The 54418-nt window shown below is 54.8% G+C and carries 68 protein-coding genes and 1 pseudogene (1 of these 69 cut by a window edge); 59 read left to right on the plus strand and 10 right to left on the minus strand.

The annotated features are described in order from the left end of the window. The coding region (locus tag O9H85_RS10285; protein WP_269881259.1) for a transposase at positions 1 to 739 on the minus strand (739 nt) is incomplete at its 3' end. A gap of 226 nt (positions 740 to 965) precedes the next feature. Between O9H85_RS10285 and O9H85_RS10290 the strand changes: the two genes are divergently transcribed. The 9 genes from O9H85_RS10290 (at position 966) to O9H85_RS10330 (ending at position 5508) form a co-directional block, all read left to right on the plus strand. Continuing rightward, the gene (locus tag O9H85_RS10290) at positions 966 to 1538 is read left to right on the plus strand and encodes a histidine phosphatase family protein (protein WP_269881260.1); all 573 of its coding nucleotides are present in this window, start codon (positions 966 to 968) and stop codon (positions 1536 to 1538) included. Positions 1539 to 1545: 7 nt separating this feature from the next. Continuing rightward, entirely contained in the window at positions 1546 to 2040 is a 495-nt protein-coding gene (locus O9H85_RS10295; protein WP_269881261.1) for a DinB family protein, read from the plus strand. Further along, the gene (locus O9H85_RS10300; RefSeq protein WP_269881263.1) at positions 2040 to 2582 is read left to right on the plus strand and encodes a GNAT family N-acetyltransferase; all 543 of its coding nucleotides are present in this window, start codon (positions 2040 to 2042) and stop codon (positions 2580 to 2582) included. The genes O9H85_RS10295 and O9H85_RS10300 overlap by 1 nt, the downstream gene beginning before the upstream one ends. Positions 2583 to 2666: 84 nt before the next feature. Continuing rightward, positions 2667 to 3179, plus strand: coding sequence for a DinB family protein (locus tag O9H85_RS10305; protein WP_269881264.1), 513 nt, complete (start codon positions 2667 to 2669; stop codon positions 3177 to 3179). 120 nt (positions 3180 to 3299) lie between these two features. Further along, a complete protein-coding gene (locus tag O9H85_RS10310) occupies positions 3300 to 3482 on the plus strand; it encodes a hypothetical protein (protein ID WP_269881265.1) in 183 nt (60 codons plus the stop codon). Positions 3483 to 3621: 139 nt separating this feature from the next. Continuing rightward, the gene (locus O9H85_RS10315) at positions 3622 to 4083 is read left to right on the plus strand and encodes a GNAT family N-acetyltransferase (protein WP_333474188.1); all 462 of its coding nucleotides are present in this window, start codon (positions 3622 to 3624) and stop codon (positions 4081 to 4083) included. Between the two features lie 47 nt (positions 4084 to 4130). Next, a complete protein-coding gene (locus tag O9H85_RS10320; RefSeq protein ID WP_269881267.1) occupies positions 4131 to 4520 on the plus strand; it encodes an NUDIX hydrolase in 390 nt (129 codons plus the stop codon). 19 nt (positions 4521 to 4539) lie between these two features. Next, positions 4540 to 4947, plus strand: a complete 408-nt coding sequence (locus O9H85_RS10325) for a RidA family protein (RefSeq protein WP_269881268.1) — start codon at positions 4540 to 4542, stop codon at positions 4945 to 4947. A gap of 132 nt (positions 4948 to 5079) precedes the next feature. After that, entirely contained in the window at positions 5080 to 5508 is a 429-nt protein-coding gene (locus O9H85_RS10330; RefSeq protein ID WP_269881269.1) for an ester cyclase, read from the plus strand. A 174-nt stretch (positions 5509 to 5682) separates the two neighbouring features. Here the strand turns inward: O9H85_RS10330 and O9H85_RS37715 are convergent. Next, a pseudogene (locus O9H85_RS37715) lies at positions 5683 to 6013 on the minus strand (NAD-dependent epimerase/dehydratase family protein); the annotation flags it as partial. Between the two features lie 290 nt (positions 6014 to 6303). Here O9H85_RS37715 and O9H85_RS10340 point away from each other — a divergent pair. The 6 genes from O9H85_RS10340 to O9H85_RS10365 all read left to right on the plus strand — a co-directional run bounded on the left by O9H85_RS10340 (position 6304) and on the right by O9H85_RS10365 (position 10028). Beyond that, a complete protein-coding gene (locus O9H85_RS10340; RefSeq protein WP_269881270.1) occupies positions 6304 to 6699 on the plus strand; it encodes an MmcQ/YjbR family DNA-binding protein in 396 nt (131 codons plus the stop codon). A 49-nt stretch (positions 6700 to 6748) separates the two neighbouring features. Continuing rightward, a complete protein-coding gene (locus tag O9H85_RS10345) occupies positions 6749 to 7468 on the plus strand; it encodes a DUF1361 domain-containing protein (protein WP_269881588.1) in 720 nt (239 codons plus the stop codon). A 25-nt stretch (positions 7469 to 7493) separates the two neighbouring features. Further along, the gene (locus O9H85_RS10350; RefSeq protein WP_269881271.1) at positions 7494 to 7766 is read left to right on the plus strand and encodes a hypothetical protein; all 273 of its coding nucleotides are present in this window, start codon (positions 7494 to 7496) and stop codon (positions 7764 to 7766) included. After that, on the plus strand, positions 7763 to 7999 hold the full coding sequence (locus O9H85_RS10355; protein WP_269881272.1) for a GNAT family N-acetyltransferase: 237 nt from the start codon (positions 7763 to 7765) through the stop codon (positions 7997 to 7999). Before O9H85_RS10350 ends, O9H85_RS10355 begins: the two co-directional genes overlap by 4 nt. A 106-nt stretch (positions 8000 to 8105) precedes the next feature. Continuing rightward, a complete protein-coding gene (locus tag O9H85_RS10360) occupies positions 8106 to 8657 on the plus strand; it encodes a histidine phosphatase family protein (RefSeq protein WP_269881273.1) in 552 nt (183 codons plus the stop codon). A 114-nt stretch (positions 8658 to 8771) separates the two neighbouring features. Next, positions 8772 to 10028: an aspartate kinase gene (locus O9H85_RS10365; RefSeq protein ID WP_269881274.1), complete on the plus strand. Its 1257-nt coding sequence runs from the start codon at positions 8772 to 8774 to the stop codon at positions 10026 to 10028. A gap of 24 nt (positions 10029 to 10052) precedes the next feature. On the opposite strand, the gene O9H85_RS10370 is transcribed toward O9H85_RS10365, so the two are convergent. From O9H85_RS10370 to comA, 3 genes are all read right to left on the minus strand, one after another. Further along, on the minus strand, positions 10053 to 10517 hold the full coding sequence (locus O9H85_RS10370; RefSeq protein ID WP_269881275.1) for a DUF441 domain-containing protein: 465 nt from the start codon (positions 10515 to 10517) through the stop codon (positions 10053 to 10055). 71 nt (positions 10518 to 10588) lie between these two features. Next, positions 10589 to 11329, minus strand: coding sequence for a 2-phosphosulfolactate phosphatase (locus O9H85_RS10375; protein ID WP_269881276.1), 741 nt, complete (start codon positions 11327 to 11329; stop codon positions 10589 to 10591). A 19-nt stretch (positions 11330 to 11348) separates the two neighbouring features. Continuing rightward, the gene (gene comA, locus O9H85_RS10380; protein WP_269881277.1) at positions 11349 to 12188 is read right to left on the minus strand and encodes a phosphosulfolactate synthase; all 840 of its coding nucleotides are present in this window, start codon (positions 12186 to 12188) and stop codon (positions 11349 to 11351) included. Positions 12189 to 12336: 148 nt separating this feature from the next. Between comA and O9H85_RS10385 the strand changes: the two genes are divergently transcribed. The 27 genes from O9H85_RS10385 (at position 12337) to O9H85_RS10515 (ending at position 35623) form a co-directional block, all read left to right on the plus strand. Then, entirely contained in the window at positions 12337 to 12603 is a 267-nt protein-coding gene (locus tag O9H85_RS10385; protein WP_269881589.1) for a YqhV family protein, read from the plus strand. An 86-nt stretch (positions 12604 to 12689) separates the two neighbouring features. Beyond that, on the plus strand, positions 12690 to 13661 hold the full coding sequence (gene spoIIIAA, locus O9H85_RS10390) for a stage III sporulation protein AA (RefSeq protein WP_409348129.1): 972 nt from the start codon (positions 12690 to 12692) through the stop codon (positions 13659 to 13661). A 67-nt stretch (positions 13662 to 13728) separates the two neighbouring features. Further along, positions 13729 to 14247, plus strand: coding sequence for a stage III sporulation protein SpoIIIAB (spoIIIAB, locus tag O9H85_RS10395; protein ID WP_269881591.1), 519 nt, complete (start codon positions 13729 to 13731; stop codon positions 14245 to 14247). Positions 14248 to 14278: 31 nt separating this feature from the next. Next, positions 14279 to 14482, plus strand: coding sequence for a stage III sporulation protein AC (gene spoIIIAC / locus O9H85_RS10400; RefSeq protein WP_269881278.1), 204 nt, complete (start codon positions 14279 to 14281; stop codon positions 14480 to 14482). Between the two features lie 12 nt (positions 14483 to 14494). After that, positions 14495 to 14884, plus strand: coding sequence for a stage III sporulation protein AD (spoIIIAD, locus tag O9H85_RS10405; RefSeq protein WP_269881279.1), 390 nt, complete (start codon positions 14495 to 14497; stop codon positions 14882 to 14884). A gap of 86 nt (positions 14885 to 14970) precedes the next feature. After that, on the plus strand, positions 14971 to 16200 hold the full coding sequence (spoIIIAE, locus tag O9H85_RS10410; protein WP_409348124.1) for a stage III sporulation protein AE: 1230 nt from the start codon (positions 14971 to 14973) through the stop codon (positions 16198 to 16200). Between the two features lie 26 nt (positions 16201 to 16226). Continuing rightward, entirely contained in the window at positions 16227 to 16943 is a 717-nt protein-coding gene (spoIIIAF, locus tag O9H85_RS10415; RefSeq protein ID WP_269881280.1) for a stage III sporulation protein AF, read from the plus strand. 47 nt (positions 16944 to 16990) lie between these two features. Next, positions 16991 to 17626, plus strand: a complete 636-nt coding sequence (gene spoIIIAG / locus O9H85_RS10420; protein ID WP_269881281.1) for a stage III sporulation protein AG — start codon at positions 16991 to 16993, stop codon at positions 17624 to 17626. A 28-nt stretch (positions 17627 to 17654) separates the two neighbouring features. Further along, on the plus strand, positions 17655 to 18527 hold the full coding sequence (locus O9H85_RS10425) for a SpoIIIAH-like family protein (RefSeq protein ID WP_269881282.1): 873 nt from the start codon (positions 17655 to 17657) through the stop codon (positions 18525 to 18527). A 137-nt stretch (positions 18528 to 18664) separates the two neighbouring features. Then, positions 18665 to 19159, plus strand: a complete 495-nt coding sequence (gene accB, locus O9H85_RS10430) for an acetyl-CoA carboxylase biotin carboxyl carrier protein (RefSeq protein ID WP_269881283.1) — start codon at positions 18665 to 18667, stop codon at positions 19157 to 19159. Positions 19160 to 19274: 115 nt separating this feature from the next. Further along, positions 19275 to 20633: an acetyl-CoA carboxylase biotin carboxylase subunit gene (accC, locus tag O9H85_RS10435; RefSeq protein WP_269881284.1), complete on the plus strand. Its 1359-nt coding sequence runs from the start codon at positions 19275 to 19277 to the stop codon at positions 20631 to 20633. 162 nt (positions 20634 to 20795) lie between these two features. After that, complete coding sequence (locus O9H85_RS10440) at positions 20796 to 21212, plus strand: Asp23/Gls24 family envelope stress response protein (RefSeq protein ID WP_269881285.1); 417 nt, start codon at positions 20796 to 20798, stop codon at positions 21210 to 21212. A 72-nt stretch (positions 21213 to 21284) separates the two neighbouring features. Continuing rightward, positions 21285 to 21851: an alkaline shock response membrane anchor protein AmaP gene (gene amaP, locus O9H85_RS10445; protein WP_269881286.1), complete on the plus strand. Its 567-nt coding sequence runs from the start codon at positions 21285 to 21287 to the stop codon at positions 21849 to 21851. A gap of 15 nt (positions 21852 to 21866) precedes the next feature. Further along, a complete protein-coding gene (locus O9H85_RS10450; protein WP_269881287.1) occupies positions 21867 to 22106 on the plus strand; it encodes a DUF2273 domain-containing protein in 240 nt (79 codons plus the stop codon). Positions 22107 to 22190: 84 nt separating this feature from the next. Then, on the plus strand, positions 22191 to 22661 hold the full coding sequence (gene nusB / locus O9H85_RS10455) for a transcription antitermination factor NusB (RefSeq protein WP_269881288.1): 471 nt from the start codon (positions 22191 to 22193) through the stop codon (positions 22659 to 22661). Positions 22662 to 22687: 26 nt separating this feature from the next. Further along, positions 22688 to 23554 carry a bifunctional methylenetetrahydrofolate dehydrogenase/methenyltetrahydrofolate cyclohydrolase FolD gene (folD, locus tag O9H85_RS10460; RefSeq protein WP_269881289.1) on the plus strand — a complete coding sequence of 289 codons (867 nt, stop codon included), beginning with the start codon at positions 22688 to 22690 and terminating at the stop codon, positions 23552 to 23554. Between the two features lie 5 nt (positions 23555 to 23559). After that, positions 23560 to 24933, plus strand: a complete 1374-nt coding sequence (gene xseA, locus O9H85_RS10465) for an exodeoxyribonuclease VII large subunit (RefSeq protein ID WP_269881290.1) — start codon at positions 23560 to 23562, stop codon at positions 24931 to 24933. Beyond that, positions 24926 to 25186: an exodeoxyribonuclease VII small subunit gene (gene xseB, locus O9H85_RS10470; protein WP_269881291.1), complete on the plus strand. Its 261-nt coding sequence runs from the start codon at positions 24926 to 24928 to the stop codon at positions 25184 to 25186. The genes xseA and xseB overlap by 8 nt, the downstream gene beginning before the upstream one ends. Next, on the plus strand, positions 25183 to 26088 hold the full coding sequence (locus tag O9H85_RS10475) for a polyprenyl synthetase family protein (protein WP_269881292.1): 906 nt from the start codon (positions 25183 to 25185) through the stop codon (positions 26086 to 26088). The genes xseB and O9H85_RS10475 overlap by 4 nt, the downstream gene beginning before the upstream one ends. Positions 26089 to 26410: 322 nt before the next feature. Next, positions 26411 to 28297, plus strand: coding sequence for a 1-deoxy-D-xylulose-5-phosphate synthase (gene dxs, locus O9H85_RS10480; protein ID WP_269881293.1), 1887 nt, complete (start codon positions 26411 to 26413; stop codon positions 28295 to 28297). A gap of 24 nt (positions 28298 to 28321) precedes the next feature. Continuing rightward, positions 28322 to 29149 (plus strand): TlyA family RNA methyltransferase, encoded by an 828-nt coding sequence (locus O9H85_RS10485; RefSeq protein ID WP_269881294.1) that lies wholly within the window; start codon positions 28322 to 28324, stop codon positions 29147 to 29149. 71 nt (positions 29150 to 29220) lie between these two features. Then, entirely contained in the window at positions 29221 to 29706 is a 486-nt protein-coding gene (locus O9H85_RS10490; RefSeq protein ID WP_269881295.1) for a hypothetical protein, read from the plus strand. A 24-nt stretch (positions 29707 to 29730) separates the two neighbouring features. After that, positions 29731 to 30180, plus strand: a complete 450-nt coding sequence (gene ahrC / locus O9H85_RS10495) for a transcriptional regulator AhrC/ArgR (RefSeq protein WP_269881296.1) — start codon at positions 29731 to 29733, stop codon at positions 30178 to 30180. Between the two features lie 29 nt (positions 30181 to 30209). Continuing rightward, positions 30210 to 31910: a DNA repair protein RecN gene (gene recN / locus O9H85_RS10500; RefSeq protein ID WP_269881297.1), complete on the plus strand. Its 1701-nt coding sequence runs from the start codon at positions 30210 to 30212 to the stop codon at positions 31908 to 31910. Between the two features lie 137 nt (positions 31911 to 32047). Beyond that, positions 32048 to 33379, plus strand: coding sequence for a SpoIVB peptidase (gene spoIVB, locus O9H85_RS10505; protein ID WP_269881593.1), 1332 nt, complete (start codon positions 32048 to 32050; stop codon positions 33377 to 33379). A 198-nt stretch (positions 33380 to 33577) separates the two neighbouring features. Beyond that, entirely contained in the window at positions 33578 to 34384 is an 807-nt protein-coding gene (spo0A, locus tag O9H85_RS10510; protein WP_269881298.1) for a sporulation transcription factor Spo0A, read from the plus strand. A gap of 639 nt (positions 34385 to 35023) precedes the next feature. Next, positions 35024 to 35623, plus strand: a complete 600-nt coding sequence (locus O9H85_RS10515; RefSeq protein WP_269881299.1) for a group II intron maturase-specific domain-containing protein — start codon at positions 35024 to 35026, stop codon at positions 35621 to 35623. A gap of 768 nt (positions 35624 to 36391) precedes the next feature. Here O9H85_RS10515 and O9H85_RS10520 read toward each other — a convergent pair. Continuing rightward, complete coding sequence (locus O9H85_RS10520) at positions 36392 to 36571, minus strand: DUF2524 domain-containing protein (RefSeq protein WP_269881300.1); 180 nt, start codon at positions 36569 to 36571, stop codon at positions 36392 to 36394. An 81-nt stretch (positions 36572 to 36652) separates the two neighbouring features. After that, positions 36653 to 36970: a hypothetical protein gene (locus tag O9H85_RS10525; RefSeq protein WP_269881301.1), complete on the minus strand. Its 318-nt coding sequence runs from the start codon at positions 36968 to 36970 to the stop codon at positions 36653 to 36655. 238 nt (positions 36971 to 37208) lie between these two features. On the opposite strand from O9H85_RS10525, the gene O9H85_RS10530 reads away from it, so the two are divergent. From O9H85_RS10530 to O9H85_RS10545, 4 genes are all read left to right on the plus strand, one after another. After that, positions 37209 to 37508: a carboxymuconolactone decarboxylase family protein gene (locus O9H85_RS10530; protein ID WP_409348130.1), complete on the plus strand. Its 300-nt coding sequence runs from the start codon at positions 37209 to 37211 to the stop codon at positions 37506 to 37508. 63 nt (positions 37509 to 37571) lie between these two features. Beyond that, on the plus strand, positions 37572 to 38645 hold the full coding sequence (steA, locus tag O9H85_RS10535; protein ID WP_269881303.1) for a putative cytokinetic ring protein SteA: 1074 nt from the start codon (positions 37572 to 37574) through the stop codon (positions 38643 to 38645). 16 nt (positions 38646 to 38661) lie between these two features. Continuing rightward, entirely contained in the window at positions 38662 to 39369 is a 708-nt protein-coding gene (locus tag O9H85_RS10540) for a glycosyltransferase family 2 protein (RefSeq protein WP_269881305.1), read from the plus strand. Further along, complete coding sequence (locus tag O9H85_RS10545; RefSeq protein ID WP_269881306.1) at positions 39363 to 40226, plus strand: hypothetical protein; 864 nt, start codon at positions 39363 to 39365, stop codon at positions 40224 to 40226. The genes O9H85_RS10540 and O9H85_RS10545 overlap by 7 nt, the downstream gene beginning before the upstream one ends. A gap of 40 nt (positions 40227 to 40266) precedes the next feature. On the opposite strand, the gene O9H85_RS10550 is transcribed toward O9H85_RS10545, so the two are convergent. Then, a complete protein-coding gene (locus O9H85_RS10550) occupies positions 40267 to 40536 on the minus strand; it encodes a DUF2627 domain-containing protein (RefSeq protein ID WP_269881307.1) in 270 nt (89 codons plus the stop codon). A gap of 204 nt (positions 40537 to 40740) precedes the next feature. Here O9H85_RS10550 and lpdA point away from each other — a divergent pair, with 204 nt between their 5' ends. The 4 genes from lpdA (at position 40741) to O9H85_RS10570 (ending at position 45703) form a co-directional block, all read left to right on the plus strand. Further along, a complete protein-coding gene (lpdA, locus tag O9H85_RS10555) occupies positions 40741 to 42162 on the plus strand; it encodes a dihydrolipoyl dehydrogenase (RefSeq protein ID WP_269881308.1) in 1422 nt (473 codons plus the stop codon). 141 nt (positions 42163 to 42303) lie between these two features. Then, a complete protein-coding gene (locus O9H85_RS10560) occupies positions 42304 to 43314 on the plus strand; it encodes a thiamine pyrophosphate-dependent dehydrogenase E1 component subunit alpha (RefSeq protein WP_269881309.1) in 1011 nt (336 codons plus the stop codon). A gap of 3 nt (positions 43315 to 43317) precedes the next feature. After that, positions 43318 to 44298: an alpha-ketoacid dehydrogenase subunit beta gene (locus O9H85_RS10565; RefSeq protein WP_269881310.1), complete on the plus strand. Its 981-nt coding sequence runs from the start codon at positions 43318 to 43320 to the stop codon at positions 44296 to 44298. Positions 44299 to 44320: 22 nt separating this feature from the next. Continuing rightward, a complete protein-coding gene (locus O9H85_RS10570) occupies positions 44321 to 45703 on the plus strand; it encodes a dihydrolipoamide acetyltransferase family protein (protein WP_269881311.1) in 1383 nt (460 codons plus the stop codon). Between the two features lie 67 nt (positions 45704 to 45770). Here O9H85_RS10570 and prli42 read toward each other — a convergent pair whose 3' ends face one another. Beyond that, positions 45771 to 45869 (minus strand): stressosome-associated protein Prli42, encoded by a 99-nt coding sequence (prli42, locus tag O9H85_RS10575; protein ID WP_269881312.1) that lies wholly within the window; start codon positions 45867 to 45869, stop codon positions 45771 to 45773. A gap of 109 nt (positions 45870 to 45978) precedes the next feature. Between prli42 and O9H85_RS10580 the strand changes: the two genes are divergently transcribed. Both O9H85_RS10580 and O9H85_RS10585 read left to right on the plus strand, forming a co-directional pair. After that, on the plus strand, positions 45979 to 47112 hold the full coding sequence (locus tag O9H85_RS10580; RefSeq protein WP_269881313.1) for a M20/M25/M40 family metallo-hydrolase: 1134 nt from the start codon (positions 45979 to 45981) through the stop codon (positions 47110 to 47112). A gap of 113 nt (positions 47113 to 47225) precedes the next feature. Further along, positions 47226 to 48362: a DUF3866 family protein gene (locus tag O9H85_RS10585; RefSeq protein WP_269881314.1), complete on the plus strand. Its 1137-nt coding sequence runs from the start codon at positions 47226 to 47228 to the stop codon at positions 48360 to 48362. Here O9H85_RS10585 and mciZ read toward each other — a convergent pair. Next, the gene (gene mciZ, locus O9H85_RS10590; RefSeq protein WP_269881315.1) at positions 48348 to 48521 is read right to left on the minus strand and encodes a Z-ring formation inhibitor MciZ; all 174 of its coding nucleotides are present in this window, start codon (positions 48519 to 48521) and stop codon (positions 48348 to 48350) included. The two genes, O9H85_RS10585 and mciZ, sit on opposite strands and share 15 nt — an antisense overlap. A gap of 182 nt (positions 48522 to 48703) precedes the next feature. On the opposite strand from mciZ, the gene O9H85_RS10595 reads away from it, so the two are divergent. From O9H85_RS10595 to xerD, 7 genes are all read left to right on the plus strand, one after another. Further along, positions 48704 to 49264, plus strand: coding sequence for an NUDIX domain-containing protein (locus tag O9H85_RS10595; protein WP_269881316.1), 561 nt, complete (start codon positions 48704 to 48706; stop codon positions 49262 to 49264). Between the two features lies 1 nt (position 49265). Beyond that, positions 49266 to 50441: an endonuclease Q family protein gene (locus tag O9H85_RS10600; protein WP_269881317.1), complete on the plus strand. Its 1176-nt coding sequence runs from the start codon at positions 49266 to 49268 to the stop codon at positions 50439 to 50441. 61 nt (positions 50442 to 50502) lie between these two features. Further along, complete coding sequence (gene spoIIM, locus O9H85_RS10605; RefSeq protein WP_269881318.1) at positions 50503 to 51150, plus strand: stage II sporulation protein M; 648 nt, start codon at positions 50503 to 50505, stop codon at positions 51148 to 51150. Between the two features lie 265 nt (positions 51151 to 51415). After that, positions 51416 to 51865 (plus strand): ferric iron uptake transcriptional regulator, encoded by a 450-nt coding sequence (gene fur, locus O9H85_RS10610; RefSeq protein ID WP_269881319.1) that lies wholly within the window; start codon positions 51416 to 51418, stop codon positions 51863 to 51865. 126 nt (positions 51866 to 51991) lie between these two features. Then, the gene (ald, locus tag O9H85_RS10615; protein ID WP_269881320.1) at positions 51992 to 53116 is read left to right on the plus strand and encodes an alanine dehydrogenase; all 1125 of its coding nucleotides are present in this window, start codon (positions 51992 to 51994) and stop codon (positions 53114 to 53116) included. 109 nt (positions 53117 to 53225) lie between these two features. Further along, positions 53226 to 53465: a YqzK family protein gene (locus O9H85_RS10620; RefSeq protein ID WP_269881321.1), complete on the plus strand. Its 240-nt coding sequence runs from the start codon at positions 53226 to 53228 to the stop codon at positions 53463 to 53465. A 114-nt stretch (positions 53466 to 53579) separates the two neighbouring features. Continuing rightward, positions 53580 to 54418: the 5' portion of a site-specific tyrosine recombinase XerD gene (gene xerD, locus O9H85_RS10625; RefSeq protein ID WP_269881322.1), read on the plus strand. 58 nt of this gene lie beyond the right edge of the window; the window shows 839 of its 897 coding nt (coding positions 1–839); it begins with the start codon at positions 53580 to 53582; the stop codon falls past the right edge of the window.

Below are 54418 nucleotides of genomic sequence, written 5' to 3' on the forward strand. Positions count from 1 at the left end.
AGTCAACTTGCTCATTCAGGCAGACGTTCAGATTCTCAATTGCATCATTCCCAGCATCCATCCGGACTAGTAATCGTTTGTCTGTCAGCCGACGACTATACTCAATGCTATGCAGAAGAAATGCCGCAGCCTCTTTTTGAACATGCGTGCTGCCCTCGCGCAGATTCACGTTGACACCGTAGCCTTCCTGTCCGAGATAGGCAAAGAAAGGAGAAAAGCCATCCGTTCCCTTGTAAGTTCGGGAGACGCCTTCCTTCTTTGTGAAACCATTGTCGAACGGGGAAACGTCCAGATCAAGCGGAAGCCAAGACGAAACTTGTCCCCCGTCTGTTGTAACGGTTACTGGCGTTAAGGGTACTTCTAACGAACGGAGTAAGTCGGCCGACTCTTCCAACAAAATCGTCTGCCAGTCATAGCTGGCGGCTGCAGCCAGATCGAGCCGTTGACGGAGGGTTGGCGATGAAGGTACGTGCTTAAGACCAAGAGCTTTGCCGAAGAATTTATCTTCACGAAAAGGCTCAATGTGATCAAAATCGCTCTTACCCTGACATAACAAACCCAGATAAGAGCACAGAACATCGGGGTGTGTGACCGTTGGATTATGAACACCGGGCAACTTGTATTTAATAAGACGCTTAGCTATTCGCGTATGTGAAAGAAGCAAGCCGATGAGTGCTAGACCAGAATGCGCGGTCAGCGTTTCCATCGACTGGTCCAGATTGAATCGTACGGGTTTCATCATTGCACCTCCGGGGTGAAGTTGAGAAAAACGAAGAATTTCCCTCTTTTCTCCATTTTAAGCCACCGGACGTTCATATTCTATTGTTTTCATATATTCGCTTTCACGGATTCAGGATGATAATCGACTGGTACAGATAAAACTTGAAATAGATTTATTGCTTAAAGTATAAATTCCAGAAGAATGCTTAGTGATTCGTCCAATTTAGATTAAGGAGCTGAACAAGATGACCTCCGTTTATTTTATTAGACATGCCGTATCCCCGTTTTCGTTAGGACAGGAGCAGAGGAGAGGCTTATCTCCGGCCGGTCTGGAGGATGCGCGTAAGATTGCCGATCGGTTGGCAGGCGAGGGGATCGATCAGATTTTCTCAAGCTCCTATAGGAGGGCGGTTGAGACGGTAAGCTTTTTGGCTGCAGCCTTGAATAAAGACATTATCGAACTGGAAGCGCTTAGGGAACGGGCTGTTGGCAGCCTGGATATCGAGATCGATGAGCAGCAATTATTAGAAGCGGTTCAAAAGTCATTCCAAGATCCGGATTATTGTCTTCCCGGCGGCGAGACGATCCGTGAGGCACAGGACAGAGCCATTCCCGTCATTCAGGAGCTTATTATTGATCACGAAGGCAAGAAAATTGCAATCGGAACCCACGGTAATATCATGACCGCGATTCTGAATTATTACAACGATTCGTACGGGTATGAATTTTGGAAAAGCACGACGAAGCCGGACATCTATAAGGCTGAATTCGAGAGTAATAAGCTAGTTCAACTGGAACGATTATGGGAGCAGAGGTGATTTATCGATGGATGAAGTTCAAGATTGGCTAATCCATAAATTTGAAGAAATCGAGCACCGGATTATGCTCGTCATCGATCAGCTCGACGACGATCAACTGAATTGGCGCCCAAATGAAAGCAGCAACAGCATCAGTAATTTACTGATTCATATCAACGGAAACATGAACGAACGAATCGTCAGCGGGATCCTAAAAAAAGAGGTTACGAGGAACCGGGATGAAGAATTTGAATCGGTTTATAAAAGCAAGGCGGATTTGAAGACATTAACGCAGAACTTATTTAGGGAACTAATTGAAACGACCAATCGTATGACGGATGAGACTTTTCGTGAAACGCAGCGGATCAGGAACAAGGAAAGAACGAATAGGGAGATTTTGCTTCAGTGTGCGGCTCATTTTTCAGAACACTTAGGGCAAATTCTGTATATCGGTAAAATGCTTCTGGATGAAAGCTATGAAACGACCTCTATTCCCAAAGCGAAGCCGAACGATAAAAATTGATGTTATCGGAGCGTGAAAGCATCATATGGATTGCTGAGGGAGATATCGGCATAAGACGGATGGAATATAGTCCGAATGATATTAGCTTATTGGAGAAATGGCTGAACGACGAGGTGGTACAAGATTACTACGAAGGCCGGAGCAAAACATATACCCGCGAACAAATCGTCGCCAAATTCGGCCCGAGATTGCTGGGAAATGACCCGGTAATTCCATGTTTGATTCTTTATCACGGCGTCGCCATCGGCTACATTCAATATTATCAATTACTAAGTCAGGAACAAGAAGATTATTCAGTCGATCCCGGCAAGCTGGCATATGGAATCGACTTGTTTATCGGGGAGCCGTCTTATTGGAATAAGAGAATCGGATCAAAAGCATTGAAGCGACTGCTTGCGTATTTGTTTGAGGAGATCCGGGCGGATATCGTCTGCGTGGATCCGCAAACATGGAATGAAAGAGCGATTCGATGCTATTTGAAATGCGGTTTTAAAAAAACGAAAGTATTGGAGCAGCGTGAGCATTTACAATGGATCCTTTAAAGATAATCAAATCATGATGATTGCAAGTGAAGATTTCGTACGATAAGGGAGTTATAGTCCGTAGCTGAGGAGGGAGGGATGTTGATGGAACACAGCGCTTCCTGCGAATTCAGATTCATATCCAAGCACCGCATGATGAACCATTACTATGTGAAATTAAAAAGTTGCATCGAATCTTTGAATTCGGATTCTTTATGGTTCAAAGAATTTGATCAACAGAACAGCATAGGCGGAATCGTGATGCATATTTTGGAGCATGTAAAAAGGAATACGCTCAGGCTGTCGGATCCCGACGTCATTTTCGCTAAGGGGATGGAGGATACGTTCACGGATGCCGCTCTAGACAAGGACATGCTATTGCAAGAACTGGAGAGGATATTCAATGCGTTCGATGCGGCGATTGATGAAGCGGAATTCATCGATATGTACAGCATATATCATTTAGTCGAGCACACCGGCTACCATCTGGGGCAAATCGTTGATCGAGCCCAGCGAATGACCGGACGGCGATATCAATTCGTTCAGAACGGAATTCATGAGAAAGCGTTAAAGGACCAGGTAGATAGGGATTTAAAAAATGATAGAACAGGTTGCTAGAATATGGTATTTCCTTATATAATGTCAAGAAATAAAGCCGTCCGAAGAAGCAAGTCTTTCAACAATCAAGGGCTTGCAACACGAAGTGGTACCGGATTTGTCTAAAAGGGGAGTGTGTTTATGATGTCGTTCGTCTGGTCCAGCTTGCTAATTAACTTATTATTTGTTTTATTTGTTGTTGTGTTTTTTGCTGTATTATCGTTTGTCATTCGTTATTCGGTGAACCGGTCGGAATTGACCCGCGAAATAAAGGAGCTTCGTAAGCAGGTGGAGGATTTGCGATATGAATTAACTCATAAGTAGAAGAACCTAAAAAATTGGGGCCGCTAGGTTAAGCGATCGTTCGGCGGATCCGTTGCTTAAAGAGCAGTGGAATAGAACGTCACATTTGTTGTTACGGAATAGTTACTAGGTTAGATGAAGATGGAGGATGCAAATACGCTTGGCTGAGGAAGAGGACATCGACCAGCTGATAAGAATGAGATGGGACTTCCATAATGAATATTCGGAGTGCAGAATCGGTGAGGACTCATATGGCCTATTTTATACCGATTGTAAAACATTCTTGACGGAAGCGCTTCGTAGCCGTCGCTGGTTTATCTGGGTCGCCGTTACGGAGGGCCGCATTGCTTCTCACATTTATTTGGAACGGATCGACAAGGTGCCGAGACCCGGCCGGAGATCGAATTCTTTTGCCTATATGACCAACGTGTATACGCTCCCCGAATGGAGGCGGGAGGGTATCGGCAGCCGGCTGCTGAATGCGATTGAGCTATGGTCGAAGGAGCAAGGGCATGAATTCATTATCGTTTGGCCCAGTGAATGGAGCAGGAGCTTTTATGAAAGAAATGGATATTTGCAATGTAAGGAACCTATGGAAATTATGCTGGAACTAGATACGTGATGCGTCCGTGCCAAGCAATAGTTCGTTCGAAAGCAGGTGATCGTCGAATGCTCTCTCAAGGAATTGTAGTGAAAGCTTCTAAAGTGCTGATGGTAAAACAGCGTGTACAAAGGGGAGACATCGTATGGAACTTCCCCGGGGGCAGCATAGAGGAAGGAGAAAGCCCGGAAGCCGCCTGCATACGCGAGGTTAAGGAAGAAACCAGCTATGACGTCAAGATTATCGAGCTGCTTGCCCGTTCTCCGAAAAAATATACCTATTATGCCAGGCTAGTCGGAGATGAAGAACGCGGCAGCCTGAAAACGATAGTGGATCCGGACGTAAACGAGGTGGATTGGGTTGATCTGAAGGATGATTCCCGGTTTGACAAGGTGACGAAGCCGATCATCGAGCTGATCCGTAAGAGACTGGATGCGCCGGATAAGCTTACAATTTAAATAGAAGGGTAATGGTATAATGGACCGAAAAACCGTTTCAACCGGGTCGCCATGGGAACCCGTTGTCGGCTACAGCAGGGCAATTCGGGTAGGGAATACGATCGAGGTAGCAGGCACGACCGCTATGAAGAATGGCGAGGTCGTCGGCAAGAATAATGCTTATATGCAAACAAAATGGATTCTCCAGCAGATCGAAGAAACGTTGCAGCAGCTTGGGGCCGGTATGAAGGATGTTGTCCGCACGAGAATGTTCGTTACGGACATTTCTGGATGGGAGGAGATCGGGAGAGCGCACGGAGAATTTTTCAAGGACATCCGGCCTGTCGCCACGATGGTTGAGGTAAAAGCTCTGATCGACCCGGATCTGCTGATTGAAATTGAAGCTCAAGCCATTGTAACGGATGAGGACGCGAGGCTGGAAGAATGACGGTGTTCGGGATAATAGCTTCAATAGCTGCCGCTGTGGCGTTGGCTTTATTCTTAGGTCCTTACGAAACGGTCGTTTAGAATGCACAAAAAAACGAAATGATCTATAAACCGGCATAAGGAGCTTACAGAAATGACAGCGGAACAAGTGGTAAGAGGATTTTTCCAGGAAGTGAGGTCGGGGCAAGCACCAGATAACGCCCATCTGTATATGGCTCCGCTGGTTCTCGCTCACCAGATGAATTCGGAGAATCCGGTCACGGTTAGGCGAACACCTCAGGAGTATGCGGATCATGTCCGGGAGATGCAGGCGGCTTACGGAACGTTTCAGCTTGAAATACAGGAGCTGATTGCCGGTGAAGATAAGGTTTATGTTCGCTGGAAGCAATCGGGCAAGCATGTGGGACCGGCTGAAGGCTTCGCCGCATCGGGCAAGGAAGTGATTGAGTTGGCAAGCGCCGTCTATCGAATCGATCATGATAGAATCGTAGAGTACTGGATTCAGATTGATAGGCTCGGCATACTGGAGCAAATGAAGAAAAATAGCGAAACTTTGATATAAGTACCAATGTGCTGGTCGTCAGATGGGAGACGACGAAGGAAACGGATCGTTCCCGAAGTTGGAGCTTCAAATCGCCACGATTCTTTTGGATCGGCATAAATTATAGTAGAAAGCCCTAGAATGACGGTCGATTGATCGATCGTCATCCTGGGGTTTCGTCGATTTTTGGACGAATTACCGCCGCGGCGGCTCTTTCTCCACATATCCGCTCCCTTGGAAAGCCGTTTCATCGTCTCTGTTCGGCTGACGGGCACGCCTTGCCTTGTCCCGCAGAACGCTCGCATCATCCTGCGGGAGTACCCGATCAGCGCTCCAAATATCCGATATCGTAATAATTGCCGGTGTTCGCCGACGTACCGTACAGGCTCAAGAAACGGATGGAATCGTTCGCTTCAACACAGCATTCGGCTAGGGCTACCATATCCCGCACCGAGATCCAAATGTGCGCAGAACGCTCGGAATGGGGGCGGTTATCTCCGGGAAAATTGCCGATCCGGATATTGATGGGGCCGGCGTCGGTAACGTCCATCGGGACGATGCCTTTCTCACGGTCCGGGTGCAGTTTCGCACCGATGACGTTGTAGCGTTCAGACTTCCGCAAGCCATCAAGCAGGCAGCGGCCGATTTTTCCGTGCGGCCCCTGTGATGAGCAGCTTCTTCTGCACGTCTATCCCCTCCTAATCGGTTGTGGAAGGCGAATTGATGAATGGGACGGCTTTAAGGTGGAAAAGATTTCTTTTCCTTCAAAATGTGGTATGTTGTAGAAGGATATTTTTTTAAATTCAGGAGGCCGTGATGGAACCTCACAAAGCCATTTCTTCAGAGCAGGGACTAAACATTCTGAACCAAGTAAGAAGCATGTGCGCCGTATATCCTGAAGTCGAAGAGGCCATCGACGCGTTCGGCCATACCTCGTTCCGGGTGAAGGACAAGCCTTTCGTGATGCTGGCGGAGTGGGACGGCACAGTCACGATGTCCATCAAGACCGCGACGACGACCCAGGAGTTTCTGATTCAAAAGGATCCCAGGCTGTACTCCAAGACACGTTATATCGGGCAACATGGCTGGGTATCGGTCGAACTGCTGGAGAACGCCTCCTGGCAGGAGCTGGAGGAGCTTGTGCTGGAAGCCTACAGCCGGACCGCTCCGAAGCGGCTGATCCAGACACTACGGAATTCCGGACGAGGATAGACGTGACACTCTTGTGGCCTAACTGAAAACGGAGGGATTGCGATTGACGATGAAAGCCTTGGACGGCCGCAAGCTGTTTTATTTCATGGCAAGCCTCGGCGCGCTTAGCTTCGCGGTATATTACGGATATACCGTGTTTTCGAAGAGCACCTATCTTGATTTTCTGATCTGGAACCTGTTCCTGGCATGGCTGCCGTTCGTCGCTTCCTCCGCCGCGAGCAGGCTCAACCGAAGAAGAGCATATCGCGGTGTTTTCGTCATGACATGGGTACTCGGTATCGCGTGGCTGCTGTTCTTTCCGAATGCGCCGTATTTGCTGACGGACCTGATCCATCTTACCGTAATGAAGGACATGTACACGCTCAAAGGACATTGGACGTTTTCTTATTGGTATGCGTTCGTCGTGATCTTTCTTTTTTCTTGGCAGGGGCTGCTGCTGGGCTTCATCTCGGCTTATCAATTCCAGTATGTCATCCGCCAAAGAACGGGCGCCTTCCTTTCCTGGCTGTTCGTCGCCTCCTCCTCGGCTCTGGCGGGGTACGGCATTATGCTGGGCCGGGAGTACCGGCTGAACAGCTGGGATTGGCTGATGAATTCGACATCGTTTTATTGGTTGATACGTGAAAGCCTCAAGCTGCGGACGCTGCCATACAGCTTAGGCTTCGGACTGCTCCTCTTCATCATTTACATCACCTTCTACGGATTGTTGAATCAATCGTGGACGGCAGCGAAGCAGCAGACCGCAGCATCGGATCGAGCGATGGAATAAGTTTATCACCGGAAGGAGGATTACAATGGAATTTCGGCGCATTCCTCCGGAGGAATTGGAATCGTTCTGGCGTTTAAGGCTTCAGGCGCTGCAGGAGTTCCCGGCTTCCTTCGGAGCCTCTTACGAAGAATCCTCGAAGCTGACCATGGAGCAGGTGAAAGAGAAGTTTCGTTGGAATGACGAGAATTTCGTCATCGGAGCCTACAACGAGGCAGAAGAGCTTGTCGGCATGGCTGCCTTCAGCAGACAAACGCCTTTAAGCTTAGGCATAAAGGACACATTTGGAGCGTTTACATGAGTCCTGGCGAGCAAGGACAAGGTAACGGAAGACGCTTGCTTCAAGCCTTGATTTACGAGCTCCGTACCATGGAAGGACTGGAGCAGGTGCTGTTAACGGTCGTAAGCGCGAATATTCCCGCTGTGAAGCTCTATGAGAAGCTGGGGTTCGTCCGATACGGTACGGAGCCCCGGGCGCTTCTCGTGGACGGGGATTATGTGGACGAAGCGTTAATGGCGCTGAGAATGGGTTAATTAAAGTTAAGGTCATGCCTTTACCGAGCTTCTTCTTAACTTCAAAATAAGGACATACCGACGACGCATACAATAGAAGTACTTCATGACGTGCGAGGTGAGGTTCATGGACATGCATTGGATTATGTGCGGCGAAGCGGAGCATCAGCTGTCCGGAGAACAAGGGCAGCTTCTGCGAGATCCGGCGCTCACAAGGAAAGGGATCCAGGCGGTGTCGGCGCTTAAGCTCGAATTGAGCTTAAGTTCGGACGATGCGATCGTGACAGGCACCGTTAAAAGGCTTCTGCAAACGGCAAGCCTTCTGGGTTCCGGTTCCGGCTGCGGGTTATTCGTCCATCCGTTGGCCGGCCCCCGGCAGCATCCGTTTATATATGATTTCCGTACGATGCCGTGTGACCGCCCGATGGAGCCGGAGCGAATCGTCAAGGAATATCCCGAGATGCTGCCGGCGCCGGGGCTTCCGGAACCGCTATGGCTGCAAGGGACGCACACGATGCCGGGACCGCTCTTCGCTCAGCAGGCCGAACGCTTCGTCGACTGGTGCCGGAGTTTGAATACCGCCCGGTTGTTCGTCGTCACCGAAACCGGAACGATTAAAGCGTTCCAGACGCTGAAGTTGCGAGCATCCCAGCCTGCTCTACCGACACTTGCTGAATAAGAGCCTTGCTGCGGGGCTCTTATTTTTTTTCGACATCTTTCTATTTTCTGAGACTGGCGACTGTGGTATAATCAGACATTGTTATGTAAAAGTATCGGTTAGGAGTGAACAGCTTTGTCGCTTATAGTTATGAAATTCGGCGGAAGCTCCGTTGGGGATGCAGCGCGCATGAAGCGCGTCGCGAACCGGATTGTTGAGCGCAAGCGCGAAGGTCACAAATGCGTTGTCGTGGTTTCCGCCATGGGAGATACGACAGATGATTTGATCGATTTAACCCAGCAGATCTGCACAGGTGCGCCGCCGGTCCGCGAAATGGATATGCTTCTGAGCACTGGGGAACAGGTGTCGGTCGCGCTGCTCTCCATGGCGATTCATAGTTTGGGAGAATCCGCCGTTTCGTTCACCGGCTGGCAGGCGGGCATGTTCACCGAACCGGTTCACGGCAAAGCGCGGATTACGGATATTCGTCCGGACCGGGTGAAAGCGGCGCTGAACGAGGACAAGGTGGTCATCGTAGCCGGATTCCAGGGCATGACGGCCGAAGGCGAGATTACGACGCTGGGACGCGGCGGCTCCGATACGACGGCGGTAGCGCTTGCGGCGGCGATTGAAGCGGACGTGTGCGAAATTTTCACGGATGTGGACGGGGTATACTCGACGGACCCGCGGATCGTGAAGGTGGCTCGGAAGCTGAATGATATCTCGTACGACGAAATGCTCGAGCTGGCCAACCTGGGCGCAGCCGTGCTGCATCCGCGTGCGGTGGAATACGCGAAGAATTACAATGTGAATCTGGTCGTCAGATCCAGCTTTAATTATAATGAAGGAACGAATGTGAAGGAGGAAGCGGCAATGGAGCAAGGCATCGTGGTCCGCGGGATTGCGTACGATAAGAATGTGGCGAGGATCAGTATTCTGGGTGTGGAAGAGAAGCCCGGTCAACTGGCCAAAGTATTCACCGCACTGGCGAATGAGCAGATCGACGTTGACATTATCGTGCAGAGCGGTGTGCTTAACGGCGGTGCCGACTTCTCCTTTACGATCGGACTCAGCGATCTGGACAAAGCGCTGACCACGATCGAAGGCATCCGTTCTTCCGTCGGCTTCCGCGAGGTGACCTCGGAAACCAATCTCGTCAAAGTTTCCATCGTCGGCGCCGGCATGGTCAGCACTCCTGGAGTAGCTGCGAAGATGTTCGAGGTCATCTCCGAGCTCGGGATCAGTATTCTGATGGTGAGCACATCCGAGATCAAGACGTCCTGCGTCATTGAAAACGGCCGTTTGAACGAAGTGGTTCAAGCGCTGCATACCGCTTACGGCCTGGATACGGATCAAGCCGCCTTCGTAGGCGGCCCGTCCGAGAGAAGATAAGCTAAAAGTCGAATTGTCGCGGCCTTAGCGGATTTTGTCGAAAAGGAACGTGAGTGTTTTCAAAAGGAACGCGGTAATGCCGGCGGCCATCAAAGGACCGACCGGTATCCCCTTCAGGAAGATAATGCCGAAGATGGAACCGATAACAAGACCCACAATTAATTGTGGGTCTATTTTTAATAGTTCCAACCCTTTTCCGTTCATATAAGTGGCGACCGCCCCGCCAAGCAGCGCCAGGATGCCCGGCCATGTCGTAAACATCGAGCTGATGTCCTTGAGGGTGATCCGCTCGCTGGCGAAGGGAACCAGCACCCCCATCGTTAGAAACAGCAGTCCCAGCTCCAGGCCTCTACGCTCCATGGTGGGCAAATATCGGTCGAGGCTGAGCAGCTTGACCACCAGCAAGACGCAGGCCGCCGTCGTAATGATGTGCGACCGGCCCAGCAGTCCGATGATGATGAGAGCGACTAACAGGATGTCTCCGTTCATGAACAGGCCCCTTATCCTATGGATTCTTTTCCATTGTATGATAAGAGGCTTGTTTTAGAACTTGGGCAAGCTCAGACCGTTAAGGCCTCAACCTTGCCGCCGCGCACCTCCGGCGCGATGCCGATCGTGTTGCGCTGAGCGCAGTAGAGGACGTCCTCCCGGCAGCCCAGCTTCGTCAGCCGCTTGCCGTTAGCGGAGGCCAGAAGCGTCTCTGTAAGCCGGTCCCTGACGCCCCGGTACGCATAGAGCATGCCGAGGCCGAAATCGTTCACTTTGAATGAAGTCTGCGCGTTGTCCGGCTCCGCCCCGCCCGCGATCTGGATCAGTTCGTCCAGAATCGCTCCCGCGCAGAGACCGTCCTCCAACGAGAAGACATCCTGGGTACCGGAGCACAGAATGACCAGCTCCCCGCCGCATTCCATCGCCCGGGCGGCACATGCCCTTGCATTGAGCAGACTGCCGACAAGGATCCGGCTGATCTTCCCGGCTTTCTGGATCGCTCTCGTGCCGTTGGTCGTCGTCAGAATAATTCGCTTGCCCGTTACCGCGGCGGGTTCATATTCGAGCGGAGAGTTACCGAGATCGAAGCCGGGAATTTTTTTGCAGCCGCGCTCTCCCCCGAGCAGGTCGCCTTCCTGCTGCAGGCTCTTCGCTCCATTCACCGTTTCCGTCGGAATGACTTCCTTGCAGCCGTTCACCAAAGCGGTCAGCAGCGTGGAAGTGGCGCGCAGGACATCGATGACGACGACCGTTTTATGATGAAGTTCCTCGGTTCTCGCTTCCATTACAGTAGGAATGACCTGAATGTTCATGCCCGCATCGCCCCTTTCCTTAAATCTCCCAATTCGGAGCGAGCTCATTCTCCGAGCGGCGTTCCTTGCCCATCAGCAGCGTATCCGAACGCAAACCGCGCCTCAGCGCCTCAAGCGAGATGATGTCGCCCGGGGCGATATTCCCGAGGTGAATATCCACTCCCAGCATATTTAGAAGATGGACCTGCTGTTCCTTGTGCGGCGCCTCCCACAACAGCAGATTCGGGCTCGGGACCTGATGGAGCACTTCCTCGATTTGTTCATCCTTGCAAGCCCCTTGCGCGTCAAAAATTCCTACGCCCTTGCCGGATTCCCGGCCTTCGATCGTGATCAGCTCGGCGCCGAGCTGGGCGTCGATAATGACGGTCTCGATCAATTCGTCGATCTCAATCTTCGAGCCCCAGCATTTCTTCCCGTATTCCGTAATGATGAGGAACCCTTCCTCCCGTCCTCTGCGAATCAGCTCGCTCCGCAGGCTTCTCGGAACCTCAATCGTCCCGTCCGATACCTCGAGGGCGTTGAAGCCCATGGAAGAGACCATGTGAAAGTAGTCGTCAAGCGCATTCTGGCGGATCGCCACCTCGAGGAAGGTGCCGCCCGGATAAACCAGCACATCTTGCGATTTGATGAGCTCGATTTTTTTCTGAAGCAATGGGGTCGGGTAGAGCGGCGAAGTGCCGAATCCGATCTTGATCATATCGATATGCATTCCCGCGGTTTGCATCAAATCTTCCAGCGCATGAAGCCCCAGCCCCTTGTCGATCACCATCGTTTTGCCCAGGCTTCGCGGTTTGGCCTCGCGGCGTTCCGTCGGGTCGCTGAGATGGGGATGCCATTGCAGGGGTTTTGTAACCTTCATCGTTTGATCGCCTCGCAGTAAGGTAGTTGTAAGTACGTGTCATCATATGCATTTTCAATTGGGGATGTGCCCATGAAGCCTAAAATGAGACGAGCCGGCATATGATGGGTACGGAACGGAATTCAGAAATGAGGTGAATGCAATGTCGATGCTGAATAAAATCGTGCTGAGCATGGCCACGCTCCGAATCTTTTCGGGCAGCATTGAAATTTTCGCGGCGCTGCTCATGCTCCGGTTCAATCAAATCGAGAAGGCGCTGCTCGTCAATTCCGGCCTCGCTTTGGTAGGTCCTTTCGTCCTGCTGACGACGACGACGATCGGACTCGTAGGGCTTGCGGATAAGCTGTCGATCGGGAAGCTGGTCTGGGTAATGGCCGGCGTCAGCTGCATCTTTATCGGAATCTTAAAAAAGTAATCTGTCATAATTCGATAGGGCAAGCATACAAATGATTGTAAAAGATGGACAGCTTGGTAAGGGAGGATCCGACTTTGAATACGATAATGCCCTATATGCCATCGTCCCTGCAGCGAATTCTAGCAACTCTAGCAAACACCGCAGAGGCCGAGCTTCAGGAAATCCGCATCCGGGAGATGCGTCCGCTCGAAATCGTCCGGGGCTCCGAATACCGTTTCGTCACATCGGACGGGGAGCTGACTGCAGAGCCCGAACAAGCCTACCGGCCAACCCGTCAAGATTGCGCAGGGGTGCTGGAGCTGTTGACCCAGCACTCGCTTTATACGTTCGAGGAAGAGCTGAGGAGGGGGTATATTACGATCGCCGGAGGCCACCGCGTCGGATTATCGGGAAGGACCGTGGTAGAGCAGGGGCGGGTGAAGTATCTCAAGGAAATCAGCGGCTTTAATTTCCGGCTGGCCAGAGAGTGGAAAAGCTCGGGTGCCCGGGTGCTGCCTTATCTCATCGATGCCGGGGTGGGCAGAGTAGCGCGCACGCTTGTCGTCTCTCCGCCTCAACAAGGGAAAACGACGCTGGTCCGGGACATCGCCCGCCGCCTGAGTCTAGGCACCGAAGAGGGCATGCCTGCGCTAAAGGTCGGGATCGTCGACGAACGCTCCGAAATCGCGGCCTGCGTGAAGGGGGTGCCGCGGTTTGATGTTGGCCCCCGCACCGATGTGCTGGACGCCTGCCCGAAGGCGGAGGGGATGATGATGATGATTCGTTCGATGTCGCCCGACGTGCTGGTTGTGGACGAGATCGGTCGCGTGGAAGATGCGGCGGCGATTCATGAGGCGCTGCATGCCGGTATCAGCGTGATCGCGACCGCGCACGGCCGCGATGTGGACGATATCCGGAGCAGGCCGATTCTGCGGGAGCTGATCGGGGACGGCGTATTTGACCGGTTCGTCGTCCTGAGCCGGGGCAAATCCCGGGGCGCCGGACCGGACGCCGCGGTATATGATACGCTGGGGCAGCGGCTCGACGACCGGCTGGCGCTTAGAGGGGGACTCCTATGATGCGCAGGATGCGGAGGAAGCGGCGAACGGCAGCGCCGGCGGCGCGCGGCAGAGGGAGAAGCCCGGCATGCTGAAGCTGCTGGGTGCCATGCTCATTCTGCTCGCCGGCACGCTCTTCGGCTTCTATCAGGCGCTGCTGCTCGCGAGGCGTCCCCGTCAAATTGCGGATGTGATCCGCAGCTTGCAGCGGCTCGAGACCGAGATCGTATTCGGTTTCACTCCCCTCCCGGATGCGCTGACCTTGACCTCTCAGGCAAGTCAAGGACCGGTCAGCGCCATGTTCCGCGCAGCAGGGGAGGAACTGGCGCAGTCGGGCGGACGGTCCGTGCAGCAGATCTGGCAGAGCATCGTCGCCGGTCATTGGCGCAGCACCTCGATGAAGCCTCAGGAACGGGACACGCTGATCCAGCTGGGATCAACCCTCGGCCTAACGGACCGGGAGGATCAGATCAAGCATTTGCGCTTGACGGTTAAACAGCTGGAGGGCGAGGCGGAGATCGCCCGGGACGAGCAGCAGCGGTACGAGCGCATGTGGAAAAGCCTGGGCGTGCTGATGGGGCTTCTGGTCGTAATTTTGATGTACTAGGCGTATAAGGCTTTAAGGTGAGGTGCCGCCAATGAACGTGGATGTAAACGCGATATTCCAGATTGCCGGCATCGGGATCATTATCGCGATGATTCATACCGTGCTCAAGCAAATGGGCAAAGAGGATATGGCCCACTGGGTAACGGTGATCGGGTTTGTAGTCGTGCTCTTTATGGTGGTCAGACTTCTCGACAGCCTGTTCAAAGAAATCAAAACGATTTTCTTGTTTCATTAGGAGTGTAAGCGCATGGAGATCATCCAAATTGTCGGCTTGGGGCTGCTGACCACGGTACTCGTGCTGATCATCAAGGAGCAGAAGCCGATGTTCGCCTTTCTGCTCACCGCCTTTACCGGCATCACGATCTTCCTCTTCCTGATCGGCAAAATATCCGCCGTCATCGGCGTGCTGCAGGAGCTGGCGGAGAAAGCGGACATCAACCTGATCTTCCTTAAGACCATATTGAAAATTATCGGCATCGCCTATATCGCCGAATTCGGCGCTCAGATCATCCGGGATGCAGGACAGGAAGCGATCGCATCTAAAATCGAGCTTTCCGGCAAAATCCTCATCATGGTGATGGCCATTCCGATCGTCTCGGTCATTATTCAAACGGTGGTCAAGCTGCTGCCGGCTTAGGCAGGCCGAGGGCTTCAGGAGGCGGATCGAACCGGGAGTTGAAGCTTATGCCGCGGATGCGGATATGGGATAACAGGAGGACTGCGTTGCAGTCCCGGTTCGGCGGATGGGAACGATTCATCGTCCTCTTCGCCCTGCTGGCGGGGCTGCTGCTGAATCCGGGATCAGGCATTGGCTGCCGGGGGGAAGCGGGGTGCCTGGGGGGAGCGGTTCAGGCGGCGACGCCGGTGGAACAGCTGATTCAGGAGCAGGCAAAGCATTTGCCGACAGACCAGATCGAGGGCTTCTGGACCCGGCTCATGCAGCAGTACGGAGGGTACTTTCCGGACAGCAAAGCGCCGGCCTTCATGGATCTTCTGCAAGGAACCAAGCAGATCAGCTTGTCCTCCATACTGAGCGGTCTGCTCCGTTATTTCTTTCATGAGCTGCTCTACAACGGCAAGCTGCTGGTATCCATCGTCATCATCACCATATTCAGCATGCTGCTGGAAACGCTGCAGAGCTCCTTCGAGAAGAATGCCATTAGCAAGGTCGCTTATGCCATTTCCTTCATGGTGCTGATGATTATGGCGGTCAACAGCTTCAGCGTGGCGGTCGGATACGCGAAGACGGCCATCGCCGACATGGTGAACTTCATGATCGCTCTCGTGCCGCTGCTGCTGACGCTTCTGGCGTCCATGGGCAACGTAGTATCCGTTTCGGTGCTTCATCCGCTGATCGTCTTTATGATCCATGCCGTCGGCACGGCGATTCATCTTGTGGTGTTTCCGCTGCTGTTTTTCTCGGCGGTGCTCCATATGGTGTCTTCCATGTCCGAGAAATATAAAGTAACGCAGCTGGCGAATCTGCTGAGGAACATTAGCGTAGGTTGTCTAGGCTTGTTCGCCACAGTCTTTCTGGGGGTCGTTTCGGTGCAGGGAGCCGCCGGGGCGGTAACGGACGGAGTCACCATCCGAACCGCCAAGTACGTGGCAGGCAACTTCATCCCAGTGGTGGGACGGTTATTCTCCGACGCGTCGGATACCGTCATCGGAGCCTCACTGCTGGTCAAGAACGCCGTTGGCTTGGCCGGCGTAGCCATCATCCTCGTGCTGTGCGCCTTCCCGGCCATCAAGATTCTGGCACTGGCCTTCATCTATAACGTTTCAGCAGCTGTCATGCAGCCGCTCGGCGATAATCCGATGATCAGCTGTCTGGAAACGATCGGCAAAAGTCTGATTTATGTATTCGCCGCCCTGGCCGTCGTCGGTCTGATGTTCTTCTTGGCCGTCACGATCATGATCGCCTCCGGCAATGTGTCCGTCATGATGCGATAACTTAGGGGGAAAAAGGGGGAACGCACATGGATTGGCTAAGCGGATGGCTGAAATCGGTCGTGCTCGTCATTCTGCTGGCAACCTTCGTGGATCTGCTGCTGCCGAACAGGTCCATGCAGCGCTACGTCAAGACCGTAATGAGCCTCTTCCTCTTATTGACTTTGCTGCAGCCGGTGCTGGGGCTCTTTGAGAAATACGGCGGAGTGGAGGAGCTGCTAGGGAACGCGCTCTTTCAGTCAAGCGGAGGCGGGACGGCGCTCGGGCCGTTATCCGCCGTTCAGCAGCAGGCCGAGTCGCTGAAGAAAATGCAGGAGACGCAGGCGCGTCACCTGGCGGAGACGCAGGCCGCCGAGATGATGAAGATCCGCATCGAGCAATATGCGGGCGTGAGGGTTCAGGGGATCCGGGTGACGACAGGTACGGACGGATCCGGGCAGCCGGTGCTTACCGGGGTTACGGTCGCCGTTCATCCCGAACCGGCGGTCACGAGCGCGAAGCCGGGGAGTCCGGAGAAGGGGGCGAAGCCGGTCTCCGCAGTCGCAGAAATCAAGCCGGTTCAGCCGGTCTTGATTCAAATCGGAGGCGCGGAGGGTGAAGCGAAGCCCGCTCAGGGCAAGACAAGTTCCCTTCCTCCGGCGCTTATCGCGAAGAAAGCGCAGATCGAGAAGCTGCTGGAGCAGGAATGGCAGCTGGCGCCGGAGCAAATCGCCTTGACGATGCTGGAGCCGGCTGCCGGAAGCTAAGCTAATGCGGTATGAAGGTATGAAGCACAGTCGGGAGGTGAACCGTAATGGGAAGTCCTTGGAAATGGCTAAATCATATGCTCGGAGGCGGTCCGGGCGGGACGAAGCGCATGCAAACGTTCCGCTGGCTGCTGCTCCTTGGGCTGGTCGGTGCGGCGTTCATGATTCTCAACTCTTTCATTACCGTGAAAGAAGTGGATCCCATCGGCACGGGGAGGGCCTCTCCCGACAAGGCGGCAAGCCCGGTATTCGGGACGAGCAGCAAGGAGCGCAGCACCTTCAAGGAATATGAAGAAGCTTACCAGTCGCAGCTGAAGGAGATTTTGACGAAGATTGTCGGGGTCGGCGAAGTGGAGGTTCTGGTCACGATCGACTCCACGGAGGAGACGGTGGTTGAGCGCAACATGAAGGAGACCCAGCAGGTGACCAACGAGAAAGACCAGCAAGGAGCGACCCGCCACATCACGGACATGAACCGCGACGGGCAGGTGGTGCTTTACGAGGTTTCGGGCGGCGGCAAGCAGCCCCTCATTACGAAGACGATCAAGCCGAAGGTTCGCGGAGTCGTCGTCGTAGCGAAAGGCGCGGAGAACCTGACCGTCAAAAAAATGATCACCGAAGCGATTGAACGGGGGCTCGATGTGCCGGCGCACCGCATTTCGATTCTGCCCCGAAAGCAATAATACGATGAATCTTTAGGAGGAATAAGCAATGAATACGAAAAGACAAACAATTTGGCTGGTATCGATGTTGAGTCTCATGGTCGTCCTCTCCGCCTACTATTTGTTTACCGAGGATGTCAACAAGCTGGATTTGAACACCAAAGGACCGACTCCTAAGGAAGTTACGATCACGGCCGGCGAGCTGGACAGCCATATGAATACCACCAATCCGAGCGGAGCGGCGGCTAAGCCGGATGCGAATTCGGGTGCCCAATCCGATCCGAAGGCCGATCAGAACGCCAAAGCGACGCCTGCACCAGCCGCAGACGGCAAAACGGCTCCTTCTCCTGCAGCGCCGGCTCCCGGTACGACAGGCGCGGCTAAGGCCGATCCGAAGGCCGATTCGAAAACGGACCCGAAAGCCGACTCTAAAGGCGATCCGAAAGCGAACAACTCCAAGACCGATACGCCTTCCTCGGCCAAACCCGGAGCAAGCAGCGATGCTTCCGCGCAGCCGGTGTCCAAATCGAACGATGCGAAGGTGCTGGAGAAGATGCAGAGCAAAGCGACCTCCGGCAGCGACTATTTCATCAATCTGCAGCTGAAGCGCGATGAAGACATTTCCAAGCAAGTGGAGAAGTTTGTGGCTCTGATCGCCGATACGTCGCAAACCAAGGAAGCGGCGGCTAAGGCGGAAGCGGATCTGCGCAAGCTGCAGGATATGGAGACGAAGATCTCCAATCTCGAAGACAGTCTGATCAAGGATTACGGTCAAGCGGTCGTAACGCAGGATGCGAACAAATATAAAGTGACGGTACAGTCGAAAAAGCTGGAGAAGAGCCAGGCGCTCAGTATCGCCGATCTGACAATGAAGGAGCTGGGCATCGGACCGGAAAGCCTCTCGATTCAATACCTGCCGTAATCGGGATCTCTCCCTTCGGCCCGTCATAGATAGAGTCCGAAAGAGTCCGGGGCAAACTGGACTCTTTCCATTTCCTTCGATTATGGTTATAATAACAACGTTATTGGTTTCAGCCAACGTCCGAAGGAGTGAATTGCGTGTTCAAGTTAAGCGAAATCAAAGAATTGATCAAAATGGTAGATCAAACTTCTTTGCAGGAACTCGAAATAGAGAGCGAAGGCAGCCGCCTTCTTATCCGTAAACCGAATAAAAGCGAACAAATTCTCATAACCGCCCCGGTTCAGCAGGCCTTTTCCCCTGTGGTGGGACAGCAGCCAGCAGCTGCGGCTGCAGCCGTACAAGCCCCTGCTCCGGTATCCGCCCCAGCGGAACAGACAGCGGAGGATGCCAACCTACATAAGATCGTATCGCCGATGGTCGGCACCTTCTACGAAGCGCCGTCGCCGGGCGCCGCTTCATTCGTGAGCAAGGGCAGCTCCGTCAAGGAGAAGAGCATCGTCTGCATTATTGAAGCGATGAAGCTGATGAACGAGATCGAAGCCGAAGTGAAGGGCGAGATTATGGAAGTGCTCGTGGAGAACGGCCAGCTCGTCGAATACGGCCAGCCGTTGTTCCTGGTGAAGCCGGAATAAGACGGCGGGAAGAAAAAATTTCCATCGAAAACCTGAGTTGATGCTTACGAAGTGGTTTTCTTGAAATTTGATTATAAATCAAATTTCCATCGAAAACCTGTAGGAGGAGAACCCCTTGAAGTTTCAGAAAATACTCATCGCCAACCGCGGTGAAATCGCCGTACGCATCATTCGCGCCTGCCACGAGCTGGGCATTTCGACCGTGGCGGTTTATTCCGAGGCCGACCGGGACGCGCTGCATGTGCGTCTGGCGGACGAGGCTTACTGCATCGGTCCTACGCTGTCGAAAGACAGCTATTTAAATTATACGAACATTATGAGCGTAGCGACGCTGACCGAGACGGATGCGATTCATCCGGGTTACGGCTTCCTCGCCGAGAATGCGGACTTCGCCGAAATTTGCGAGAGCTGCAACATCACCTTCATCGGTCCGTCTCCTGATGCAATTTCCCGGATGGGGGACAAATCGGAAGCGAAGCGGACGATGAAGGAAGCGGGCGTACCGGTTATTCCCGGATCGGACGGGCTCGTGGAAGATATGGATTTGGCCGTGCGCCTGGGCCGCGAGATCGGCTATCCCCTCATCATAAAAGCAACCGCCGGAGGCGGAGGCAAAGGCATACGCCTTGCCGAGAACGAGGAAATGCTGATTCAGCAAATTACGGCTGCACAGCTGGAAGCGCAGAAGGCTTTCGGCAATGCGGGCATTTATTTGGAGAAATATTTGACCGGCATGAAGCACGTGGAAATCCAGGTGCTGGCCGACAAGCACGGCAACGTCGTGCATCTGGGCGAACGGGACTGCTCGGTGCAGCGCCGCCGTCAGAAGCTGGTCGAAGAAGCGCCTTGCCCGATCCTGACGCCGGAAGTGCGCGAACGGATGGGCGAAGCGGCGGTACGTGCGGCGAAGTCCGTGAACTACTCCGGCGCCGGGACGCTCGAATTTTTGCTTGGGCCGGACGGCCAGTTCTACTTCATGGAGATGAACACCCGGATTCAGGTCGAGCATCCCGTCACTGAATATATTACCGGCATCGACATCATCCAGGAGATGATCCGCGTAGCCGAGGGAGAACCGTTATCCTTCAGCCAGGAGGACGTGAGCATCAACGGCTGGGCGATCGAATGCCGCATCAACGCCGAGGATTCGAACAAGAATTTCATGCCTTCCGCAGGCCAAATTCAATTTTATTTGCCTCCGGGCGGATTCGGCGTGCGAGTGGACAGCGCTGCTTATCCTGGCTATACGATCCCGCCGCATTACGATTCGATGATCGCGAAGCTCATCGTGTGGGGCAAGGACCGTAACGACGCCATCCAGCGGATGAAACGCGCGTTGAACGAATTTACGATCGAGGGAATTCATTCCACGATCCCGTTCCATCTGAAGCTGCTGGAGCATAAGAAGTTTTTGGCGGGCGATTTCGATATTAAATTTTTGGAAGAGCATGACGTGAACGACCCCGATTCTTAAGCCGGTCCATTCATTGTCATATTTTTTCGATAATGGTATAGTATAGGGTAAGACAAGTTTTGAGCCTGCCGGCCGGAGAGAAAGCAAGGCTGTTCCGAAGCTTTTCCCGTCGTAAGGGGAGCCGTTTTTGCCGAGAGCAAAACATTGGAGGAGGACCAAAGCATGAGCACACTAGCTGCGGATTATGAAAAGACCGAGATGGGCACGATTCAGATCGCCCCCGAGGTGATTGAAATCATCGCGGGCATGGCAACAGTGGAAGTGCCCGGCGTTGCCGGTATGAGCGGCGGATTCGCAGGGGGCATCGCCGAGCTTCTTGGTCGCAAGAACATGTCCAAAGGCGTCAAGGTGGAAGTGGGACAGCGGGAAGCGGCGATCGACGTATCGGTCGTGATCGAGTTCGGAACGCGGATACCCGAGGTTGCAGGCGCCGTTCAGCAGAACGTGAAGAACGCCATCGAATCGATGACCGGTCTGAGCGTCACGCAGGTGAACGTGCATGTGCACGATGTCATTTTCAAAGGGCCGGAGAAGACGGAAGAACCCGCGGCGGAGCCTAACCCGCAGCGCGTAAAATAACAGGATGTTCGTTTGAACCCCCTACTTTATCGTCAGGGGGTTTCCTCCATATTCGGGAAGGAGTCGAAATTCGTGGTAAAAGTCCTGGACAGATTGCTGCTGCTCCTCTTTAGCATCGTCGTACTGATCGTATCCATCGTACTGTTGTTCGCTGCCTTCGGCTTGATTCCGCTTGACGATACCGGCAATTTCGTGTATCGGGTGTACAAGGACATTCACACGGCTGTTTCGTTCATCGTCGTCACCTTCGTTGTTCTGCTGATCGGCCTCCGGCTGCTGTTCGTTTCCATCCGTCCGGGCAGCCGTTCGTCGGTGCCTTCCATCGATCAACGGACCGAAATCGGGGATATCCGCATCTCGCTGGATACCGTAGAGAACCTGTCGCTCAAGGCGGCCGGGCGGACGCGCGGCGTGAAGGATTTGCGCGCCCGGGTCAAGGTCAGCGAAGCGGGACTCGAGATCATTCTGCGGGCCATCGTGGACGGAGAAAGCTCCATTCCGCAGCAGACGGAAGAAATGCAGGCTAACGTGAAAAAGCATATCGAAGACATCACCGGCATTCCGGTGGCCTTCGTGTCGGTATTTATTGCGAATATTCAGCAGCAATCTTCCCCCACCTTCAAGAGTCGAGTGGAATAGAGGTGAGCCGCCCTAATGTGGATGCAGATTTGGGATCAGCTGTGGGAACGGCATAGGGGAAAAACGATGGGCGTGATCGGCGGCGTCTTGTTCGGCCTGATTTATTTGTTCTTCGGGCTCTGGAAGATGTTAATCTTTGCTCTTATCGTATATACTGGATATTACATAGGGAAAAAGTTGGACCGGAACGAGCCGGTGTTTCCCGCAGAAGAAACATGGCGCCGGCTAATGGACAAATGGAGAATGTTCCGCTGAAATCCTTGGGTGAGCCTGGGGATTTTTTTGATTGACCGACATCCAAAAAGGGGCAGCAAAAGCTAGGGAGGACGTACTGTTAACATGAGACGAAGACTGGCCAGGGAACTGGCGCTTCAAAGCTTGTATCAAATCGAGATGAACGAAGTGACGCTGGCGGATGCCATCTCGCATGTGGTGGAGGAAGCGAGCACTGAGGACGAAGCCCAGCTGACGAAGGAGAAGGATCAAATTTCGCCGCAATACGTCACGGAGCTGGTAGAAGGTACGCTGCAGCATAAGCAGCCGATCGATCATCTGCTGGCGGATTATTTGAAGGGCTGGCAGATGGACAGGCTGTCTCGGGTGGATCGTGAAATATTGCGCCTGGCCACTTATGAAATGATGTATCGCGACGATGTGCCGCCGAAGGTCGTCGTCAACGAGGCCATCGAGATGGCCAAGCATTTCGGCACCGAGGAATCCGGGAAGTTCGTAAACGGCGTGCTCGGCAAGATGATCAAGGATCTCGAGAAGCTTAAGGGTACCCAGCGGGAAACGAAGAATAACGAGTAGCATAGCATGAAAGGGGAACGGTTCTGATGTCTGCTAACGTGATTAACGGAAAAGAAATCGTAAGCGCGTATCGCGCCGATATTAAACAGCACGTAGAGAAGCTGAAGGAGCAGGGCATTACGCCGGGGCTCGCCGTCGTCATCGTGGGTGACGATCCGGCTTCACATGTATATGTCCGTAACAAAGCCAAAGCCTGCGAGGAAGCGGGCATGCTGTCCGAGGTGCATAAGCTCCCGGAGAGCACGCCGGAATCGGAAGTGCTCGCGCTGATCGGCAAGCTGAATGCCGACAGTCGCATTCACGGCATTCTCGTACAGTCGCCGCTGCCTAAGCATATATCGGAGGAGCGCGTGGTCGAGGCCATCGCGGTGGACAAGGATGTAGACTGCTTCCACCCGGTGAACGTCGGCAACCTGATGATCGGCAAGGAAGGCCCTTCCCCATGCACGCCTGCGGGCGTCATTGAAGTGCTGAAGAAGATCGGCGTCGAGATCGCCGGCAAGCACGCGGTCGTCGTCGGACGGAGCAACATCGTGGGCAAGCCGATGGCGATCCTCTTTTTGCGTGAGCACGCTACGGTTACCGTATGCCATTCCCGCACGCCGAATATGGAAGAGATTACGCGGCAAGCGGACATTCTGGTCGTTGCCGTCGGCAAGGCGAAGCTGATCCGCAGGCAGCATGTGAAGCCGGGCGCAGTCGTCATCGACGTCGGCATGAACCGGCTGGAGACAGGCAAGCTGGCGGGAGACGTGGATTTTGACGACGTGGTGGATGTGGCAGGCCACATTACACCGGTGCCCGGAACCGTCGGTCCGATGACGATCACGATCCTGCTGCGCAACACGTTGGAGGCGGCGCAAAAGACGGCCAGCTCGCAAGTAAGGGCGTGATGCCCATGAAGGATAAGCAGGACAAGCAGATCTATTCGATCAAGGATTTGAACCGTTTCATCAAAATGCTCCTCGAAGGCAACAACCGTCTGCAGGACGTTTGGGTCCGCGGGGAGATTTCCAACTTTACACGCCATACGAGCGGGCATATGTATTTTACGCTGAAGGACGCGGACAGCCGGCTGAAGAGCATCATGTTCGCCTCGCACAATCAGCGGCTCGCTTTCATTCCGCGGGAAGGCACGAAGGTGCTCGCCTGCGGGAATATATCCGTGTATGAACGGGACGGGCAGTACCAGTTCTACGTCACGCAGATGCAGCCGGATGGGGTCGGCAGCCTCTACCTGGCGTTCGAGCAGCTCAAGAAGAAGCTCGAAGCCGAAGGGTTGTTCGTCCCTGCCCGGAAGAAGCCGATCCCGCGCTATCCGAAGGCGATCGGCATCATTACGTCGCCGACGGGCGCAGCGGTGCGCGACATTATCATTACTTTGCAGCGCCGTTACCCTTCCGTTCCGGTGCTGCTTCATCCGGTGCTTGTACAGGGGACCCAGGCGGCGCCGGCGATCGTTAAGGCGATCCGCGCCATGAATGAGATGAATGAAGTGGATGTGCTCATCGTAGGGCGCGGCGGCGGCTCGCTTGAGGAGCTGTGGGCGTTCAACGAGGAAGCGGTAGCCCGCGCCATTGCGGCTTCCCGGCTTCCGGTCATTTCCGCGGTCGGACATGAAACCGATTTTACGATCGCCGACTTCGTAGCAGACCTACGGGCGGCCACGCCTACGGCCGCTGCGGAGCTGGCGGTTCCGCATCACGCAGAGCTCCGGCAGCAAATCGCTTACATGCAGCAGCACTTATACAGCGGACTCGCCAAACAGCTGGAGCGGAGCAAGGAAAGGCTCAAGCGACTGCAGCGGTCTCCTTATTTGACGCAGCCTCACCGGCAGCTGCTGCTGCAGCCGGCGCAGCGGCTGGACCGCCTGCGGGAGCAGCTGCAGTTCAAGCTGTTAGGCCGGCTGGCAAAGTCGCAGGATAAGCGGATGCGGCTGGAGCGCCGGCTGGCTTCCTTCAATCCGAAGGAGCAGGCCATTTATTCGCGCAAGCGGCTGAATTCTGCGGAGCGCTTGCTAAGACAGTCTATGCAGGCCATAACCAAACAGAAGCAGCAGCAGCTTGTATCGGCGATCCGGCATCTGGACGCTTTGAGCCCGCTGAAGATCATGCAGCGCGGCTACGGACTTGTCTACGACGAGAAGGAAAAGCAGCTGATCAAAAGCGTGCAGCAGGTGCAAATCGGGGATATCGTCAAATTGCGCTTAGTGGACGGACGCATCGATTGTCATGTCTGGTCCATGTCGATGGAGGAGAGGACGAATGAGTAACCAGGAACAGGCGACGCCAAGCTTTGAAGAGGCGATGGATCAGTTGGAGCGGATCGTTGCGCAGCTGGAGGACGGAGACGTTCCGCTGGAGAAGGCCATTGAGCTGTTTCAGGAAGGGATGCGGCTCTCCCAGCTGTGCGGACAGAAGCTCGAGCAGGTGGAGCGCAAGATCGAGATTTTGCTGGAGCAGGACGGCAATCTGGTGAAGAAGCCGTTCCAGCCCGGCGCAGAGGATAAAGGGGAAGCCAGATGAACAGCCAATCCGGCATAGAAGTATATATCAAAGAACAAGCCTCCTGGATCGAACGGGAGCTGCAGCGTTCGCTGCCTGAGGGCTGGGACGTGCCGGGTGCACTGCGGGAATCCATGATGTATTCCCTGATGGCAGGCGGGAAGCGTCTGCGGCCGATTCTTGTGCTAGCGGCATCCGATGCTCTTGGCGGGGACCGGGAGTCGGCGCTGCCGGCGGCGCTAGCAGTCGAGATGATCCATACGTATTCCTTGATTCATGACGATTTGCCTGCGATGGACAACGACGATTTCCGCCGGGGGAAGCCGACGAATCACAAGGTGTACGGGGAAGCGATGGCGATACTCGCCGGCGATGCGCTGCTGACTCATGCCTTCTACACGCTGGTACAGGCTTACCGGAAGCATGGCGTGGCTCCGGACCGGATCGCAGATCTGGTCGAGGAGCTGTCGAAGCTGGCGGGCGCGCCGGGAATGGTCGGCGGACAAGCTGCCGACATGCAGGGAGAGCAGGGGCTTACGCGAATCGAGGAGCTGGAGTACATCCATCTTCACAAGACGAGCGACCTGATCGTATTTTCCTTAAAAGCGGGCGGCCGCATCGCCGGCGCGACGGACGGTCAGCTCGCCGCGCTGGAGAAGTTCGGCGCCTGCGTCGGTCTTGCCTTTCAAATTCAGGATGACATCCTGGATCTGATCGGAGACGAGCAGAAGCTCGGTAAGCCCGTAAAGAGCGACTTGAAGCAGCAGAAGGTTACCTATCCTTATTTTATAGGGATCGAAGCTTCGAGGGCGAAGGTTGCAGAGCTGACGGATGAAGCGAAGAAGGCGATCCGCGAAGGCGGCTTCGATCAGCCCGAACGACTCCTGCAGCTGGCGGATTATCTGCTTAACCGGGACCATTAGACGCAAGCTCTTGTACAACTTTTGTAGGATGTTTTATTTGAGCGCCAAACGTCCTGTGTGCTATAATGACATCAAACGTCAAGCGCGGGTGGAAGCATCTTTTTAATTCGGCTGTCCAGGGATTTTGTTTTTTATAATGAAATTTTCCGTCAAGCACTCCCTATAGCGGGGGTTCTTCATATCATTCGTTACTTTTATTTGTCTAGCATATTTACGGTCAATGGGTAGGAAAGCTTTTTTACTTTGCAGAGCACACGGCTCGGCATGAAGCTTTTTTCCGCCAAATGAAAAAAATCAAACCATGGAAAGCGAGGGAACAAGCATGCTGCTCGAACAAATACGCCGGCCTGAGGATCTAAAGCGCCTTACGCTGGAAGAGCTGGAGCAACTGGCTGCGGAAATCCGCCAGTTTCTGATCGAGAAACTGTCGGTGACCGGCGGCCACCTCGCACCAAACCTTGGTGTTGTCGAGTTAACGATTGCTCTGCATTACTTGTTTAATAGCCCGGAAGACAAATTTATATTTGACGTTGGTCATCAGTCGTACGTTCACAAGATTTTGACGGGACGGATGGACCGGTTCGATACGCTCCGGCAATACAAGGGCCTTTGCGGATTCGTCAAGCGTTCCGAGAGCGAGCACGACGTATGGGAAGCAGGACACAGCAGCACGTCCTTATCCGCAGCCATCGGGATGGCTGTGGCGCGCGACATCAAGGGCAAGTCCAACCGGGTCATTGCGATGATCGGCGACGGCGCGCTGACCGGCGGGATGGCACTCGAGGCGCTCAATCATATCGGCCATGAGAAGCGGAACCTGATGGTGATTCTGAACGACAATGAAATGTCGATCGCACCGAACGTTGGAGCGCTTCATAATTATCTTGGCAAAATCCGCTCGGATCGCCATTACGTCAAGGCAAAAGAAGAGTTCGAGTATCTGATTAAGAAAATTCCCGCGATTGGTGGGACGCTGGCTAAGACGGCGGAACGTCTCAAAGATGCGCTCAAGTATATGGTCGTCTCCGGCGTCTGGTTCGAGGAGCTCGGTCTGACTTACCTCGGGCCGGTGGACGGCCACAACCTGCCGGTATTGATGGAAACGCTGAAGCAGGCGGATAAAGTTCAAGGTCCCGTACTCGTGCATGTGATCACGCTCAAAGGAAAGGGCTACTCTCCGGCTGAGGCCGATTCGCACAAGTGGCACGGCATCAGCCCGTACAAGATTGAATCCGGCCAGGTACTGAAGACGGTCGGTCCGCCAATGTATACGGAAGTGTTCAGTCAAGCGATCATTGAGCTCGCCGAGCAGGATGATCGCATCGTGGCGGTCACGCCCGCGATGCCGGGAGGCTCGGGTTTGACCAAATTCGCGGAACGTTTCCCGAAGCGGATGTTTGACGTAGGCATTGCCGAGCAGCATGCCGCCACGTTCTCAGCCGCACTGGCCGAGGAAGGCATGAAGCCGGTTTTTGCCGTCTATTCGACGTTTCTCCAGCGCGCTTACGACCAGGTCGTGCATGATATTTGCCGTGCAAACCTGAATGTCATGTTCGCCATCGACCGGGCTGGATTTGTAGGACCTGACGGCGAGACGCACCAAGGCGTATTCGACATCGCTTTCCTTCGGAGCATTCCGAATATGGTATTGATGATGCCGAAGGACGAGAATGAGCTACGTCATATGCTGAAGACGGCGGCGGTTTACGACGGCGGCCCGATTGCCGTTCGCTACCCGCGAATCAGCGGCTTAGGCGTGCCGATGGATGAAATCATGAAGCCGATCCCGATCGGTACGTGGGAAGTGCTTCGTAACGGCGATTTCGCAGCCATCCTTGCCGTAGGTCCGATGATTCCGGTGGCCATGGCGGCAGCCGAAACGATGGGCAAGGAAGGCAAGCAAGTACGTGTCATCAACGCGCGGTTCATCAAGCCGATGGACGAAGCGATGCTGTTGCAGCTGGCCAAGGAAGAGCTCCCGATCATTACGCTGGAGGAAGGGGCCCAGATGGGCGGCTTCGGCAGCGGCGTCATGGAATTTTATTCCAACCAGAACCTGCTGGGTATGCGGGTCAAGACGATTGGCGTACCGGACTACTTCGTCGAGCACGGCTCCGTTCCGGAGCAGCGGCAGGAAACCGGATTGACGCCGGAGCGTCTGATTACGGAGCTGAAGGCGCTCATACCCCGAAAAAGGCAGCGCGCTTAACAACGTTTAGGAGTACGAAAAGACATGGCTGCGGATAAAGAAAGATTGGATGTATTATTGGTCGAGCAAGGTTTTTTCGAAACGCGGGAGAAAGCCAAGGCGGCTCTGATGGCCGGCCTTGTGCTGGTCGATGACGAACCGGTGGACAAAGCGGGGACGAAGATTCCCCGCACCTCGCGGATTCAAGTGAAAGGCGCGCTCCATCCCTATGTCAGCCGCGGCGGGCTTAAGCTGGAAAAGGCGCTTCACGAATTCGGCATCGACATGAACGGCGTAACGATGCTCGATATCGGGGCTTCCACCGGCGGCTTTACCGATTGCGCGCTGCAGAACGGGGCCGCTTATGTCTATGCCGTTGACGTGGGCTACAATCAGCTCGATTGGTCGCTTCGCAGCGATGCCCGGGTGTGCGTCATGGAGCGGACCAACTTCCGGTATATGCAACCCGGCGATTTGCCGGGACCTGCGCCGACGTTTGCTTCAATCGACGTCTCATTCATTTCGCTCAAACTCATTCTTCCTCCGCTCATGGCGCTGCTCGCTGCCCCGGGTCGAGTAGTTGCGCTTGTAAAGCCTCAGTTCGAGGCGGGCCGCGAGAAGGTGCCGAAGACCGGTGTGGTGAAAGAACCGGAGGTCCACCGCGAGGTGCTGACTCAAGTTCTGACGTTTGCCGCCGAGACGGGCTATACGATTGAAGGACTGACGCACTCGCCGATCAAAGGCGGGGAAGGCAATATCGAGTTTCTCGCATACTTGTCGTTAAGCGCCGGGAGGCCGTGGACAGAAGCCGAGCTCAAGCAGCATATCGATCGGGTCGTAAAAGAGTCGCAAAGCATGCAGAACTCATCTTAGCAGGATGAGTTTTTTCTTTTTTTTGGAGGAGTTGGCGGGAGGTCTCTCGAATACGTACGAGAGGTGATTCCATGCAGAGCGGGGATGGCTTGGTCATCGTTCTCATTATAGCGGCGCTTGCCCTCTGGAGCTACGTTTCGGTCCGGAGCCGAATGCGGCATACGATTGAAGATGCCGATGCCGTTACGGGGGACCGGGATTGGCTTGACGGATTAACGATTCCCGAGGATGAAACGACGGATTTGCTGGAGCAGCGAGGCTATACCATCCTGGGCGGCAAGAAACGAATTCCTGTTCTGATCTCGCATAACAGGAAGGACACTTTGCAAAGTAGGCTCTTTCTGGATTATATTGTAGAAAAAGACGGCGAGCTCTACGCGGTGAAGCTGGCGAAGGAACGCAGTCCGCTCGAGATGAGCGGAAGTATCATCCGCGAACGGCTGCTGATTTATCAGCTGCTGCTTCCCGGGGCAGCCGGCGTGCTGTATGTGGATACGCCGAGCGGCCGGGTGGACCGTTTTGAATTTGAGCTTCAATTCGACAAAAGCATGGATTAACTGTACACCCGCAGGGAGGATGCCATGAAGGCCCAACGACATATCAAGATTCGCGAACTGATTACAGGGGGCGAAATCGAAACGCAGGACGAGCTGGTGGAGCAGCTTCGGGCTGCAGGTTTTTATGTAACGCAGGCGACGATCTCCAGAGACATCAAGGAGATGCATTTGATCAAGGTTCCGCTGGACGACGGAAGGTATAAATATTCGATGCCTGCCGACCAGCGATATAACCCGCTGCAGCGACTGAAACGCGCGCTGAACGATCATTTCGTACATATCGATTACACGGACAATCTGGTCGTGCTGAAGAGCCTGCCCGGTACGGCCAATGCTATTGCCGCACTCATCGACAGCTTGGAATGGAATGAGATCATGGGGACGATCAGCGGCGACGATACGATCTTGATTATTTGCCGAAGCAAGGAACAAAGCGGGCACGTCGTGGAGCAAATCCTCGGGATGCTCAGCTAAAATCATCGTCATATAAAAGAGGTGGGCTAATGCTGCTGGAATTATCCATTCGCCACTTGGCGGTCATTGAAAACGTAGGGCTGCGATGTTACAACGGCTTCCACGTGCTGACGGGAGAAACGGGTGCGGGGAAATCGATCATTATCGACGCTCTCAGTCTCATCGCCGGGGGGCGCAGCTCGTCGGATTTGGTCCGTTACGGAAGCGACAAGGCGACCATTGAGGCGCTGTTCCAAATCAGCGAGGATCATCCGGTATGGCCGATATTGAACGAAGCGGGTATAGAAGCGGACCCGGAGGAGCATCTTATAATCCGCAGGGAAATTACGGCGCAGGGGAAAAGTACAAGCCGGGTGAACGGCCAGCTGGTCAACCTTGCCAAATTGAAGGATATCGGCGAATGGCTCGTAAACATTCACGGGCAGCACGAGCACCAGTCTCTCTTCAAGGTAGAGGAGCATATCCGCTGGCTCGATCTGTTCGGGGACGCGGAAATTACAAAGGACAAGCTCGCTTATCAAACGGCTTATGACGAGTATCAAACGGTGCGCAAGCAGGTACGGGAGCTCGAGGAAACGAGCAAACAAGCGCTTCAGATGCTGGACCTGTACCGGTTCCAGGTGGAGGAGATCGGGTCGGCCAAGCTGAAGCCGGGCGAGGACGAAGCGCTGACAGAAGAGAAACGGAAGCTCTCCAACGCGGAACGGCTCTTCCAAAGCGCAGCCGACGCTTACGATCTGCTGTACGGCGGCAGCAAGGGGCTGGAAGCGGTCAGCCGCGCGATGAATAAGCTTCAGGATATCGCGGTGCTGGACCCGGCCAAGCTGCAGCCGCTGCTCGAGCAAGTGCAAAGCGCTTACTATCAGCTGGAGGACGCCGCTTATCAGGTCCGGGATTACCGGGACGAGATCGAATTTAATCCGTCGAGGCTCGATTTTATCGAGCAGCGGCTCGATACGATCTCTTCTCTCCGCCGCAAATACGGGGATTCCGTTCAAGATATTTTGGCTTATCTGGCCAAAATCCAGCGGGAGCTGGATCTTATCGAAAATAAGGATGAAGCCCTTCAGAAGCTGCAGCAGCAGGAGCAGAAGCTGCTTCGTGAGCTGGAGCGGCATGCCGCAAAACTGACGGAGCGGCGCGCGGCGGTGGCTGAGCGGCTAGCCGTGGAGATCGTCGCCGAGCTGCGCGATCTTCATATGGAAAGAACGCAATTCAAAGTCCAGATCGATCCGCTGCCGGAGGGACGCTATACGCGGGAAGGACAAGACCAAGTCGAATTCCTGATCTCGGCCAATCCGGGCGAACCGCTGCGGAGCTTAAGTAAAATCGCCTCCGGCGGTGAAATTTCCCGTGTGATGCTGGCGCTTAAGTCCATTTTTTCACGTGTGGACCGGATCCCCGTTCTCGTCTTTGACGAAGTGGATACCGGCGTCAGCGGACGCGCGGCGCAGGCGATTGCCGAGAAGATGTCCCGTCTGTCGAGCGGCTGCCAAGTGTTCTCGATCACCCATCTTCCGCAGGTGGCCTGCATGGCGGACGTGCACTATTTGATTCATAAATCAACCGATGGCGACCGTACGTTTACTAATGTAGAGGAACTAGGCGACACCGGCCGCGTCCACGAGCTAGCCCGTATGCTGGGCGGGGTGGAGGTAACCGACAAGACGCTGCAGCACGCACAAGAAATGCTTGCTCTGGCAAATGACAAGAAAGCAAGGATGGACTGACGATCGTGGGAGCATTTTCGAGTTATAAAAGAAATGGCCGGGGGTTAACTTAAGGGTACACAAACGGCGGTTTTACCGAAGAAATGGAATTCGGTTCGGAGCCGCCAGAGCCAAGGAAGCAAGGGAGCGTGAGCGAATTGAGTTCCAACCAGAGAAAAAGAATGATTGGATTGCTGCTCGTCCTCTTCGTTTGTTTGGGAAGTCTGACTACCCCCTTCCAAAGTTTTGCCTCCTTCCCCGAGGAACTTCGGCTCTTCACAGGTCAACAAACTCAGTTGCAGCTGGCTATGCCGGTAAACGCGCAAGTGACGGTGAACCATCCGGAAATCATCAAGGTCAACGGCACGGCAAAGCACTCATTTCAAGTCGATTTGCATCATCCGATCGCACTCGAATCTTATCAAGCCGGCCAGGCGGAGATGAAGCTGAAGCTGTTCGGCACGATCCCGCTCAAGACGGTCAAGGTAAATGTCGTTCCCGATCTGAAAGTGATTCCCGGCGGGCAGACGATCGGCGTCAAGCTTAAATCAGCCGGAATTATGGTGGTCGGTCACCATCTGGTGGCCGTCTCCGAGGACAAGAAATCGTCCCCGGGGGAAGAAGCTAAAGTGCAGCTCGGCGATTTAATCGTCAAGATGAATGGCAAAGCCATCAATGACGTCAGCAAGGTGGCCGAGCTCGTCAAGAGCGCGGGCGAGAGCAAAAAGCCGATTACGCTCTCGATTCTGCGCAACAACCAAACGATCGAGATCGCGATCCAGCCTGCCTACGATATCGTGGACAAGGCATACCGCCTCGGGTTGTACATCCGCGATTCCGCGGCCGGCGTTGGGACATTGACCTTCTACGCACCGGATCAAGGCGTATACGGAGCATTGGGGCACGTCATTACCGATATGGATACCCAGAGCCCGATTGTCGTGGGAGACGGCGAGATTGTTCACTCCAACGTAACGTCCATCTCCAAGAGCCAGAATGGCGAACCGGGGGAGAAGCGCGCCCAATTCTCCAGGGAAAGCAAGGCGATCGGCAATATCGAGCGCAACACGCAATTCGGCATTTTCGGCAAAATGTATGCAGCACCGGATCACAGCTTTTCGAACAATTCGCTGCCTGTCGCTTTTGCAGAGGAAGTAAAGGAAGGTCCGGCGCAAATTTATACCGTCATAGGCGGCCAGAAGGTCGAAAAGTTCGATATTGAAGTCGTGCATGTCGTGAAGCAGGATTTTCCGGCTACTAAGGGAATGGTCATCAAAATTACCGACCCCCGGCTGCTGGATAAAACCGGCGGCATCGTACAAGGCATGAGCGGGAGCCCGATTATTCAGAACGGCAAAATGATCGGCGCCGTCACCCACGTCTTCGTCAACGATCCGACCAGCGGGTACGGCTGCTTCATCGAATGGATGCTGCAGGATGCGGGCATCATGCTTCGGCCGAGCGATTCCAAGGAACTGAAGGCAAGCTAGAGCCTTCGGTTTCTTTTTTAATTCATTTGTCGAATAATGTATATTCCTGCATGAAATTATTAATTATAAAATAAATTTCAAAGAAAAGCTATAAAAATAATTTTCGACAGAAGGAATTTTAATCTAAGTGTCGAAATTCTATAATTAGGAAAACAATGTTAAGACACTTTTCGCTGTAATCGAAGGAGGAGCTCAATTTTGCAAACGATCGAAGTCTTATTGGCCGATGACAACCGAGAATTTACTAATCTTCTCTCCGAGTTTATCGACGACCAAGATGATATGCGGGTAACCGGCGTTGCTTATAACGGAAACGATGTGCTGCGCTTGATCGAACAAAGCCCCAGAGTGCCTGATGTGCTGATCCTCGATATTATTATGCCCCATTTGGACGGACTTGGCGTGCTCGAGAAGCTGCGTGAGATGGACCTGCAGCCGCAGCCGAAAATCATTATGCTGACCGCCTTCGGCCAAGAAAACATTACGCAGAAAGCTGTTCAGCTTGGCGCTTCCTACTACATTCTCAAGCCTTTCGATATGGAAATTTTGACGAACCGGATTCGTCAGCTGGTGAGTACCAACCAGTCGGCCATGCCGATGATGACAAGCTCTTCCTCGTCGAAAGCGAACGTCGTCCAGCTCCCCAAAGGGAAAAATTTGGACGCCAACATTACAACCATTATTCATGAGATCGGTGTTCCTGCGCATATTAAAGGATACCAGTACCTGCGTGAAGCGATTACGATGGTATATAACAACATTGAAATTTTGGGCGCCATCACCAAGACTCTTTATCCGGCTATTGCCGAAAAGTACAAAACGACGCCTAGCCGCGTCGAACGCGCTATCCGCCATGCGATTGAAGTCGCTTGGACGCGCGGCAACATCGACAGCATCAGCCACTTGTTCGGCTATACGATCAATATCTCGAAAGCGAAGCCGACCAATAGCGAATTTATCGCGATGGTGGCGGATAAGCTGCGGATCGAGCATAAGGTATCGTGAAACCCCGCGGGAAGCGCGTCGAAGGACGATAAGTAACGTTCGTTCCCGCAAAAAAACGGTTAGCAACTTTTGAAACGTCGGATGGAAATCCGGCGTTTTTATTTGTTGAGCGTGCCCAGAGGCACGCATTTTCTAGCCGGTGAAAGTCCGGTCGCGGGAGGGGCCAAGCCCCCGTGTAGCTAGGATGCCTGCGTACAGTGAAAGCAGTACGTAGAAGCGCATCGACGGAAGTACCTGTTAGAATCAGGGCGAGCAACATGCCAGGCCGTAACATAAAGTGAATCCTGCCGCGTCGTCAAAAAGGCCTCGCAAGAGGGAGAAGAGGGAGCCGAGTCCCGTCAACATGGACGAAGGCCATGGAAACTGCTAGGAACTTGGAGCGGCAGCGAAGAACCCTCCGGCGTAAGGGGATCGGCATGGCATGAAAGAGGATGCAGTGAACTGGGGAGACCCTCCCCTGCACGGAAGTTTTTTTTAAAAAAAGACCGTAAAAAGGCGCTCTATAAGCCCGAAAAGTGAAGTGAGCCGTCTGCAGGAAGGGAGTCCGAGGGGCGCATAGTACCAATGAATGCAGGACAACACAACCTGCGGGAGGGAAGGAGCCCTAGTTTGTTCATGTTTCTTAGGAGGTACGAGTCAGTGAATGCCAAGAGGCTAACGACACCAAAGGAAAACGTTCAACAACTCCAAGAGAAACTAGGTCATGCGGCCAAGGAGAACAAGAAGCGTAGATTCCATGCGCTCTATGACAAGGTCTACCGGATGGACATTCTGTGGGAAGCGTGGAGGAGAGTACGAGCCAATAAAGGGTCGGCTGGAATCGACGGGGAGACACTTGCGGACATCGAAAAACAAGGAGAGTATCTTTTCTTGTACGAATGCCATCGAATCCTCAAAGAAGGCAAGTATCATCCTCAGCCCGTAAGACGGCACTACATTCCGAAGAAAAATGGAAAGCAAAGACCGCTAGGTATTCCCACAATCCGAGACCGGGTCATCCAGATGGCGACGAAAATGGTTATGGAACCGATCTTTGAAGCGGTGAATCCAAAGATTCAGGGGTGGAGGAACTATTACTACACGGCCCACAGCCAAGTAAAGCTAGCAAAGTTGGACTGGTACATTTTGCAGAGGCTCACGAGATGGTATGTCAAGAAGAGACAGCACGCAAGATGGATGAGTTCGCTTCAAGAAGTAAGATTTCTGGCCAGTCAATATGGACTTAAAACGCTCTTGTGATCTGCATGCACATGAATGACGAACATCGGAAAGCCGTATGAGGGAAAACCTCACGTACGGTTTGATGAGGAGGGGCAGATTTCTCTGCCCTTTACTCTAGTAAGACTTTATAAGTTTTCGCAACTTACAGCTTCGCATCAACCTTGGTAAACGCGCTAGTCCTTGTAAGACAAGGATGGCGTAGCCGTTTATCCTGGTTATTTAGGGAAAGACATGTAACTGAATGCAAAACGCCAGCTCCCGGGATAGGTCCCAAACGAACCGGCGTTTTTTTGAATTATCGGTGATGTCCGTGGTGTTCGTGCTCTGTATGCTCTCCATAATGCCCTCCGTACCATCCGCCTCCGTAGACAGGGTAGGGAACTGGAATCGGAACGGGGATCGGTTGGACCGGAGTCGAGTGCGGATAAGGATATGGGGGGGAACCGTAAGGATAAGCTGTACCGTAAGGATACGGCGGATAAGGATAATAGCTTGAAGAATACGGCGGTGGGTAGGGATAGTAAGACATGGCTTATCTTCCTCTCTGCTTGCTGGTGATATCACACCATATGCAGCGAATCGGGTCCGTGACACCGGCCTACTTCCCGGAAGTAATTTTCCGGCTTGGTGTCTAAAGGAGTCCGTCTTGTATCATTCATGGATCCCCAGCACCGTTTATGCATTGGGACGGCTGCTTTCCATGGGCATCTCGCTCCGGCAAAAGAAAAAAGCCGGCGTTGTGCCAGCTTCGAACTAAGGCAATAACAGGATCAAGTCGAACCCCTTTTACGGATGGATGTCGCACTTAGTCTTAATAAAATGGATCTGATTCTCCAGCCGGCGGACGCGTTCCATCGCTTCGGGGCTGTTGTTTTCCGCTTGGGCGGCCAGAAGCTCCTCTTGCAGCTGATGCAAATCGTCTCCGGCTTGCGAGCAATCGTAATTGCTTTCCAGGTTCCGAATCATGCCCGTTACACCTCCATACGATGAATTCGCTTCTTAGTATGGGCCGGGTGTTAGACGCTAAACCGGGAGAGCAGGATGTAATTATAGGATAGGCTGCTTCTTCAATAAAGACGCCACCGTTTCTTCTTTCTCTTCATAATGATCACAAGCCCAGTCGAGCCATTCCTCCGGAAGTCTTTCCATAATCAACGAACGTAGTTCCGTACTCTTCATGGCCAGATCGTAGAGAAGCTTCTCGTAGGTATGGATTACCGCATCGAAATCCAACCCTATGTCATCCATCAGCAATTCCTTCAATGCATTCTCATTGTCACTGAAGTCACGGTAAACCAAGCCATCATAAATTTCCGTTATCAGACCATCCTGAATACGAACAATTTTCTGACATGATCTTTGCATGGAACCGACTCCTTATGCTGGGATACTGCCCATTATACCATAATAATTGTTGGATTATTGTGGAAAACTGCAAGTGCTTTCGATAATTTTCGTTTTTATTTTTCCGAGCGCATAAAGCGTCCTTTGGCCGGGGACGTTAAAACGTGAGTATAACGTGTTAGAGGAGGACTATTGAACGGGAATGAATACCGCGGATTTGAACCAAAAGGCCGATTCTTATAAGATCGGTGTCGGTCACATGAAAGAGCTTATGCCCGGTATGGTGGATGCATACCATCATTTTACAGCCGCTTGTTTCGCAGACGGGGTGCTGGATAAAAAACAGAAGCAGCTGATCGCGCTCGGCATCAGCCTGTTTGCCAACAATGAGGTATGCACGGTTTATCATGTGGGAGAAGCGTTATCGGAGGGAGCGACACCGCAAGAAATTATGGAAGCGACGGCGGTCGCCGCCGCGGTCGGCAGCGGTCATGCGATGTCTCAGGGCGTTACACGGGTGCAGCAGGCGCTCGGTTCCTTGACCGCCGGCACCCAATAGCGGGGCTGAATGCCTAAAGTAACAAAAGTTCCGGCTCTAGAAAACGGAGGTCGGGGATGGAAGATGAAACCATTATCGGGTTCGGCCAAGCTGCCGATTCGGGGCCGTATCGCAGCGGACCGTATCACCAAAAATTTAGTGCTCCGGTTAAAACCCGGCGCGATCGCACTGATCAGCCATGACGACATGGACACGCTCGCGGCGGAGAGTCTGCTGGAAGCCCGGGTCAGGGCCGTCATTAACGCCGGGCGGACGATTACGGGCAGCCTGCCGATCAAATCGGCTCTTCGGCTGCTGGAGGCGGGAGTACCTGTCTTCGAAATCGCCCCGTCCGATTACGACCAAGCTGCTGCTTCCTCGCGTGCGGTTATACATAAGAATGGCATTTCCTTGGACCATGGATGGGTACCTTGCACAGCCTTCACCCAGGAATTGTGGCTGGAGCGGTTCACGCTTGCTTCGATGGGGGAGAAGCAGCAGCTCCGGCGGTTTATCGAGAACACGCTTCATTACGCGCAGTACGAACAAGCCGTCATTCTGGAGCCGCTGCAATGTCCTCCGCTGCGTACGTGTCTCGTGGGCAAGCAGGTGCTTATCGTCGTACGCGGAGCAGGCTATAAACAGGATCTCGTTGCTTTGACAAGCTATATTAGGAGCCGAAGGCCCGTGTTGATCGGCGTGGATGGCGGCGCGGACGCGCTCCTCGAATGCGGTTTCCGTCCGCACCTGATCGTGGGAGATATGGACAGCGTGACGGATGCGGCTCTCCGCTGCGGAGCGGAGCTGCTCGTTCACGGTTATTTGGATGGACGCGCGCCGGGGCTGGAGCGGGTAAAAGCCGCGGGACTGGAGGCCGCTACGGTGCTTTCCGGCGGAACCAGCGAAGACTTGGCGCTTCTTCTGGCCTATGACCAGCAATGCGAGCTGATGGTTACCGTCGGCCTTCACAGCCATATGCTGGACTTTATGGAGAAGGGAAGGCCGGGCATGGGCAGCAGCTGGCTGGTCCGGATGAAGGTGGGCGGCAAGCTGGTCGATGCCAAAGGAATCAGCAAGCTGTATGCACAGGCAGCCGAATTGAAATCCATACCGGTGCGTGCCGGCTGGAAAGCCTACGTGAAGTCATTATTCATATAACAAGGGAGGGTGCCCGATGCAGGCCCAAACCATATCCATCATTGTCCCCGCATGGAACGAATCGGCGCTGCTTGCGGGTACGCTCCAATCGATAGGAGAAGGCTGCCGCAATCTGACTTGCCAGACGGGTATGCGGACGCAGCTGATCGTCGTCGATGACGGCAGCCGGGATTCGACTGCCGAGCTGGCTGTACCTTATGCCGATCTGATTCTTCGACAGCCCGCACGCCGGGGCAAAGGAGCGGCGCTGCGTCTAGGGTGGAGAGCGGCGTCCGGGGAGGTCGTCGTTTTCCTGGACGCGGACCTCGGTTCAAGCGCCAAGCATTGGCCGGATTTGATTCAGCCGCTGCTGGAAGGCGAGTGTGATATGACCGTAGCCAAGCTTCCGCAGGCCAGCCGGAAAGGCGGCTTCGGACTCGTTCGTGGAGCGGCGGCCCGAGGCGTACGATGGCTTAGCGGATTCCGCTCTCAAGCCCCATTATCAGGACAGCGCGCGGTCCGTTCGGAAATTCTTCATCGCTCGCGCGGCAGGTACGATGGCTTCGGCGTGGAGGTGGGACTGCTCATTGACGCGGTTAAGATGGGGTATCGTGTGCAGGAGCTTGAGGTGCCGCTCTATCACCGGGAGACGGGGCGCAACTGGTCGGGCTGGTGGCACCGGGGTAAGCAGCTCGCTGCGGTAAGCCGGACCCTGTGGGCTTGCTGGCGGAAGCCGGTATGCTGAAGGCCGCCTTGCTTCCCGCAGCCGGCCTGCTTTTGTACGTTACGGGGTACGGACTGAGGTTTTGGGTATTGTCGGTATTGTATAGCCGAGGAATCACGGATATAAATTATAGGGGCGAGCCTGTTGCAACCGCGGGCGGTCTGCTCGTATGGCTGCTCGCGCAGTTATTTCTAGGAGGTCTGATGGTTTGGAAGCTGATCTTGGGCGAAGGGCCGCCGTGGGACATTGTATTGTTCGATATGTCCTTGCTGCTGGTAACATGGGCTTCCTTCGCGGATGACCGTTACGGGGATAAACGCATTAAAGGCTTGTCAGCCCACTGGAACGCCTGGCTGAGCAGCGGCGTACCGACCACCGGATGGCTGAAGGCCGGAGCTGTACTGGGAGGAGCGCTGCTCGTTCTGCCGCCGGATGAGAGCTTGCTGGGTACTGTTTGCGGGGTTCTTCTGCCGATGCTGTCGGCGAACGCGCTGAATTTGCTGGACCTCCGCCCCGGCCGTGCGCTGAAGGTCTTTTTAGTCGTCTCCGGTGCGCTGGTGCTCGCTGCGGCGCTCTGCGGGGAATGGTTCGAGTCGGATCCTCGCTTGCTATGGCTTCTCCCGTTTATCGTCGGGGCCATGCTGCTGCTGCCTTTGGACCTAAAAGCACGCGTCATGCTGGGGGATACGGGAGCGAACCTGCTCGGCTTCGGACTTGGCTGCGCAGTGCTCTGGTCCTGGGGGCCGGCGGCGGAGTGGGGCGTCCTTCTGGTCCTGATCCTGCTGCACGTCTGGACCTGGAACCGGTCGCTTTCGCAGGTGATCGACGGGAATGCTATGCTGCGCTGGATGGACCGGCTGGGACGAGACGGCGCGTAATCGTACAAAAAAGGGAGAAAACGCGGAAACCCTCCTGCGTCTACTCCCTTTTGCGTTTTTGTCGGAAGCGGGGAGCTACGTAATTGCGCTTGCGGTCCCGAAAGAACGTCCATCCTCCCAAAAAGGCGATGCCGGCCGCGAACAGCAGCAATCCCCAGACTAGCTTGCCCCACAGCACGTGAGGATCGGACGAGGTATGGTCGAACTGAGCGAACCAAGCGTCCTTCATGGCCAAAAAGCCATAAGTTGCCATTAGTCCCGGTATGACGAGGAGCAGGATGGCGATAAAACGAGATAGCGTAACTTTCATGCGAAGCTCCTTTGCCCTTGATCGCGTTTCCTAATTCTTTATTCTTAAAGTATCATAAAAGGATGTCCGTTTCATGTCCAGGTTTTGAATTTTGTGTCACAATGACAGAATTCATGTCGTGTTCAGATTTAGTACTATATTTCTGCCTTCAAAAAAGGTTAGAATGTAAGGATAATAGAAAGTCGAATGCAGGAGGAATACGTAATGACGCATAATTTTGATGTCGTAGTACTCGGCGGAGGCATCGGCGGATATACAGCGGCCATTCGGGCGGCGCAGCTGGGGAAAAGCGTTGCCATCGTCGAACAGGACAAGCTAGGAGGGACATGTCTTCATCGCGGCTGCATCCCGAGCAAGGCGCTGCTTCGGAGCGCGGAGCTGTTTGCGGCGATGAAGGAAAGCGAGTCCTACGGGATTTTGGCGGAAGGCGTCAAGCTCGATTTTAACAAGGTCCAAACCCGCAAAACGGCGATTGTGGATCAATTGCATAGCGGCGTTCAATATTTGATGAAAAAAAATAAGATCGAGGTGTTCCGCGGCAAAGGCTGCATTATCGGGCCTTCGATCTTTTCGCCGCGCAGCGGAACGGTGTCCGTGGAGCAGGAGGACGGCGAGTATCTGTCGCTTGTTCCCAACGCCTTGATAATCGCTACCGGCTCGCGCCCGCGCAGCTTGCCCGGGCTTTCGATCGACGGCGAATTCCTGCTCAGCAGTGACGATGCGCTGACGATGGAGGCGCTTCCCGCTTCGATGATCATTATCGGCGGCGGTGTGATCGGCGTCGAATGGGCATCGATGCTGAGCGACTTCGGCGTTCAGGTGACGGTTGTTGAATATGCGCCGCGTTTGCTGCCGGGAGAGGACGAGGACGTTTCGCGCGAGCTCGAGCGGCTGCTGAAAAAACGCGGGGTAACGGTACATACGGGAGCGAAGGTGCTTCCCGAGACGGTACGGACGGGAGCGGGTGGCGTGACACTGTCGGTTGAGAAGAAAAACGGCACTTTGGAGCTGTCGGCGGACAAGGCGCTGGTCTGCGTCGGGCGGCAAGCGAATGTCGAAGGCATCGGGCTGGAGAATACCGACGTCAAGATCGAGAACGGATTCATCCGCGTGAATGATTTTATGCAGACGGCGGAGTCCCACATTTATGCCGTCGGCGATTGCATCGGCGGCGTTCAGCTGGCCCACGCCGCATCGCACGAGGGCATTATGGCTGCAGAGCATGCCGCCGGAAGGAATCCGCACGGCTACGCTGCCCACCGCGTTCCGCGCTGCGTGTATTCCCGCCCCGAGATCGCAAGCGTCGGCTGGACCGAGCGGCAGGCGGCGGAGCAGGGCTTCGAGCTGAAAATCGCAAAGCTTCCGTTCAAGCCGCTGAGCAAAGCGCTCGTATACGGGGAAACTGACGGCTTCATCAAGGTCATTGCGAACAAGCGGTCGAACGATATTTTGGGCGTTCATATGATTGGCCCGCACGTGACGGATTTCATCTCGGAGGCTGCGCTGGCCCAACTGCTGGAAGCGACGCCGTGGGAAGTGGGGCAAACGATTCATCCGCATCCGACGCTGTCGGAGCTGCTCGGCGAGGCCATGATGGCGGTTGACGGGCAATCGATAAGCTTCTAGACCAAGGACGGCGGTGCCCCGGGGATTTTTACCTGCGTACAATTGTGTTCATATTCCAAACCGTTTATAATATATTATAGGGTCAAGTATTAGAACCTGGTATTAAAATCTTGTATTAGATTTAAAGGAGGCGCTCAGCCCATGTCAATCGGTCAAATGAGGAAACACCGCCAGCTGGGATTAACGGATCAGCAGGCGGTCGAGATGTATACGCTCATGCTGACGGGCCGTAAATTCGATGAACGCTGTCATGTTCTGCAGCGATCGGGGAAGATCGCATTCCACGTTTCGGGCATCGGCCAAGAGACCGCTCAGGTGGCAGCCGCCTATGCGCTGAATAAGGATAAGGATTATTTTTTGCCGTATTACCGCGACTACAGCTTTGTTCTGACCGTCGGCATGTCGCTGAAGGAGCTTATGCTGGCCGCTTTCGCCAAGGCGGAGGATCCGAACAGCGGCGGGCGCCAAATGCCGGGCCACTTCAGCCATAAGAAACTGAACATCGTGACGGGCTCCAGTCCGGTGACGACGCAGGTGCCTCACGCGGTCGGCTTCGCGCTCGCCGCCAAGATGAAGCGCCGGGAATTCGTAGCGTTCACGACGTTCGGCGAAGGCTCGAGCAATCAGGGGGATTTTCATGAAGGCTGCAACTTCGCCGGAGTACATAAGCTCCCTGTCATTTTCATGTGCGAGAACAATCAATATGCGATTTCCGTGCCGCTGCACAAGCAAGTATCCGGCAGCATTGCCGAGCGGGCCATCGGATACGGCTTCCCGGGCTATAAGGTGGACGGCCGCGATCCGCTGGAGGTTTACCGCGTCGTGAAGGAAGCAAGAGAGCGTGCGGTCCGGGGCGAAGGACCTACCCTGATCGAGGCGGTCATGTACCGGCTCACTCCGCACTCCACATCGGACGACGATCTTCTTTACCGGACGAAGGAAGAAGTGGAGTCCAATAAAGCGCAGGACGGGCTCATTAAATATAAAGAATATTTGATCGGCTGCGGGCTGTGGAGCGAGGAACAGGAAGCGGAGCTGTCCGACCGGATTAAGAAAGAGCTGAATGAAGCGACGAGCTATGCCGATTCGGCGCCTTATCCGAAGCCGGAAGATACGCTGCTGCATGTGTACGCGGAAGGCGGGGAGGAATAACCGATGGCGGTCATTACTTATTTGGAAGCAATTCGTACGGCCATGAAGGAAGAGATGGAACGCGACGAGAACGTATTCGTGCTCGGCGAGGATGTGGGCAAGGGCGGCGTGCTCAACGCGACGAAAGGACTGCGGGATCAGTTCGGCGAAGAGCGCATCATGGATACGCCGCTGGCGGAATCCGCCATTGCCGGCGTAGCGATCGGAGCGGCCATGTACGGCATGCGTCCGGTGGCGGAGATGCAGTTCGCCGATTTCATCTTCCCTGCTACGAACCAAATTATCAGCGAGGCGGCGAAAATCCGTTACCGTTCCAACAACGATTGGAGCTGTCCGATCGTCATCCGGGCTCCTTACGGGGCGACGGGCGGCGGCGCGCTGTATCATTCCCAGTGCCCGGAATCGGTATTTTTCGGCACGCCCGGACTGAAGCTGGTTGCCCCATCGAACCCTTACGACGCCAAGGGCTTAATGAAAGCGGCCATCCGCGATGCGGATCCGGTGCTTTATTTTGAGCATAAGAAATGCTACCTCAGTATTACCGGTGAAGTGCCGGATGAAGATTATATCGTGCCGATCGGCAAAGCCGACGTCAAGCGGCAGGGAACCGACGTCACGGTCATTTCTTACGGCATAACCGTGCAGTATGCGCTGCAGGCGGCCGAAGAGCTGGCGAAGGAAGACATCAGCGTTCACGTGCTGGATCTGCGCACCATTCAGCCTTTGGACAAGGAAGCGATTCTGGAAGCGGCGAGCAGAACCGGCAAGGTGCTGATTGTTCATGAGGACAACAAGACTGGCGGCGTCGGTGCGGAAGTATCGGCGATTATCGCTGAAGAGCTTCTCTACGACCTGGACGCTCCGATCGCACGGCTCTGCGCGCCGGACGTGCCGGCTGGGGGGATGAATCCGCCGATGGAGAAGTTTTTCCTGCTGAGTGCGGACAAGATCAAGGAAGCGGCGCGCAAGCTGGCGCTGTATTAGGCAAGCGGGAGGACCGGAGAACATGAGCGAGCGTAAACAAGGAACCGAAGTGACGGTACCCCACCTGGCGGAAAGCCTCGTATCCGCTACGGTCGGCAAGTGGCTGAAGCAGCCCGGAGATTACATTGAACAGTACGATGTGCTGTGCGAATTGATTACGGATAAAGTGACGGTCGAGATGCCGTCTCCCGTCGAAGGTCGTCTGGTTCAGCTTCTGGCCGCTGATGGGGAAACGGCGGCCGTAGGGCAGGCGATTTGTATCATCGAGGAACCGCAAACAGCGTCAGCCGACGGGGCCGGCTCCGGCGTAAGCGAACCGGCTGCAGGGGAAATTGCGGTCCGGTCAGCAGACGCGGATGGCGATCAGAGCATGCGGGGGCGGTTCTCGCCCGCGGTGCTCCGGCTTGCGGCGGATCATGGCATAAATCCGAGCGAGGTGAAAGGCAGCGGACTCGGCGGCCGGGTAACGCGTAAAGATATCGAGGCGCATATCGCTTCGGGTCCGGCAGCCGGGCCTGCGGCAAGAACGACCCAGGTTCAAGCGCCACTCGCGGCTGCGGCCGTTCCACGAGACGCTGCGGACTCGGCTGACAGCGGGGTATTCGTGCCGAACCCGCCGAAGGTGCCGGTACGTTCGACAGGCATCCATCTATCAGAGAATCCGCCGCTGCCGAAGATCGAGGTGGAAGGTCAGCAGCTCGATGGCCGCGGGGAATATCTCATCGACGTCACGCCGATCCGCAATACGATTGCGAGCCGGATGCGCCAAAGCGTCACGGAGATTCCGCACGCCTGGACGATGATTGAAGTGGACGTTACGAATCTCGTGCTGCTCCGCAATAAGCTCAAGGGCGAGTTCATGCGTCAGGAAGGAATCAATCTGACCTACCTCGCCTTCCTGTTGAAAGCGGTCGTGAACGCGATCAAGGATTACCCGATCATGAACTCGGTTTGGGCCGTCGACAAAATCATCGTGAAGCGCGATATCAATCTATCGCTCGCCGTAGGTACGGAGGATTTCGTCGTGACGCCGGTCATCAAGAAGGCCGATCAAAAAAATATTGCCGGTCTCGCCCGGGAAATCGACGAATTAACCCGGAAGGCAAGAGCCGGCAAGCTGTCTCTGGACGATATGCAGGGCGGTACGTTTACGGTAAACAATACCGGTTCGTTCGGATCGATTCTTTCCTACCCGATCATCAACTATCCGCAAGCGGCGATTCTGACGTTCGAATCCATCGTCAAGAAGCCTGTCGTCATTCAGGATATGATCGCGGTCCGTTCCATGGTCAACCTGTGCTTGTCCCTCGATCACCGCATTCTGGACGGCGTTATCTGCGGCCGCTTCCTGCAGCGGGTGAAGGAGAATTTGGAAGGGTACAACCAGGATACGAAGCTGTATTGAATCGAATCCGTGCGGGAAGCCGGGGACTGCGGCATGCAGACGCCGGCTTAGACCTCGCACAATCGGATCAGAGGATGGAATTGATCGTAAACATGACGGTCGTCAGCAGCATGGAAGCGAGCATCAGGTAGATGACGATCCGGAACAGCAGTTTATTGCGTTTCATGGTTAATTCAGCTCCTCATATTAGTGCTCCGAAGGGTGATCGATAAGGTCCCCTGCTCGGCGAAACTTATACTAGCATTTTAACTCAAGAAAGGGCGGAGAGGAAAGAGATGATCCAGGAACAACGGTTAGTAGACGAATTTATCGAGCTGGTGAAGATCGACAGCGAGACGAAACACGAAGAGGAGATCAGCCGCGTGCTGAAGGAGAAATTCGGCGCGCTCGGACTTAAGGTGGAGGAGGACGATTCCGCCGCCAAGACCGGCCACGGCTCCGGCAACCTGATCTGCACGCTGGCGGCTACCTCGTCGAAGCCGCTGCCGAAGCTGTTCTTCACCTCGCATATGGATACGGTAGCACCCGGTGTTGGGATCAAGCCGCAAATCGGCGAGGACGGATACATACGCAGCGACGGAACGACGATCCTGGGCAGCGACGACAAGGCGGGACTCGCCGCAATGTTCGAAGCGATCCGCATGCTGAAGGAAAAAGGGATCGAGCATGGACAAATCCAATTCGTCATCACGGCGGGCGAAGAAATGGGTCTTAAAGGATCGCGCGGCCTGGACGCCAAATGGGTTGATGCCGATTTCGGCTATGCGCTCGATTCCAACGGCAATATCGGCGACATTGCCGTAGCGGCGCCGACCCAATCCAAAGTGTACATCACCTTCACCGGCCGTTCCGCCCATGCGGGCGTAAATCCGGAAGACGGCGTGAGCGCGATTACGGTCGCCAGCAAAGCGATCTCCCGCATGCCGCTCGGACGAATCGACAAGGAAACGACGGCGAATATCGGCCGCTTCGAGGGCGGCGTGACGGGTGCGACGAATGTGGTCGTAGAGATTGTCAAGCTGGAAGGCGAAGCACGAAGCATTACGCAGGACAAGATGCATGCGCAAGTCGAAAACATGCGGAAGGCTTGTCAGCAGGCCGCGGATGAGATGGGCGCGACGCTCGATTTTAAAAGCGAAGTGATTTACCCCGCTTACATGCACGATGAGACGGTGCCTGTCGTGAAGCTGGCGATGAAAGCTTTGTCCGACGTCGGCTGCTCGCCGCGCACGTTCCATTCCGGAGGCGGCAGCGACGCCAACATGTTCAACGGCATGGGGATCCCTACCGTAAACCTGGCGATCGGCTACCTTGACATTCACACCACCAAGGAACGCATTGCCGTGAAGGACCTGGTGAAGACGGCGGAAGTCGTTGTAACCATCGTTCAAGAGGTTGCTAAGGGATAAATATCCGCTTCCGGGCATAACTTGATACTACGTGAAGAAATCGCTGCTTTTCCCGGCTTGCCAAGCGGGAGAGGCAGCGATTTTTGAATAGCAGGAGGAAGGGGGATGCTGGCATGGGCATCCGCTGGGAGATCGCTGTGGTGAAAGAAATCGCAGCGCAGGACGGTGATTTGCTCGAATGCACGGTACGTATGGCAGACGGATCGGAGACGGGCGCTTTCTATGACCTTCAGTTGAACGGCCCGCTTCTCCCGGGAAGCCGAGTGCTGCTCAATACTACAGCGGTGGAGCTCGGGTTGGGTACGGGAGGCATGCATTTTGTGCACGCCGTCCTGCCTCCGATGAACGGTGCGGCGGAATCGTACGGGAGGAAGGAAGACGCTTCGAACCCTTATGACGGTCACATCATGAAGCTGCGATATACATCGCTGCAGCGGGCGGTGCTTGCGGCGGAAGAGCCGGTAAGCCCCTATCATTCGCTGATGTCGGGCGGACGCCGGCTGGACGGCATGCCGGTCCTGGTCGGTGAGCTTCACAGCATGCTTCCTGTTGCGGTTGCCTGGATGCGGAGCTTGGCCGAGGCGGAAGGGCTTCACATGCCGCGGATCGTTTACGTCATGGGAGACGGCGGCGCGCTGCCGATCGGGCTCAGCCGGCATGTTCGCCGTTTGCGTGAGCTCGATTGGCTGACCGGTACGGTGACCTACGGTCACGCTTACGGAGGAGACGTTGAGACGGTCAACAAATACACGGGGCTGCTCGCGGCGCGTGTCGTGCTGGAAGCGGACCTGGCCATTGTGATCCAAGGTCCCGGGATGGTCGGCACCGCTACGGAATATGGCCACTCCGGCATTGAAACCGGGGAGCTGCTCCATGCGGCGGCGGTGCTCGGCGGACTTCCCGTGCCTATTCCCCGGATCAGCTTCGAGGAAGAGCGGGAGCGGCATCGCGGCTTGAGCCATCATACGGTTACGGTGCTTAGAGATATCGTCATCACCAAGACAAGGCTGCCGCTGCCGCTTCTGAAGCCTGAGGAATCGAGGAGGCTGACGAGCCAGCTGCAGTCTTCCGGGCTGGACCGGAAGCATGAGCCGGTATGGCGGGAGGCCCCTTCGGTTGAAGCCATGGAAAAGGCGCTGTCGGCCTACGGTTCGGTCACTTCCATGGGGAAGGGACTACGGGAAAGTCCTTCGTTCTTCGCGGCGATATGCACCGCAGCGGAGTATGTTTTTCGGCTATTGCGCTCTTGACGCGTGCTTAGAACGGACACCCCGCGACGGATTGCCTTCCAGATAATCGGTTAAACGGACGTTGCGCGCCGTCTGCCGCAGCGCATCCTGCAAGTAACGTCTGATTTCCCAACCTTTTCCTACAAGACGAAGCTGATGGAGCGTAGCATAGGTTTTCATAGTCATTCCCCCGATCCAGATAGATTACTAGACTTGTTACCTCCAGCGTATGCGGGGTGCTGCATGGATATGCCTATCTAGTTCCCCAATCTGCGAACTCTTGCGTAAAACGTGATATAATCAAACGTGAACGATTTCTTCTACCCTTTACTACCTCATTTTCCCAGGAAAGGAAACACTTCATGAGCCATAAAACCGATAAAAAATTTGAAGAAATTACGCTGAGCACGGAACCGATCTTCCAGGGGAAAATCATATCGCTGCAGGTGGATACCGTACAGCTGCCGAACGGAAGCACGGCCACGCGGGAGATTGTCCGGCATCCGGGTGCCGTTGCGGTGCTCGCCTTGATCGGCGACAAGATGCTTGTCGTGGAGCAATACCGCAAACCGATGGAGAAGAGCCAGGTGGAAATTCCGGCAGGCAAGCTGGATCCGGGAGAACATCCGCAGGAGGCCGCCGCCAGAGAGCTGGCTGAAGAAACCGGCTATCGCAGCGCATCGCTTAAGCTGCTCAGCTCCTTCTACACGTCGCCCGGCTTTGCCGATGAATTGATTCACCTCTATGTGGCCGACGACCTGTCGCAGGGCGAGGCACGTCCGGATGAAGACGAGTTCCTCGAGGTGGAGGCGATTACCCTGGAACAGGCGCAGCACTACATCCGCGAAGGGCGGATCAGCGACGCCAAAACGATCATGGCCGTCTACGCCTGGCAAATTATGAAGCTCGGCGGGACGCTGTAGCATGCAAAGCTACTACGCCGATCTTCACATCCATATCGGCCGGACGGAAGAGGGACAAGCCGTCAAGATCAGCGCCGCGAACAATCTGACGTTCTACAATATCGCGCGGGAAGCGTCGCAGGTCAAAGGGATGGACATCGTCGGCATTATCGACTGCCATTCGCCGGGAGTGCAGCGCGAGATGCTCCGCTACCTCGACCGGGGGGAAATGACGGAGCTGCCCGGCGGGGGCATTCGTTATCATTCCACAACAGTGCTGCTCGGCTGTGAGATCGAGGTGAGGGATGAAGGACTCGGAACGGCACATCTTATGGCCTATATGCCGGGACTTGAGGAGATGCGGGCGTTTACAGACTGGCTGGGCAAGCATATGAAGAACGTGCAGCTCAGCTCCCAGAGGATTTATGTTCCGGCCAAGGCGCTGCAGGCCGAAGTGCTGTCCCGCGGCGGCCTGCTCGTTCCGGCCCATATCTTCACGCCGCATAAGAGCGTGTACGGCAGCTGCTCGACGCGGATGTCGCATCTGCTCGACCTGGACGGCATCGCCGGGGTGGAGCTCGGCCTCAGCGCCGACTCCGAGATGGCCGGCTACCTGAGCGAGCTGGACAGGTATACGTTCTTGACCAATTCGGACGCGCACTCGCTACCGAAGATCGGACGCGAGTACAATAAGCTTGCCCTGATGGAGCCGACGTTCGAGGAGTTCCGCAAAGCGCTGGCCGGTGAAGAAGGCCGCGGCGTACTCGCGAACTACGGGCTCAATCCCCGGCTGGGCAAATATCACCGGACCTACTGCGGGGATTGCGGCTGGATCCTCGATGAAGCGGACGCCATTGCGACCGAGCGATGCCTGTATTGCGGAAGCCGGCGGATTGTGCGGGGCGTCATGGACCGCATTCTGGAGCTGGCCGACCGCGACATCCCGTTCGTCCCCCCCAGCCGTCCGCCTTATGTGTACCAGGTGCCGCTGGAATATATTCCCGGACTCGGACCGAAGACGTTCCGCCGTTTGATTGAACGGTTCGGCACCGAAATGAAATTACTGCATGAGGCCGGCTTCGAGGAGCTTGCGGAGGCGGCGGGTGAATCGATAGCCCGATACTTGACCGCGGCAAGGGACGGGACTCTCCAGCTTGCGGTTGGCGGAGGCGGCAAATACGGCAAGGTCCAAACATAAGTCATAATGCGGGACAGCCCCTCATATCCTGTACTATTCGGACAAGGGGGGCTATTCCGCTATGGGACGAAACCGGTCGATGCAGCAATATATGAAGGAGCACCTGTCGTTTTATTTGTTTGTAGGAGTCATATTCGTCACCGGCGTCGTATTCGGAGCTGTCATGGTGAACGCCTTGTCAATGGACCAGAAGCAGGAGATTACCCGGTACTTGGGCAATTTCTTCTCCTCCGTGGAGCAGGGGGCGCTGGGTGGGGACGTGCAGGGATCGTTCCGAGATTCGTTCTCGATGCATATTAAATGGATCCTCATTATCTGGGTGCTGGGCGTTTCTGTCGTCGGGCTCCCGCTGATTCTCATCCTTGATTTTTTGAAAGGCGTGTTGATCGGCTTCACGATTGGGTATTTGGCCGGGACGATGTCCTGGAAGGGCTTGCTGTTCGCGCTCGTCGCGGTCGTACCGCAGAACCTGATCGCCATTCCGGTGCTGCTCGTCTGCAGCGTTACGGCGATGGCCTTTACCGTACATCTGGTGAAAAACCGCTTCCTTCAGAAAAGAGGGACCTTATACGAGCCGTTCATGCGTTTCTCGGCTACGGTGCTGGCATCGGCCGTGCTGCTGGCCGGGGTGGCGATGCTGGAGGCCCAAGTTTCTCCCGTGATGATGAAATGGGTCACGCCGATGCTTGTGCTCGGCTCGGCTTCGTAAGAAGCGGTTAAAAGGTTTGACTTTGATACGCGGCACGACCTATAATGTAAGCATGCGGCCATTTCCGCGTTTACTCTGGATTACAGGGGTGCGGGGCCGGATGCTTCTATGCGTTTGACAGACGTTTCAACGCGTTGATTTTGCCTTACGGCAACACTTGGTTTTGGAGCCGGTTTTGCTTACGAAGACGGTTTTGCTGCCGCAAAACCCGAGTGGTTGCTTTCGAAGTTGTTTTGCCTACGGCAAAACATGTAGGGGGAGGAGCATGGAATCTCGCATTGAAAAAATTAAGCAGCAGCTGCAATCGCAAGGCTACAAGCTGACGCCCCAGCGGGAGGCGACCGTACGGGTTCTGCTTGAGAATGAGGAAGACCATCTCAGCGCGGAGGACGTGTTCATGCTCGTGAAGGACAAGGCTCCCGAGATCGGCCTTGCCACCGTATACCGCACGTTGGAGCTGCTCAGCGAGCTGCATGTTTTGGAGAAAATGAATTTCGGCGACGGCGTGGCGCGTTACGATCTTCGCAATGACAGCACTCATCATCATCATCATCATCTGATCTGTGTGCAATGCGGAGCCGTGGACGAAATCATGGAAGATTGGCTCGGACCGCTGGAGGAGCGGCTTGACAAAGAATTCAACTTCCAAGTGCTGGACCACCGCCTCGACTTTCAGGGCATCTGTCACCGGTGCCGCGAGAAGAACAAACAGTGATTGTAAACCTTCGCTTGAGCCCAATCAAGTCTGAAGGTTTTTTGCTTTGTTCACATATTCCGGGACGATTGGCGGAATCTATACATAAGGTGAAGTATATAACGACAGGTAACGGAGGCGGCTTAGATGATAATCGGGATCCCTAAGGAAATTAAAAATAACGAGAACCGCGTTGCTTTGACCCCGGGCGGTGCAGCCATGCTCGTCCATGCCGGTCATACCGTATTGGTGGAAGCCGGAGCGGGGATGGGAAGCGGCTTTACGGACGAGGAATACATCAAGGAAGGCGCGCAGCTCGTAGCCGAAGCTTCCGAGGTTTGGGCGAAAGCCGAAATGATCATGAAAGTGAAGGAGCCGCTGCCGGCGGAGTACGGTTATTTCCGTGAGGGGCTGACTTTGTTTACATACCTCCATTTGGCGGCCGAGCCCGAGCTGACTGAAGCGCTGCTTAAGAGCAGAATGACGGCTATCGCCTATGAAACGATCCAGCTGCCGAACGGCAGCCTGCCGCTCTTGACGCCGATGAGCGAGGTAGCAGGACGCATGTCCGTTCAGGTCGGCGCGCAGTATCTGGAGAAGCTCTACGGCGGACGGGGCATTCTGCTCGGCGGCGTACCCGGAGTACCTTCGGCGGACGTCATTATCATCGGCGGAGGCATTGTCGGTACGAATGCGGCCAAGATGGCGCTCGGGCTGGGGGCGAACGTGGTTGTCATCGAACGGAACGGGGACCGGCTCCGATACCTCGACGACGTATTCGGCGGACGGATCCGTACGTTGATGTCGAATCCGTTTAACATCGCCAACGCCGTGCAAAAGGCCGATCTTCTGATTGGGGCCGTACTGATTCCGGGGGCCAAAGCGCCGAAGCTGGTGACAGAAGAGATGGTCAAACAGATGAAGCCGGGGGCGGTAATCGTCGATGTTGCTGTCGACCAAGGGGGCTCCATCGCTACGGTGGACCGGGTCACGACGCACAGCGAGCCCACCTATGAGAAGCACGGCGTCATCCATTACGCTGTTGCGAATATGCCCGGCGCCGTTCCGCGGACGTCCACGCTGGCTTTAACGAACGTGACGATCAACTATGCGATGGAACTGGCCGGCCGAGGGGTTACGCGTGCGCTGTACAGCAATGCGTCCCTGAAGCTGGGTGTGAACGCATATCATGGTCACGTAACCTACGGCGCGGTGGCCGAAGCGTTAGGCAAGCCTTATTCCGTGCTGGATACGCTGCTTCCGATCTCTTAATCGGGGGTACAACATAATATCGCACGAAGGATCATAGGTTAGTCCTAGAGGGAGCCGCAAGCTTCCGAGAGCAGGTTTCGAACGGCAGCCTGTAAAGGAGGTCTAAACTATGGTCTTTCATGCCAGAAAGTGGATGGAACGCTTCCGATTTATCGTGCTGTTTACCGCATTTACATTCCTTATTTACCATGCGCTGCTGCTTGTGACCCAGTGGATCGAGCCGGCGCAGAAATATAAGGAGCCGTCGGGCAGGGCTATCAAAGTATTTCAGCCGAACGAACCGTTTGGTCTCCGGGATAAAGCGTCGATGGGGGAGCGGCTGAAGCTGTTTTATTTGATCGGAGAATAAGCTTTGCTATCGTCGGCAGGAAATCCGGGTGCAGGTGTGGAATAGTACAGAGCTAGGAAACGCATAAAACCCCATGTGGGCGTTCTGCATAACAAGAAGGGGACAGGGCCGCGCATGAAAAACGATTTGCAGACGTTTATCCGATTTCTATCCGACGAGCGTAACTTGGCGGACAATACGATTGATTCGTACAATCGCGATTTGCACCAATACATAGAGTTTTTAGAGGCTGCGGGCGTTTCTTCAATCAGGCAGAGCGGCAAAACGCATGTGGCCGGGTATTTGCTTGCGCAGAAGCAGAAGGGGCGGGCGACGGCGACCGTAACCCGGAGTATGGTCTCGATTCGGGCTTTTTATCATTATTTAGTGAAGGAACGCGTCATCGAGCAGGACCCTACGATCCATCTGGAAATGCCGAAGCAGGAGAAACGGCTGCCCAAGGTATTGAGCGTAGCCGAGGTGGAGCGGCTGCTTCAATCGCCTGACGTCACGCAGCCTAACGGGCTGCGGGATAAAGCGATGCTCGAATTGCTCTACGCCACCGGCATACGCGTGACGGAGCTCATCATGCTGAATGTGGACAGCGTGAATCCCGAGATGGGCTTCATCCGCTGCGTAGGCAAGGGCGAGAAGGAAAGAATCGTGCCGCTCGGCAGAATGGCCGCCGTTTGCCTGACGCAATATATCGAAGGCATGCGCCCGCGGCTGCTCAAACCATCGAAGGAAGAGCAGGCGCTCTTCATCAATCATTTGGGTACGCGCATCACGCGGCAGGGCTTTTGGAAAATTATTAAGCGCTATGCGCACGAGTCGGGTATTCGCAGCGAAATAACGCCCCATACGATTCGACACTCGTTCGCAGCCCATCTGCTGGAGAACGGAGCAGATCTTCGTTCCGTCCAGGAGATGCTCGGCCATGCCGATATTTCGACGACGCAGATTTATACCCAGGT

Source organism: Paenibacillus gyeongsangnamensis (assembly GCF_027533625.1).
GTDB lineage: Bacteria > Bacillota > Bacilli > Paenibacillales > NBRC-103111 > Paenibacillus_G > Paenibacillus_G gyeongsangnamensis.

What these genes read in the sequence shown, in the direction of transcription:
- O9H85_RS10290 (WP_269881260.1), top strand. Translation starts at nt 966, where the DNA reads ATGACCTCCGTTTATTTTATTAGACATGCCGTATCCCCGTTTTCGTTA.
- O9H85_RS10295 (WP_269881261.1), top strand. Translation starts at nt 1,546, where the DNA reads ATGGATGAAGTTCAAGATTGGCTAATCCATAAATTTGAAGAAATCGAG.
- O9H85_RS10300 (WP_269881263.1), top strand. Translation starts at nt 2,040, where the DNA reads ATGTTATCGGAGCGTGAAAGCATCATATGGATTGCTGAGGGAGATATC.
- O9H85_RS10305 (WP_269881264.1), top strand. Translation starts at nt 2,667, where the DNA reads ATGGAACACAGCGCTTCCTGCGAATTCAGATTCATATCCAAGCACCGC.
- O9H85_RS10310 (WP_269881265.1), top strand. Translation starts at nt 3,300, where the DNA reads ATGATGTCGTTCGTCTGGTCCAGCTTGCTAATTAACTTATTATTTGTT.
- O9H85_RS10320 (WP_269881267.1), top strand. Translation starts at nt 4,131, where the DNA reads ATGCTCTCTCAAGGAATTGTAGTGAAAGCTTCTAAAGTGCTGATGGTA.
- O9H85_RS10325 (WP_269881268.1), top strand. Translation starts at nt 4,540, where the DNA reads ATGGACCGAAAAACCGTTTCAACCGGGTCGCCATGGGAACCCGTTGTC.
- O9H85_RS10330 (WP_269881269.1), top strand. Translation starts at nt 5,080, where the DNA reads ATGACAGCGGAACAAGTGGTAAGAGGATTTTTCCAGGAAGTGAGGTCG.
- O9H85_RS10340 (WP_269881270.1), top strand. Translation starts at nt 6,304, where the DNA reads ATGGAACCTCACAAAGCCATTTCTTCAGAGCAGGGACTAAACATTCTG.
- O9H85_RS10345 (WP_269881588.1), top strand. Translation starts at nt 6,749, where the DNA reads ATGAAAGCCTTGGACGGCCGCAAGCTGTTTTATTTCATGGCAAGCCTC.
- O9H85_RS10350 (WP_269881271.1), top strand. Translation starts at nt 7,494, where the DNA reads ATGGAATTTCGGCGCATTCCTCCGGAGGAATTGGAATCGTTCTGGCGT.
- O9H85_RS10355 (WP_269881272.1), top strand. Translation starts at nt 7,763, where the DNA reads ATGAGTCCTGGCGAGCAAGGACAAGGTAACGGAAGACGCTTGCTTCAA.
- O9H85_RS10360 (WP_269881273.1), top strand. Translation starts at nt 8,106, where the DNA reads ATGGACATGCATTGGATTATGTGCGGCGAAGCGGAGCATCAGCTGTCC.
- O9H85_RS10370 (WP_269881275.1), bottom strand. Translation starts at nt 10,517, where the DNA reads ATGAACGGAGACATCCTGTTAGTCGCTCTCATCATCATCGGACTGCTG.
- O9H85_RS10375 (WP_269881276.1), bottom strand. Translation starts at nt 11,329, where the DNA reads ATGAACATTCAGGTCATTCCTACTGTAATGGAAGCGAGAACCGAGGAA.
- comA (WP_269881277.1), bottom strand. Translation starts at nt 12,188, where the DNA reads ATGAAGGTTACAAAACCCCTGCAATGGCATCCCCATCTCAGCGACCCG.
- O9H85_RS10385 (WP_269881589.1), top strand. Translation starts at nt 12,337, where the DNA reads ATGCTGAATAAAATCGTGCTGAGCATGGCCACGCTCCGAATCTTTTCG.
- spoIIIAA (WP_409348129.1), top strand. Translation starts at nt 12,690, where the DNA reads ATGCCCTATATGCCATCGTCCCTGCAGCGAATTCTAGCAACTCTAGCA.
- spoIIIAB (WP_269881591.1), top strand. Translation starts at nt 13,729, where the DNA reads ATGCTGAAGCTGCTGGGTGCCATGCTCATTCTGCTCGCCGGCACGCTC.
- spoIIIAC (WP_269881278.1), top strand. Translation starts at nt 14,279, where the DNA reads ATGAACGTGGATGTAAACGCGATATTCCAGATTGCCGGCATCGGGATC.
- spoIIIAD (WP_269881279.1), top strand. Translation starts at nt 14,495, where the DNA reads ATGGAGATCATCCAAATTGTCGGCTTGGGGCTGCTGACCACGGTACTC.
- spoIIIAF (WP_269881280.1), top strand. Translation starts at nt 16,227, where the DNA reads ATGGATTGGCTAAGCGGATGGCTGAAATCGGTCGTGCTCGTCATTCTG.
- spoIIIAG (WP_269881281.1), top strand. Translation starts at nt 16,991, where the DNA reads ATGGGAAGTCCTTGGAAATGGCTAAATCATATGCTCGGAGGCGGTCCG.
- O9H85_RS10425 (WP_269881282.1), top strand. Translation starts at nt 17,655, where the DNA reads ATGAATACGAAAAGACAAACAATTTGGCTGGTATCGATGTTGAGTCTC.
- O9H85_RS10440 (WP_269881285.1), top strand. Translation starts at nt 20,796, where the DNA reads ATGAGCACACTAGCTGCGGATTATGAAAAGACCGAGATGGGCACGATT.
- O9H85_RS10450 (WP_269881287.1), top strand. Translation starts at nt 21,867, where the DNA reads ATGTGGATGCAGATTTGGGATCAGCTGTGGGAACGGCATAGGGGAAAA.
- nusB (WP_269881288.1), top strand. Translation starts at nt 22,191, where the DNA reads ATGAGACGAAGACTGGCCAGGGAACTGGCGCTTCAAAGCTTGTATCAA.
- folD (WP_269881289.1), top strand. Translation starts at nt 22,688, where the DNA reads ATGTCTGCTAACGTGATTAACGGAAAAGAAATCGTAAGCGCGTATCGC.
- xseA (WP_269881290.1), top strand. Translation starts at nt 23,560, where the DNA reads ATGAAGGATAAGCAGGACAAGCAGATCTATTCGATCAAGGATTTGAAC.
- xseB (WP_269881291.1), top strand. Translation starts at nt 24,926, where the DNA reads ATGAGTAACCAGGAACAGGCGACGCCAAGCTTTGAAGAGGCGATGGAT.
- O9H85_RS10475 (WP_269881292.1), top strand. Translation starts at nt 25,183, where the DNA reads ATGAACAGCCAATCCGGCATAGAAGTATATATCAAAGAACAAGCCTCC.
- dxs (WP_269881293.1), top strand. Translation starts at nt 26,411, where the DNA reads ATGCTGCTCGAACAAATACGCCGGCCTGAGGATCTAAAGCGCCTTACG.
- O9H85_RS10485 (WP_269881294.1), top strand. Translation starts at nt 28,322, where the DNA reads ATGGCTGCGGATAAAGAAAGATTGGATGTATTATTGGTCGAGCAAGGT.
- O9H85_RS10490 (WP_269881295.1), top strand. Translation starts at nt 29,221, where the DNA reads ATGCAGAGCGGGGATGGCTTGGTCATCGTTCTCATTATAGCGGCGCTT.
- ahrC (WP_269881296.1), top strand. Translation starts at nt 29,731, where the DNA reads ATGAAGGCCCAACGACATATCAAGATTCGCGAACTGATTACAGGGGGC.
- recN (WP_269881297.1), top strand. Translation starts at nt 30,210, where the DNA reads ATGCTGCTGGAATTATCCATTCGCCACTTGGCGGTCATTGAAAACGTA.
- O9H85_RS10520 (WP_269881300.1), bottom strand. Translation starts at nt 36,571, where the DNA reads ATGATTCGGAACCTGGAAAGCAATTACGATTGCTCGCAAGCCGGAGAC.
- O9H85_RS10525 (WP_269881301.1), bottom strand. Translation starts at nt 36,970, where the DNA reads ATGCAAAGATCATGTCAGAAAATTGTTCGTATTCAGGATGGTCTGATA.
- O9H85_RS10530 (WP_409348130.1), top strand. Translation starts at nt 37,209, where the DNA reads ATGAAAGAGCTTATGCCCGGTATGGTGGATGCATACCATCATTTTACA.
- steA (WP_269881303.1), top strand. Translation starts at nt 37,572, where the DNA reads ATGAAACCATTATCGGGTTCGGCCAAGCTGCCGATTCGGGGCCGTATC.
- O9H85_RS10540 (WP_269881305.1), top strand. Translation starts at nt 38,662, where the DNA reads ATGCAGGCCCAAACCATATCCATCATTGTCCCCGCATGGAACGAATCG.
- O9H85_RS10545 (WP_269881306.1), top strand. Translation starts at nt 39,363, where the DNA reads ATGCTGAAGGCCGCCTTGCTTCCCGCAGCCGGCCTGCTTTTGTACGTT.
- O9H85_RS10550 (WP_269881307.1), bottom strand. Translation starts at nt 40,536, where the DNA reads ATGAAAGTTACGCTATCTCGTTTTATCGCCATCCTGCTCCTCGTCATA.
- lpdA (WP_269881308.1), top strand. Translation starts at nt 40,741, where the DNA reads ATGACGCATAATTTTGATGTCGTAGTACTCGGCGGAGGCATCGGCGGA.
- O9H85_RS10560 (WP_269881309.1), top strand. Translation starts at nt 42,304, where the DNA reads ATGTCAATCGGTCAAATGAGGAAACACCGCCAGCTGGGATTAACGGAT.
- O9H85_RS10565 (WP_269881310.1), top strand. Translation starts at nt 43,318, where the DNA reads ATGGCGGTCATTACTTATTTGGAAGCAATTCGTACGGCCATGAAGGAA.
- O9H85_RS10570 (WP_269881311.1), top strand. Translation starts at nt 44,321, where the DNA reads ATGAGCGAGCGTAAACAAGGAACCGAAGTGACGGTACCCCACCTGGCG.
- prli42 (WP_269881312.1), bottom strand. Translation starts at nt 45,869, where the DNA reads ATGAAACGCAATAAACTGCTGTTCCGGATCGTCATCTACCTGATGCTC.
- O9H85_RS10580 (WP_269881313.1), top strand. Translation starts at nt 45,979, where the DNA reads ATGATCCAGGAACAACGGTTAGTAGACGAATTTATCGAGCTGGTGAAG.
- O9H85_RS10585 (WP_269881314.1), top strand. Translation starts at nt 47,226, where the DNA reads ATGGGCATCCGCTGGGAGATCGCTGTGGTGAAAGAAATCGCAGCGCAG.
- mciZ (WP_269881315.1), bottom strand. Translation starts at nt 48,521, where the DNA reads ATGAAAACCTATGCTACGCTCCATCAGCTTCGTCTTGTAGGAAAAGGT.
- O9H85_RS10595 (WP_269881316.1), top strand. Translation starts at nt 48,704, where the DNA reads ATGAGCCATAAAACCGATAAAAAATTTGAAGAAATTACGCTGAGCACG.
- O9H85_RS10600 (WP_269881317.1), top strand. Translation starts at nt 49,266, where the DNA reads ATGCAAAGCTACTACGCCGATCTTCACATCCATATCGGCCGGACGGAA.
- spoIIM (WP_269881318.1), top strand. Translation starts at nt 50,503, where the DNA reads ATGGGACGAAACCGGTCGATGCAGCAATATATGAAGGAGCACCTGTCG.
- fur (WP_269881319.1), top strand. Translation starts at nt 51,416, where the DNA reads ATGGAATCTCGCATTGAAAAAATTAAGCAGCAGCTGCAATCGCAAGGC.
- ald (WP_269881320.1), top strand. Translation starts at nt 51,992, where the DNA reads ATGATAATCGGGATCCCTAAGGAAATTAAAAATAACGAGAACCGCGTT.
- O9H85_RS10620 (WP_269881321.1), top strand. Translation starts at nt 53,226, where the DNA reads ATGGTCTTTCATGCCAGAAAGTGGATGGAACGCTTCCGATTTATCGTG.